The 57671-nt window shown below is 40.2% G+C and carries 56 protein-coding genes and 1 other annotated feature (1 of these 57 running past the window's edge); of the genes, 35 read left to right on the top strand and 21 right to left on the bottom strand.

Features of this window, described 5'->3' with window-relative positions; translation table 11 throughout:
• On the bottom strand, positions 1-37 hold the beginning of the coding sequence (prli42, locus tag QT716_RS15040; protein ID WP_317936965.1) for a stressosome-associated protein Prli42. 59 nt of this gene lie to the left of the window's left edge; 37 of the gene's 96 nt are visible here — the first part of the coding sequence; it begins with the start codon at positions 35-37; its stop codon lies beyond the left edge, outside the window.
• Positions 38-148: 111 nt separating this feature from the next.
• Between prli42 and mce the strand changes: the two genes are divergently transcribed.
• Genes mce through rnz form a run of 6 tightly spaced genes read left to right on the top strand, consistent with a single transcriptional unit; the run spans position 149 to position 5947 of the window.
• Positions 149-562, top strand: a complete 414-nt coding sequence (gene mce, locus QT716_RS15035; RefSeq protein WP_317936964.1) for a methylmalonyl-CoA epimerase — start codon at positions 149-151, stop codon at positions 560-562.
• 1 nt (position 563) lies between these two features.
• A complete protein-coding gene (locus QT716_RS15030) occupies positions 564-2111 on the top strand; it encodes an acyl-CoA carboxylase subunit beta (protein ID WP_317936963.1) in 1548 nt (515 codons plus the stop codon).
• A gap of 13 nt (positions 2112-2124) precedes the next feature.
• Positions 2125-3261, top strand: a complete 1137-nt coding sequence (locus QT716_RS15025; RefSeq protein ID WP_317936962.1) for a M20/M25/M40 family metallo-hydrolase — start codon at positions 2125-2127, stop codon at positions 3259-3261.
• Positions 3215-3739, top strand: coding sequence for a chemotaxis protein CheW (locus tag QT716_RS15020; protein WP_317936961.1), 525 nt, complete (start codon positions 3215-3217; stop codon positions 3737-3739). Before QT716_RS15025 ends, QT716_RS15020 begins: the two co-directional genes overlap by 47 nt.
• Before the next feature lie 56 nt (positions 3740-3795).
• Positions 3796-4977, top strand: coding sequence for a DNA polymerase IV (locus tag QT716_RS15015; RefSeq protein ID WP_317936959.1), 1182 nt, complete (start codon positions 3796-3798; stop codon positions 4975-4977).
• Positions 4978-4996: 19 nt separating this feature from the next.
• Entirely contained in the window at positions 4997-5947 is a 951-nt protein-coding gene (rnz, locus tag QT716_RS15010) for a ribonuclease Z (RefSeq protein WP_317936957.1), read from the top strand.
• Positions 5948-6023: 76 nt separating this feature from the next.
• On the opposite strand, the gene namA is transcribed toward rnz, so the two are convergent.
• Positions 6024-7043, bottom strand: a complete 1020-nt coding sequence (namA, locus tag QT716_RS15005) for an NADPH dehydrogenase NamA (RefSeq protein WP_317936955.1) — start codon at positions 7041-7043, stop codon at positions 6024-6026.
• Between the two features lie 62 nt (positions 7044-7105).
• Positions 7106-7936 (bottom strand): pyrroline-5-carboxylate reductase, encoded by an 831-nt coding sequence (gene proC, locus QT716_RS15000; protein WP_317936954.1) that lies wholly within the window; start codon positions 7934-7936, stop codon positions 7106-7108.
• A gap of 151 nt (positions 7937-8087) precedes the next feature.
• Between proC and QT716_RS14995 the strand changes: the two genes are divergently transcribed.
• From QT716_RS14995 to QT716_RS14980, 4 genes are all read left to right on the top strand, one after another.
• Positions 8088-9032, top strand: a complete 945-nt coding sequence (locus tag QT716_RS14995) for an MBL fold metallo-hydrolase (RefSeq protein ID WP_317936953.1) — start codon at positions 8088-8090, stop codon at positions 9030-9032.
• A complete protein-coding gene (locus QT716_RS14990; RefSeq protein ID WP_317936951.1) occupies positions 9019-9777 on the top strand; it encodes an SDR family NAD(P)-dependent oxidoreductase in 759 nt (252 codons plus the stop codon). Before QT716_RS14995 ends, QT716_RS14990 begins: the two co-directional genes overlap by 14 nt.
• A 584-nt stretch (positions 9778-10361) precedes the next feature.
• Positions 10362-11282 (top strand): HPr(Ser) kinase/phosphatase, encoded by a 921-nt coding sequence (gene hprK / locus QT716_RS14985; RefSeq protein ID WP_317936949.1) that lies wholly within the window; start codon positions 10362-10364, stop codon positions 11280-11282.
• A gap of 68 nt (positions 11283-11350) precedes the next feature.
• Positions 11351-11491 carry a YfhE family protein gene (locus QT716_RS14980; protein ID WP_317936947.1) on the top strand — a complete coding sequence of 47 codons (141 nt, stop codon included), beginning with the start codon at positions 11351-11353 and terminating at the stop codon, positions 11489-11491.
• A 49-nt stretch (positions 11492-11540) separates the two neighbouring features.
• On the opposite strand, the gene QT716_RS14975 is transcribed toward QT716_RS14980, so the two are convergent.
• Positions 11541-12446: a S1C family serine protease gene (locus tag QT716_RS14975; protein WP_317936946.1), complete on the bottom strand. Its 906-nt coding sequence runs from the start codon at positions 12444-12446 to the stop codon at positions 11541-11543.
• A 154-nt stretch (positions 12447-12600) separates the two neighbouring features.
• On the opposite strand from QT716_RS14975, the gene QT716_RS14970 reads away from it, so the two are divergent.
• Both QT716_RS14970 and QT716_RS14965 read left to right on the top strand, forming a co-directional pair.
• Positions 12601-12867: a hypothetical protein gene (locus QT716_RS14970; RefSeq protein WP_317936945.1), complete on the top strand. Its 267-nt coding sequence runs from the start codon at positions 12601-12603 to the stop codon at positions 12865-12867.
• A 13-nt stretch (positions 12868-12880) separates the two neighbouring features.
• On the top strand, positions 12881-13111 hold the full coding sequence (locus tag QT716_RS14965) for a hypothetical protein (protein ID WP_317936944.1): 231 nt from the start codon (positions 12881-12883) through the stop codon (positions 13109-13111).
• Positions 13112-13166: 55 nt separating this feature from the next.
• Here QT716_RS14965 and QT716_RS14960 read toward each other — a convergent pair whose 3' ends face one another.
• Together QT716_RS14960 and QT716_RS14955 are read right to left on the bottom strand one after the other, a co-directional pair.
• The gene (locus QT716_RS14960) at positions 13167-14663 is read right to left on the bottom strand and encodes a glycine betaine uptake BCCT transporter (RefSeq protein WP_317936943.1); all 1497 of its coding nucleotides are present in this window, start codon (positions 14661-14663) and stop codon (positions 13167-13169) included.
• A gap of 157 nt (positions 14664-14820) precedes the next feature.
• The gene (locus tag QT716_RS14955; RefSeq protein WP_317936941.1) at positions 14821-16230 is read right to left on the bottom strand and encodes a purine-cytosine permease family protein; all 1410 of its coding nucleotides are present in this window, start codon (positions 16228-16230) and stop codon (positions 14821-14823) included.
• Between the two features lie 282 nt (positions 16231-16512).
• Here QT716_RS14955 and QT716_RS14950 point away from each other — a divergent pair, with 282 nt between their 5' ends.
• On the top strand, positions 16513-17268 hold the full coding sequence (locus tag QT716_RS14950; protein WP_317936939.1) for an SDR family NAD(P)-dependent oxidoreductase: 756 nt from the start codon (positions 16513-16515) through the stop codon (positions 17266-17268).
• Positions 17269-17314: 46 nt separating this feature from the next.
• Here the strand turns inward: QT716_RS14950 and QT716_RS14945 are convergent, their stop codons facing one another.
• The 4 genes from QT716_RS14945 to QT716_RS14930 all read right to left on the bottom strand — a co-directional run bounded on the left by QT716_RS14945 (position 17315) and on the right by QT716_RS14930 (position 21109).
• On the bottom strand, positions 17315-18322 hold the full coding sequence (locus tag QT716_RS14945) for a FecCD family ABC transporter permease (protein WP_317936938.1): 1008 nt from the start codon (positions 18320-18322) through the stop codon (positions 17315-17317).
• Positions 18319-19317 (bottom strand): FecCD family ABC transporter permease, encoded by a 999-nt coding sequence (locus QT716_RS14940; protein WP_317936937.1) that lies wholly within the window; start codon positions 19315-19317, stop codon positions 18319-18321. The genes QT716_RS14945 and QT716_RS14940 overlap by 4 nt, the downstream gene beginning before the upstream one ends.
• Before the next feature lie 69 nt (positions 19318-19386).
• On the bottom strand, positions 19387-20313 hold the full coding sequence (locus QT716_RS14935; protein ID WP_317936936.1) for an iron-hydroxamate ABC transporter substrate-binding protein: 927 nt from the start codon (positions 20311-20313) through the stop codon (positions 19387-19389).
• 1 nt (position 20314) lies between these two features.
• Entirely contained in the window at positions 20315-21109 is a 795-nt protein-coding gene (locus QT716_RS14930; RefSeq protein ID WP_317936935.1) for an ABC transporter ATP-binding protein, read from the bottom strand.
• Between the two features lie 117 nt (positions 21110-21226).
• On the opposite strand from QT716_RS14930, the gene QT716_RS14925 reads away from it, so the two are divergent.
• Positions 21227-22276, top strand: coding sequence for an NAD(P)/FAD-dependent oxidoreductase (locus tag QT716_RS14925; RefSeq protein ID WP_317936934.1), 1050 nt, complete (start codon positions 21227-21229; stop codon positions 22274-22276).
• Positions 22277-22340: 64 nt separating this feature from the next.
• Here the strand turns inward: QT716_RS14925 and QT716_RS14920 are convergent, their stop codons facing one another.
• A complete protein-coding gene (locus tag QT716_RS14920; RefSeq protein WP_317936933.1) occupies positions 22341-22691 on the bottom strand; it encodes a DUF3307 domain-containing protein in 351 nt (116 codons plus the stop codon).
• Between the two features lie 131 nt (positions 22692-22822).
• Here QT716_RS14920 and QT716_RS14915 point away from each other — a divergent pair, with 131 nt between their 5' ends.
• The 3 genes from QT716_RS14915 (at position 22823) to QT716_RS14905 (ending at position 26615) form a co-directional block, all read left to right on the top strand.
• Entirely contained in the window at positions 22823-23965 is a 1143-nt protein-coding gene (locus tag QT716_RS14915; RefSeq protein WP_317936932.1) for an HD domain-containing phosphohydrolase, read from the top strand.
• Positions 23966-23972: 7 nt separating this feature from the next.
• Entirely contained in the window at positions 23973-25769 is a 1797-nt protein-coding gene (locus QT716_RS14910; RefSeq protein WP_317936931.1) for an adenylate/guanylate cyclase domain-containing protein, read from the top strand.
• A gap of 102 nt (positions 25770-25871) precedes the next feature.
• Complete coding sequence (locus QT716_RS14905) at positions 25872-26615, top strand: DUF4309 domain-containing protein (RefSeq protein ID WP_317936930.1); 744 nt, start codon at positions 25872-25874, stop codon at positions 26613-26615.
• A gap of 34 nt (positions 26616-26649) precedes the next feature.
• Here QT716_RS14905 and QT716_RS14900 read toward each other — a convergent pair whose 3' ends face one another.
• Positions 26650-27303, bottom strand: a complete 654-nt coding sequence (locus QT716_RS14900; RefSeq protein ID WP_317936929.1) for a TetR/AcrR family transcriptional regulator — start codon at positions 27301-27303, stop codon at positions 26650-26652.
• A 253-nt stretch (positions 27304-27556) separates the two neighbouring features.
• Between QT716_RS14900 and QT716_RS14895 the strand changes: the two genes are divergently transcribed.
• From QT716_RS14895 to QT716_RS14870, 6 genes are all read left to right on the top strand, one after another.
• Complete coding sequence (locus QT716_RS14895; protein WP_317936928.1) at positions 27557-29071, top strand: BCCT family transporter; 1515 nt, start codon at positions 27557-27559, stop codon at positions 29069-29071.
• A 15-nt stretch (positions 29072-29086) separates the two neighbouring features.
• Positions 29087-31132, top strand: coding sequence for a CocE/NonD family hydrolase (locus QT716_RS14890; RefSeq protein WP_317936927.1), 2046 nt, complete (start codon positions 29087-29089; stop codon positions 31130-31132).
• A gap of 436 nt (positions 31133-31568) precedes the next feature.
• The gene (locus tag QT716_RS14885) at positions 31569-31907 is read left to right on the top strand and encodes a hypothetical protein (protein ID WP_317936926.1); all 339 of its coding nucleotides are present in this window, start codon (positions 31569-31571) and stop codon (positions 31905-31907) included.
• A 129-nt stretch (positions 31908-32036) separates the two neighbouring features.
• A complete protein-coding gene (locus tag QT716_RS14880) occupies positions 32037-35870 on the top strand; it encodes an AAA domain-containing protein (protein WP_317936925.1) in 3834 nt (1277 codons plus the stop codon).
• A complete protein-coding gene (locus QT716_RS14875; RefSeq protein ID WP_317936924.1) occupies positions 35870-36664 on the top strand; it encodes a hypothetical protein in 795 nt (264 codons plus the stop codon). The genes QT716_RS14880 and QT716_RS14875 overlap by 1 nt, the downstream gene beginning before the upstream one ends.
• Positions 36654-37139, top strand: a complete 486-nt coding sequence (locus QT716_RS14870) for a cupin domain-containing protein (RefSeq protein ID WP_317936923.1) — start codon at positions 36654-36656, stop codon at positions 37137-37139. Before QT716_RS14875 ends, QT716_RS14870 begins: the two co-directional genes overlap by 11 nt.
• A 38-nt stretch (positions 37140-37177) precedes the next feature.
• On the opposite strand, the gene QT716_RS14865 is transcribed toward QT716_RS14870, so the two are convergent.
• Positions 37178-38170 carry an LCP family protein gene (locus QT716_RS14865; protein WP_317936922.1) on the bottom strand — a complete coding sequence of 331 codons (993 nt, stop codon included), beginning with the start codon at positions 38168-38170 and terminating at the stop codon, positions 37178-37180.
• 338 nt (positions 38171-38508) lie between these two features.
• Between QT716_RS14865 and QT716_RS14860 the strand changes: the two genes are divergently transcribed.
• Entirely contained in the window at positions 38509-39366 is an 858-nt protein-coding gene (locus QT716_RS14860) for a YitT family protein (RefSeq protein ID WP_317936921.1), read from the top strand.
• 35 nt (positions 39367-39401) lie between these two features.
• Here QT716_RS14860 and QT716_RS14855 read toward each other — a convergent pair whose 3' ends face one another.
• Positions 39402-39554: a hypothetical protein gene (locus QT716_RS14855; protein ID WP_317936920.1), complete on the bottom strand. Its 153-nt coding sequence runs from the start codon at positions 39552-39554 to the stop codon at positions 39402-39404.
• Positions 39555-39654: 100 nt separating this feature from the next.
• Here QT716_RS14855 and QT716_RS14850 point away from each other — a divergent pair, with 100 nt between their 5' ends.
• From QT716_RS14850 to QT716_RS14835, 4 genes are all read left to right on the top strand, one after another.
• Positions 39655-39957 carry a YunC family protein gene (locus tag QT716_RS14850; protein ID WP_317936919.1) on the top strand — a complete coding sequence of 101 codons (303 nt, stop codon included), beginning with the start codon at positions 39655-39657 and terminating at the stop codon, positions 39955-39957.
• Between the two features lie 196 nt (positions 39958-40153).
• Positions 40154-40351 (top strand): hypothetical protein, encoded by a 198-nt coding sequence (locus QT716_RS14845; protein ID WP_317936918.1) that lies wholly within the window; start codon positions 40154-40156, stop codon positions 40349-40351.
• Between the two features lie 89 nt (positions 40352-40440).
• Complete coding sequence (locus QT716_RS14840; protein WP_317936917.1) at positions 40441-40944, top strand: antibiotic biosynthesis monooxygenase family protein; 504 nt, start codon at positions 40441-40443, stop codon at positions 40942-40944.
• 113 nt (positions 40945-41057) lie between these two features.
• The gene (locus QT716_RS14835) at positions 41058-41660 is read left to right on the top strand and encodes a superoxide dismutase family protein (RefSeq protein ID WP_317936916.1); all 603 of its coding nucleotides are present in this window, start codon (positions 41058-41060) and stop codon (positions 41658-41660) included.
• Between the two features lie 45 nt (positions 41661-41705).
• On the opposite strand, the gene QT716_RS14830 is transcribed toward QT716_RS14835, so the two are convergent.
• From QT716_RS14830 to QT716_RS14820, 3 genes are all read right to left on the bottom strand, one after another.
• Positions 41706-41984, bottom strand: coding sequence for a DUF2653 family protein (locus QT716_RS14830; protein ID WP_317936915.1), 279 nt, complete (start codon positions 41982-41984; stop codon positions 41706-41708).
• Entirely contained in the window at positions 41984-42421 is a 438-nt protein-coding gene (locus QT716_RS14825; protein ID WP_317936914.1) for a hypothetical protein, read from the bottom strand. Before QT716_RS14825 ends, QT716_RS14830 begins: the two co-directional genes overlap by 1 nt.
• Before the next feature lie 97 nt (positions 42422-42518).
• On the bottom strand, positions 42519-42674 hold the full coding sequence (locus tag QT716_RS14820) for a DUF1540 domain-containing protein (RefSeq protein ID WP_317936913.1): 156 nt from the start codon (positions 42672-42674) through the stop codon (positions 42519-42521).
• 245 nt (positions 42675-42919) lie between these two features.
• Here QT716_RS14820 and QT716_RS14815 point away from each other — a divergent pair, with 245 nt between their 5' ends.
• The 4 genes from QT716_RS14815 to QT716_RS14800 all read left to right on the top strand — a co-directional run bounded on the left by QT716_RS14815 (position 42920) and on the right by QT716_RS14800 (position 48199).
• A complete protein-coding gene (locus tag QT716_RS14815) occupies positions 42920-43369 on the top strand; it encodes a DUF1641 domain-containing protein (protein ID WP_317936912.1) in 450 nt (149 codons plus the stop codon).
• A 37-nt stretch (positions 43370-43406) separates the two neighbouring features.
• A complete protein-coding gene (locus QT716_RS14810; RefSeq protein ID WP_317936911.1) occupies positions 43407-44588 on the top strand; it encodes an NAD(P)/FAD-dependent oxidoreductase in 1182 nt (393 codons plus the stop codon).
• 530 nt (positions 44589-45118) lie between these two features.
• A complete protein-coding gene (gene glmS, locus QT716_RS14805; protein WP_317936910.1) occupies positions 45119-46912 on the top strand; it encodes a glutamine--fructose-6-phosphate transaminase (isomerizing) in 1794 nt (597 codons plus the stop codon).
• A gap of 444 nt (positions 46913-47356) precedes the next feature.
• Positions 47357-48199 carry a malate synthase gene (locus tag QT716_RS14800; protein WP_317936909.1) on the top strand — a complete coding sequence of 281 codons (843 nt, stop codon included), beginning with the start codon at positions 47357-47359 and terminating at the stop codon, positions 48197-48199.
• Positions 48200-48360: 161 nt separating this feature from the next.
• Here QT716_RS14800 and QT716_RS14795 read toward each other — a convergent pair whose 3' ends face one another.
• From QT716_RS14795 to QT716_RS14785, 3 genes are all read right to left on the bottom strand, one after another.
• Positions 48361-49479, bottom strand: a complete 1119-nt coding sequence (locus QT716_RS14795; protein WP_317936908.1) for a glycosyltransferase family A protein — start codon at positions 49477-49479, stop codon at positions 48361-48363.
• A gap of 87 nt (positions 49480-49566) precedes the next feature.
• The gene (locus QT716_RS14790; protein WP_317936907.1) at positions 49567-51084 is read right to left on the bottom strand and encodes a phytoene desaturase family protein; all 1518 of its coding nucleotides are present in this window, start codon (positions 51082-51084) and stop codon (positions 49567-49569) included.
• 65 nt (positions 51085-51149) lie between these two features.
• On the bottom strand, positions 51150-52646 hold the full coding sequence (locus tag QT716_RS14785; RefSeq protein WP_317936906.1) for a phytoene desaturase family protein: 1497 nt from the start codon (positions 52644-52646) through the stop codon (positions 51150-51152).
• Between the two features lie 445 nt (positions 52647-53091).
• On the opposite strand from QT716_RS14785, the gene QT716_RS14780 reads away from it, so the two are divergent.
• The 3 genes from QT716_RS14780 to QT716_RS14770 all read left to right on the top strand — a co-directional run bounded on the left by QT716_RS14780 (position 53092) and on the right by QT716_RS14770 (position 56246).
• Positions 53092-53511, top strand: a complete 420-nt coding sequence (locus QT716_RS14780) for a DUF4181 domain-containing protein (RefSeq protein ID WP_317936904.1) — start codon at positions 53092-53094, stop codon at positions 53509-53511.
• A 154-nt stretch (positions 53512-53665) separates the two neighbouring features.
• Positions 53666-53864 (top strand) — a binding site (T-box leader).
• Between the two features lie 88 nt (positions 53865-53952).
• Positions 53953-55383 carry a Na+/H+ antiporter NhaC gene (gene nhaC / locus QT716_RS14775; RefSeq protein ID WP_317936903.1) on the top strand — a complete coding sequence of 477 codons (1431 nt, stop codon included), beginning with the start codon at positions 53953-53955 and terminating at the stop codon, positions 55381-55383.
• Complete coding sequence (locus tag QT716_RS14770; RefSeq protein ID WP_317936902.1) at positions 55371-56246, top strand: MBL fold metallo-hydrolase; 876 nt, start codon at positions 55371-55373, stop codon at positions 56244-56246. The genes nhaC and QT716_RS14770 overlap by 13 nt, the downstream gene beginning before the upstream one ends.
• Before the next feature lie 162 nt (positions 56247-56408).
• Here the strand turns inward: QT716_RS14770 and QT716_RS14765 are convergent, their stop codons facing one another.
• The gene (locus tag QT716_RS14765) at positions 56409-57611 is read right to left on the bottom strand and encodes an NADH:flavin oxidoreductase (RefSeq protein WP_317936900.1); all 1203 of its coding nucleotides are present in this window, start codon (positions 57609-57611) and stop codon (positions 56409-56411) included.
• Positions 57612-57671: the final 60 nt, after the last annotated feature.

Below are 57671 nucleotides of genomic sequence, written 5' to 3'. Positions count from 1 at the left end.
TGTACACGATTGTTTTTTGAACTTTTTTATTACTCATGTGTCAAAACCCCTTAATTGGATTGATACTATCATTTTAACAGAATCCGTAGAATACTCAACAGGTGGCGCATTATTTCTCAAAACGTTACAATAGAGTAGGGGTGGAATCGTGGAAAAAGTAGATCATATTGGAATTGCAGTAAAAAGTCTTGAAGACTCGTTAGATTATTATATACATACACTCGGACTAAAACTTCTGGGGATCGAAGAAGTTCCACAGCAACACGTGAAAGTCGCGTTTTTGGACGCGGGTAATATTAAATTAGAATTGCTGGAACCGATGAGCGATGAAGGTGCAGTAGCAAGCTTCTTAGAAAAACGAGGCGAAGGTGTGCATCATATCGCTTTTGGAGTTCGTAATATAAAAGAACGTATGGAAGAATTGAAAACGCAAGGAGTACGACTGCTTCAGGATGAACCAAAAAAAGGTGCGGGAGGCGCAGAAGTTGCATTCCTACACCCGAAATCTTCGTTTGGTGTTCTTTACGAACTATGTGCCAAACGCTCATTGGGGGATGAGTAAGTTGGATATATACGATAAAATCAATGAACTGTATGACAAAAAACGTGAAATTGAACTTGGGGGCGGGGATGAGCGTATAGTCCGCCAGCATGAAAAAGGTAAACTCACAGCACGTGAACGAATCGACTTACTCGTCGACAAAGGGACATTTGTCGAGTTGAATCCTTTCGTTGTCCATAGAACCCAAGACTTTGGGATGGATAAAATGCAAGGCCCTGGTGATGGGGTTGTTACAGGTTTTGCAAAAGTCAATGGACGTCCTATCTATTTGTTTTCACAAGACTTCACTGTTTTTGGCGGCGCTTTAGGAGAAATGCATGCAATGAAAATTGCGAATGTCATGGACCTTGCTGCAAAAAATGGAGCACCTTTCATCGGACTGAATGATTCCGGCGGTGCACGAATACAAGAAGGAGTCGTATCTCTTGATGGATACGGTGAAATCTTTTATCGGAATTCTATCTATTCAGGTGTCATTCCTCAAATCTCTGTCATATTAGGACCGTGTGCGGGCGGAGCGGTCTACTCTCCAGCCATTACGGACTTTGTGTTCATGACAGATGATACGAGTCAAATGTTCATAACTGGACCTAAAGTAATCGAAACAGTTACCGGTGAAAAAATATCGTCTGAAGATCTTGGCGGCTCAAAAGTTCATAATTCCACTAGCGGAAATGCACATTTCCGTGGGCCGAATGAACAATCTGTTCTCGAAGAAGTACGACGATTACTAACATACTTACCGCAAAACAATGAAGAAAAAACTCCTATCTGTTCAGTGGATGAACAGGATGATTATCGTCCAGACTTGGCTGATGTCGTGCCATATGAAACAATCCGCCCATATGACGTCCGAAAAGTAATTGAACAAATTGCAGATCCTGATTCCTTCATGGAAGTTCAGAAAGAATTTGCTCGGAATGCGGTTGTAGGTTTCGCTAGAATAAAAGGTGAATCTGTAGGATTTGTATGCAATCAGCCTAAAGTAATGGCGGGCGGATTGGATATCGATTCTTCCGATAAAATCTCACGGTTCATCCGGACGTGTGATTCGTTTAATATTCCTTTAATCACATTTGAAGATGTCACAGGATTCTTCCCAGGTGTTAAACAAGAGCATGGAGGAATTATCCGCCATGGTGCAAAAATCTTATATTCTTATTCAGAAGCGACAGTCCCTAAAATTACAGTGATTTTACGTAAAGCATTTGGTGGAGCTTATGTGGCACTTAACTCGAAAGCAATTGGCGCAGATTTAGTTTTTGCTTGGCCGAATGCAGAGATTGCAGTTATGGGTGCTGAAGGCGCAGCCAATATCATTTTTGCAAGGGATATTGCAACAAGTGAAGATCCGGAAGCAACACGGGCTGCAAAAATCGCTGAATATCGTAATAAGTTTTCGAATCCATACGCAGCTGCTGCGAATGGGATGGTAGATGACATCATTGACCCGCGTGAAACGCGCATTAAGCTCGTACAAGCACTTGAAATGATGCGTTCTAAAAAAGAGACACGCCCTAAGAAAAAGCATGGAAATATGCCACTATAAAAGGAGTGATTTGATGAATTACGAAAGAATGCTAGAAGAATTTTATGAATTAGTAAAAATTGACTCTGAAACACTACATGAAGAACAAATCGTTGGTGTTTTAAAAGAAAAAATGGAGCAAATGGGATTTGACGTAATTGAGGATGACTCTAAAGAGCGTACAGGACATGGGGCAGGGAACTTAATCGCTACTATGAAAGGGTCTTTACCTGATGCAGATCCTATTTACTTCACTTCACACATGGATACAGTGACACCAGGAGTTGGAATTGAGCCTGTTTTAAAAGAGGACGGGTTCATTTATTCTGCTGGAGATACAATCCTGGGTGCGGATGATAAAGCAGGACTTGCAGCCTTGTTTGAAATGATGAGAACGCTTAAAGAAAGCGGAGAAGCACACGGAGATATCCAGTTTGTCATCACAGCTGGTGAAGAAAGCGGCCTTGTAGGCGCTCGCGAGATTGATAATTCACTCATGCATGCAAAGTATGGCTACGCTGTAGATTCTGATGGTAAAGTTGGTGGGATTGTTACCGCTGCGCCCTATAACGCAAAGCTGAAAACTGTAATTCACGGTCGAACAGCGCATGCAGGCGTGGAACCGGAAAAAGGAGTTTCAGCGATAACAATTGCAGCTAAATCAGTTGCAGCTATGAATCTTGGCAGAATCGATTCTGAGACTACAGCGAATATTGGTACGTTTTCAGGTGGTCAGGCTACAAATATTGTGTGTGATGAAGTAAATATTCTGTCTGAAGCCCGATCTATTAATTACGAAAAACTTCAGCAGCAAATGGAACATATGGTAAAAGCATTTGAAGAAACGGCTGAAAAAATGGGCGGTTCAGCAGAGACAGATGCGCGTATTATGTCTCCAGGTTTCCGATTTGACGAACAGGATGAAGTTGTCCAAGTGGCCCAGCAAGCAATTCGTGCAATTGGCCGCACACCAGCACTGTTAACTAGCGGTGGAGGCAGTGATGGAAATATATTTAACGGACACGGATTCCCGACAGTTACACTTTCAGTGGGATATGAAAAAATTCATACTAAAGATGAAAGAATGCCTGTTGAGGAACTTAACAAATTAGCAGACTTGCTTCTTGAAATTGTTCGAACAGCGGCAGCTCGCAGAAAGAATGATCAGTAATATGGCGCAAATAAAAGCAGTCGTTGTCCGATGCGGCAATGAGGAATATGCAATTCCTGTTGAGCAAACGGTGTCAATAGAAGAGTTGGAAAAAGTGAATCCGATTCCACATTTACCAAGCTATTTCTTAGGGTTAATGAAGATTCGCAATGAACTCGTACCGATTTTAGATTTTCAGCAAATTCTTTATGGAAATTCAGCCCAAGAAGATCCAAATGCAAAAGTAGTGGTTGTTCAAACCGAAGGACTATTTTTCGGTTTACTAGTACTCGAAGCAAAAGAGATTCTTGATATACCTGTAGACCGGCTCACAACACAAGGATTGCTAGCCTATTCAAAAACTGCGTATTTTTCTTCTGTTGCAAACTTAGAGAATCGAATGATTACGATGATTGATCCAACAGAATTGTCAAATACACTCAATGGAATGGAAGAAATTAAAGGATACGTCAAACAGGCATTGTCTGAGGATGTGTAACCAATGGAAACCGGGTAGAACGCTGCCCGGTTTTTTGAAGATAAAGAGGTGAGTACATGGAGTACAAAGAATACAAAACGCCTCGTGTTATCCTGCATTTGGATATGAATTGTTTCTTTGCATCTGTGGAACAAGCTCATAATCCAGAATTGAAAGGTCTCGCGTTAGCTGTAGCGGGGAATCCAAAAGCGAGAAGAGGCATTCTTGTTACCTGTTCCTACGAAGCCCGAGCATTTGGTGTTTACACCACCATGACTGTAGGTGAAGCAAAAAGACTTTGCCCAGAACTAGTGCTTGTTCCACCAGATGGTGAAAAGTATCGACAAGCGTCAATAGCCGTTTTTGATATATTAAGAACGTACACGGATTTAGTCGAACCTGTTTCGATTGATGAAGCCTACATCGATATCACTGCAATAGGCGGTTTGGAAGATGCTGTGGGGATTGCAAAAAGTATGCAAGAGCGTATTTTACGTGAACTCGATCTTCCTTGTTCAATTGGAATTGCACCTAACAAGTTTTTAGCGAAAACAGCATCAGATATGAAAAAGCCAATGGGCATAACCATACTGCGTAAGCGTGAAATATCTAAACTATTGTGGCCGCTTCCAGTAATCGAAATGCACGGTATTGGTAAAAGCAGCGCAGAGAAACTGTCCTCTGCGGGCATTAAAACAATTGAAGATCTGGCAACAGCTGATGAACTGCAAGTTAAGTTAACGCTTGGTAAAAGGGGTTTACGATTACAAGAGCGAGCAAAGGGAAATGATACACGTATCGTAGACCCTGAAGCTGCTGAAGAACGGAAAAGTGTAGGAAGTTCCACGACGTTAGCTGTCGATGAGACCGAATTAGATGCATGCTTGCCTGTTTTTGAAAAACTTGCAAAAAAAGTAGCGGATCGATTAGACAAAAATAGACTGGCAGGAACTGTCATTTCCATCCAAATCAGATCGTCAGCGTGGAGAAATCAGTCCAGAAGCAAAACAGTGTTGAATCCTTTATATCGTGAACAAGATATATTTAGAGAAGCATCAGATCTTTTTAGACAACATTGGGATGGGGAACCGATTCGGTTACTAGGTATCACCGTTGCGAATGTAATTCCTATGGAAGAATTGCATGAGCAGTTGTCCTTTGACAACTATGAGCGGCACGCAAAAGAGGTCTCCATGGAAGACTTAGTCACACAAATGAATAAGAAATTTGGTCCGGGAACCATTCATAAAGGAAAATAGACGGAAGGAGGTCGATTAAATGGAACTGCAATTTTTAGGAACTGGTGCAGGTATGCCCTCTAAAATCCGAAATACAACTTCGATCATACTCAATCTATCTGCAGAAGAACATGGATACTGGATGTTTGATTGTGGGGAAGCCACACAACATCAAATGCTTCATACAACGTTAAAACCCCGGAAAGTATCAAAGTTATTTGTAACCCATTTGCATGGAGATCATTTGTTTGGCATTCCAGGTTTTATAGGTTCCAGATCTTTTTTAGGTGGAGACAGCCCATTGGATATTTACGGTCCAGTAGGTATTGAGGAATGGATTTTGACTACACTTCGCATTACGAAAACCCATCTAACGTACAAGCTCAGGATTCATGAAATAGAGGAAGGCATCGTGTTTGAAGACGATGAATTTATCATTACAGCACGTTTGTTATCCCATGTCATACCAAGTTTTGGATTTAGAATTGTACAGAAGCCATTACCGGGCAAGTTGTTGATTGAAAAAGCGATTGCTGCTGGTGTTCCAAAAGGGCCCATCTTGCAACGATTAAAAAATGGAGAAGATATTGTTCTTGAGGATGGGAGAATCATTACTAGTACCAGCGTTATAGGAGAACCCAAACAAGGTTTCATTTTAACAATTTTAGGTGATACGAGCAGTTGCGATGCATCTGTACAACTTTCACAAAATGCGGACTTAGTCGTTCACGAGGCAACATTTGATAATGAGACTGGACAACTGGCAAGTGACTTTGGTCATTCAACAATTCAGCAAGCAGCAGAAATAGTGAAAGAAGCAGGGGCGAAAGCATTGGTTGCCACTCATATTAGTTCTCGCTTTTTGCCAAGTGACATAGAAGCTTTTAGAAAAGAAGGAGAAGCTGTCTTGCCCAAGGTTTTTGTAGCCCACGATTTTGCTCAGTATAAACTTGTGAACGGTGAAGTTGTGGAGAGCAGTTTTAAGAAATAATGGCTTTAAATATATAAAGAAAAGCAGAGTGTCCGGGAAGGAATGCTCTGCTTTTGTATTTAAGATTCAAGATCAGTTAAAACGTCCAGCCTCTGCTGTATTGAGCGGGTGGTTCAATTTCAGTATGAAGCTCCCTAGCTGCTTGATAAGGCCAGTAAGCATCTCGTAACAGCTCTCTGCCGAGAAGAATAATGTCAGCACGCTCGTTTTTCAATATCTCTTCAGCTTGCAGTCCTGATGTAATCAGACCAACAGCTCCCGTTGGAATTTTTGCTCCGTTCCGAATCGTTTCAGAGTAAGGTACCTGATAGCCTGGGTATGCGTCTATTTTCGCAGGAACGACCGCACCTGAACTGACGTCTATCAAATCCACGCCTTGTTCTTTCATCCATTCAGCCATTTCAATATACTGTTCCGATGTCATTCCGTCATCTGAATAGTCCTCTGCTGAAATTCGGACAAATAATGGACCTTCCCATATTCCACGAACGCCATCTATGATTTGACGCAAGAAACGGTAACGGTTTTCCGAACTTCCACCGTAGTCATCGGTCCGTTTGTTTGAAAGTGGCGAAAGGAATTCGTTGATTAGATATCCGTGAGCCCCATGAAGCTCAAGTAAGTCAAAGCCAGCTTTGGCAGCTCTTTCAGCAGCAAGCACAAATGCTTGAACAGTTTCCTGGATATCCGTTTCACTCATTTCTACAGGAGTTTTATAATGATGATCAAATGGTATAGCACTAGGTGCTTGAATATCCCCGTCAACAGTTGCTTTTCTGCCTGCATGCGCCAATTGGATTCCCGCCGCTGCACCATGCTGTTTAATCAGACGAGTAATTTCAGTTAAACCGTCAATATGTTCATCATCCCAAATTCCAAGGTCTTGCGCGCTAATCCGTCCCTGGGGTTGAACAGCCGTTGCTTCCAGGATTATGAGTCCGGTTTGTCCAACAGCACGGGAGCCATAATGGATTCGATGCCAATCTTCTACTTTCCCATCTTCGTTCACACATGAATACATGCACATCGGTGCCATCGCAATTCTGTTTTTCAATGTTACATTACGAATTGTATACGGTTTAAATAATTTAGCCATGTTAGATTCACTCCTTAAGAAGAATAAATCTACTATAACAAAAAAGAAAGAGGATTCCTTAGTTAGGAACTCGACTTAACTTTACCATTCGCTTTTCCAAGCTCTCTTGAACGTGTTTCTGCACCTTGAATACAACTTTGTACAGCTTCTTGGAAGCCCCCTTCAGAAAGTGCCCGGATTCCTGCTTCGGTTGTGCCCCCTGGACTTGTTACATTTTTTCGCAGAATATCAGGCTCTTCCTGGGTTTTCTGCATCATGCTGGCTGCTCCATCAAGAGTTTGGATGATAAGTTCACGGGCAATCGGTTGATCGATACCAGCTTGTATAGCTGCTTTCTCTAGTGCCTCTGCCAAATAATAGACATATGCCGGCCCGCTGCCAGATAAAGCAGTCACCGCATGCAGCTGATCTTCTTCCACTTCAACTACAATTCCAATAGAACCTAACAACGTTAGAATTTGCTGCTTATCCTTTTTATCTATTATTGAATTCCATGCAACACCTGTAGCCGACTTTCCAATTGCGGCAGACGTATTTGGCATGGAACGTGCTATCCCTCGTAATCCAAGACCCAATTCAATTGCAGATATTGGAACACCTGCAAGAACGGAAAGGACGACCGTTTCTTTTTTTATAAGTGGAACAATTTGCTCCATCGCAACTTGAACGTCTTTCGGTTTGGTAGCAAGTACAATGAGATCTGCACTTTTAAGTTCGTTTCTGTTTGAACTAACCAGGGAGATGCCATAGGATTCTTGAAGATGACGCAGCCTGTCATCATCTGAACGATTCATCACATAGACGCTTGAAGAGTCCACAGATTTTTGTTTACATATTCCAGCAATCACCGCTTCCGCCATTGAACCGGCTCCCACAAATACAATCTTTTCCATGGACAGTCCTTCTTTCTATAAATAGGTGTATTCCATTAGTGTAGGGGAAACCATCAAGAAGTCAACTGATGATTCAGACAGCGATACATGACGAACGGAGAAAAACGATGTACAATGAAATGAATAGTGATTCAATAATGGAGGCAAAATAATGATTCAACAACTAATAATTCCAACTCCCTATGCGGTTGGTGATGTAAATGCATTCCTCGTAAAAGAAGAAGCATTAAGTTTGTTTGATGCCGGTCCTCGGACACCTGAAGGTCTTGAAGCAATTAAACAGGGTCTTGCACAAGCCGGATATAAATTGGAAGACATTGAACAAGTTATTCTTACTCATCACCACCCAGATCATTCAGGGTGGGCAGATGCGTTCCCTAATGCAACTTTACTAGGACACGAATATAATAATTTATGGCTGACACGTGATCCATCTTTCATAGAATTTCATGATCAGTTTTATATGGATCGTTTCATCGAACAGGGGGTTCCTGAGAAAGCTTTAGGTATCGTGAAGAAAATGAAACGTGCTGCTGATTTTATAGCAAATCGTCCTTTAGATTCTCTCCTTAAAGAAGGGGATGAAATACCTGGCCATCCCGGATGGAAGGTACTTGAAACATTGGGTCACGCACAGAGCCATTTATCTTTTTGGAACCCTTCAACAAATGAGCTGATTGGCGGAGATTTGCTGTTAGCAAAAGTTTCTTCAAATCCGCTTGTGGAACCGCCATTGAATCCAGAAGAATCTAGACCCAAAACATTATTACAGTACAATGACTCATTGAGACGTCTTCAAGAACTGCCGATACAGGCGGTTTATAGTGGACACGGGGATCCAGTAACCGGTATACATGATCTAGTTGAACAGCGTCTCGAAAAGCAGCATGACCGTGCTATGAAAGTATATCAAATGCTGAACGAAGGTCCGAAATCTGTTTTCGAATTGACGGTTGAGTTATTTCCCTCAGCTTATAAGCGTGAACTTGGTCTTACACTCTCTGAAACACTTGGTCAAATGGATTATTTAATGGACATCAATAAAGTGAAACGAAATACAGATGAGCAGGGAATTCACCGGTATGAGCAATCCTAAAACAATATTAATTACAGGTGCAACGAGCGGTGTGGGGTTTGAAGTTGCGAAACAGTTACTTGCTGAAGGATATCTAGTCCAAGTTACAGGGCGAAATGAAAAATCACTTGCTGTACTGCAGCGCTTGGGTGCACAGATATTTAAAGTAGACTTGTCAGAAGCTGGTTCCATTGATCTGCTGCTTTCTGAAATTGGGATACCTGACATTATACTATTCTCGGCAGGTATCGCGAAATTCGCACTAGCACAAGAAACAAATGATTGTGAAATGGAGGAAATGTTCACAGTGAATGTCACAGCCCCAATTCAGTTGACACAACGAATATTACCTTCATGGATCGAGCGAAAAAACGGTCATTTCTTATACATGGGATCCCAAGCAGGAAAAGTGGCGACTCCAAAAGCATCTGTATACGCTGCAACGAAACATGCTTTAATCGGATATACGGATGCTCTCCGAATGGAAGTAGCTCAATATGGAATAGAAGTGTCTGTCATTCATCCAGGGCCAATCGATACTGCCTTTTTAGATAGAGCTGATGCTAGCGGGAAATACCGCGACTCTGTAGGAAAGCATTTACTAACTGTTGACCAAGTAGCAGAAGCGGTAGTCAAAACGATCCGTCATCCAAAAAGAGAAGTTGACTTGCCTAAAATAATGGGCGTAACAAGTAAGCTTCATGCAATTGCGCCACGTCTTGTTGAACGTATCGGACGTAAATTCTTTATGAAGAAGATGGAGTAATTATTCAAATGGATAGTGAAGAGGATAGTGAAGAGTGAACGATAAAATTGAAAAAGACAAAATGAAGAAGAGGCATCCATTAAGTTCGGATGCCTCTTCATTCGCGGAAAATTCGTTTTAAATAGCTGCATGTAGCTGACGTTTTAAACGAAAGCTTCTTGCAAACTTTTCTTACCTATGTTCCACTTCATCGTACGTAAACTCCGTTACATCATACGGTAATTCGAAGGGAACCTATTGTTCATGATGCACTTGCACAAAAAACTTACATCTTACTGGTCCTACAAACACTCGTAACAAATCTTACGGTGATGCTAACGTCAGTACAGCAAATTTTCCGCCAAGGCTGTGCATTTCTCCTAGTTAGCAATTATTGCTTACTAGATTTAGCCTTGTAATAATCTATACCCGTCTAAACTAACCTCAAACCTTTTATTTTATTTTTTTTGAGGGATTTTTAAATCTGATTGTATAGCCTGGTTAGCAACTGATTGACAAGAGGGGATTGGAAGATGTTACAGCAGTGGTAGACTGATTGTGATAAACTGATGATACAAAAACCCGTTCAAGAAAGGTGCTCTATTATGAAACAGCTAACCGTCCAAAATATCGTACAGCAATTTGCATTTGAAATATTATCAGGAATTGATCATTTAGATCGTCCATTGAAAAAGACAAAAGTTCGAAGACCTGGATTGGAATTCATGGATACGTTTGACTTCATCGCAAGAGGTCATATTCAAATACTCGGAAAAAATGAAGTGAATTATTTACATACATTAGCTGATGATGAATGCAAAAGGAGGATTTCAAACTTAGTTGAATACGATCCGCCATGTATATTAATAACGTCCAACCAAGAGCAGCCTTTTGGATTACGGACTTTTTGCACGGAAAATGGAATACCTGTTTTAAGGACACCCGACACAATGGGCGTCGCTAGTGCTAAGCTGGATTCGTTTGTTATAAGTGCGATGGCAGAGGAAATTGCAATTCACGGAGTTGTCGTAAACGTTTCTGGGATCGGGGTTTTACTGAGAGGGAAGTCAGGTGTAGGTAAAAGCGAAACGGCACACACTCTTATCGGAAGAAGACATCGGTTAGTAGCGGATGACATCGTTGTACTTCGCAAGCTGAGCCCTCAAACACTTTTAGGAACGCATAACCAAACCAACCGCGAGTTTTTAGCTCTTAGAAGTATCGGTTTGATGAATGTAGTCCGGTTATATGGCCGTGCTGCATTTCAAGAAGAGACAAGGATTGCTCTGGATATTGAACTTACGGAGTGGAAAGACAACTCATTGAACAACGAACTGGAATTGGATGAAAAGTTTACAGAATACATGGGTGTGCCGGTACCCTATATCCAAATTCAATTACAACCTGGACGCGATGTAGCAGGTCTTATTGAAGCAGCAGCAAACAATTGGTATTTGAAACAACAAGGATACAGTGCGCTTGAAGAGTTCATGGAACGGCTGGAACCTGAGTTCGAACAAGATTGAATCGATACGTTTAGTTTTATTTATCTTGGGAAAACTACTTATACATCAGTTTTGAAGGAGGAATTTCTATGCCAGAAGAGAAACAGCCACATGAAAAGCTGACAGACAAAAATAATCATTTATCCTCAGCTCAGGAAGTCGAGTATGCGAATGAATTCAAGCGGGCAGATGAAGCTGCTGAGTCTGAAAAAGAAGGTAAGAAAGAGTAAAGAAAACGGTCCTGCTAAAGCGAATGTTGCCTAAGCAGGACCGATTTTTTCATTGTACCGATCGGAGAAGGGCGAGAACCTCTTCAGACCGGATGAACATACCTACCTTCCCGTACGATTCAAGATCAGTAACCGCAAATACAACCCCAATGACTTTGTCATTCTGGAAGACCGGACTGCCGCTATTCCCACGGTAAACTGGCGCATCTAATAGAATAATCGGTTCTGTTCGTCCTGCCCAAGTCGTTTCTTCAATTATCGTCCCTTCGTTCGCAATCCCGTAAAAATTCAATGGATTCCCGATAAAACGAACAACACTATCCGGTGTATAGGAGGGAGATTCAGCGATTTCCAATGATTGCACATCGGGTGGGTTTTTAATTTTTAAAAGTGCTAAATCATTTACTGAGTCTTGTCCAATTAGAGTCGCAGGGAAACGTCCAACTTCATCAAAAGATACTGTGATTTGAGTTGTGTTTTCAACGACATGATTATTTGTCACAATCAGTCCGTCATTCGAAACAACAAAACCAGTTCCTTTTCCATCCTCGGTTAATACAACAGCTACAGATTGTTTCCATTGCGCGATATCTGCCCGCTTAGAAAGTTGTGAAGACTTTTTTAGAAATTCAATCGCAGGTAAAGAATAAATGTCGAAGATGAACGCAATTGGCTGGAACAATAAAACGAGTGCCATTATCCATATGATCCAGCGCGGAATTCTTCTTTTCTTTTTGGAAGGCTGATATCTCTCAGCTGCCTCTTTTGCCAGCGCTTCCTTCTGCGCTTCCAAGACAAGCAAGCGGAATTTTTCTTCTTCAAGTTCTTCAGGAGTCAATTCAATAGATGAATTCTCATCATCATTTGAATTATCAAAAGGGTGTGAGGTATCTAGTGTGTCATTTAAATCTTCATTTTGTTTAATTGGATCTTTTTGATTTTCTTCATGGTTCATTAATCTGTTCACCTCAAAGTAGTGTTAACTGCCCAGATAGTCTTATAGATGTTATTAAAGTGTATCATAGTTTAAAATACTGCGTATTAAATGGATACACAAAAGACTCTATCAACTTTTTTTGATAATTGTTATACTTTTAATAGGTATACTCATGGAACGAAGAGGGGAGTTGTATAAAGTGGAAGGTAACTTTTTACAAGAGACAGAGAAAGAGCGGCTGCCTAGTGTTATAACTGATGAGGTGCATGCACTCAACAAAAAGGTAGTGGAATTGGAAGAGGAAGTTTCTGAACTAAAGAAAGATATTCATGCGATAGATTTGTTACAAAAGAAGCCAATTGTTTCAAGCGATGCACTTGCAATTGGTGGGTTTTGGATAGTAGCAGCACTTGTGATTATAGGTGTATTTTACGTGTAAGGAGGGGATTTCTATGATGAAAAGTCCAGGGTTAGCCGCTGTACTAAGTTTCTTTTGGACGGGTGTCGGTCAAATTTATAATGGTCAAATTTTAAAAGGACTGATCTTAATCGTTGTTCAAGTGGTGAACTCACTTCTCATGTTCGTACTTATCGGGTTCATCACCTATCCAATTGTATGGATATGGGGAATGTATGATGCTTATAAAACCGCCGATAGACATAACTTACGTCAGATTCGATAATTATTAACAAATAAAAAAGGACATCCACACGTTTAATAAGTGGATGTCCTTTTACTTATCGTCTTTTTCTTTTCATCATATTAAGCTCAGTATTTAAGGCTTTCATGAGAGAGAAAATCATAAGTAATATGACAAAGGAGAACGGCAGTGCAGCTATAATAATTGTATTCTGCAACGCAGTTAATCCATTTACAGAAAGTAAGATTAATGCGATAGCTGATTGGAGAACACCCCAAACCATTTTAATGCTATTCGGGGGAGTCAATGAACCATAACTCGATTGCATCCCTAATACAAATGTAGCTGAGTCAGCCGATGTGATAAAGAACGAAGCAATTAGGATAATCGCAACAATCGAGATGAATACGCCCCAAGGCAATGTATTGAATAACTCGAATACTACTAGCTCTGTTGCCTTATCTGCTAAATCGACAACTCCAGCTTTTTGAGCTTCAATTGCAGTTGTGCCAAATGCTGTGAACCAGAAAGTACATAAAATGGTTGGCGCAATCATGACCCCAATCATAAATTCGCGAATCGTTCGCCCTTTTGAAACACGGGCGATAAACATACTGACGAATGGTGCCCATGAGATCCACCAAGCCCAATAGAAAATCGTCCAACTGTCGAGCCAAGCACGATTTTCAGCGTTCAATGGAGCTGTTGAAAAACTCATTTTTACAAAGTTAGCAATATAGCCACCAATTGAATCCGAGTACATATTAAAGATTAGTAATGTAGGACCAAGAATCACAACAAAAACTAGTAAAGCGACTGCAAGAACTAGGTTTAAGTTGGATAAGTATTTAATCCCTTTACTTAGTCCGCTCCATGCAGACATGATGAATAGCACTGTAACGACTAAAATAATAACAAACTGAGATTGTGTCCCAATTGATATGCCAAACAGATAGTTTAGTCCTGCGTTAATTTGAACAGCGCCAAAGCCGAGAGTCGTTGCAACACCGAAAGCGGTTGCAAATACAGCAAGGACATCGACAAGAACACCCCATGGGCCGTTCATTTTGTCGCCAAAAATCGGCTTCAATGTTGAAGAAATTAAACCAGGCTCGCCCTTTCTGAACTGGAAGAAAGCTAATGACAAAGCAACAAAACCATACATTGCCCAGACATGAATACCCCAGTGGAAAAAGGATTGACGTAGACCTTCTTTAAATGCGGCAGGAGTGTTTAGTTCTCCAGTTGAAGACATAACAGCATAATGTGAGAGTGGCTCTGCTGCTCCGTAAAAAACGAGTCCAATTCCCATACCAGCTGAGAAGAGCATCGCAATCCAAGAGACTGTAGAGAACTCGGGTTTGTCCGTATCCTTACCAAGTCGAATTTTACCGAATGGACTGAATATCAAAAACAAACAAAGAAGAACGAGTACAGATAATAGCATTAAATAGTACCAACCAAAGCCAGATGCAACATAATTTTGTATCTTACCAGTTTGTTCGGCAAAGCTTTCCGGCGCGAGCACACCGTAACCTACTGCCACAACGATCAGTGCGATCGTGATGTAAAAAACGTTTGAAATTTTTCTCATGACTCCCCCTAAGGTGTTTGTAGTGTTTTAACGGTTATTAACTATAGCAATAAAAAATAGAAAAAGCAAAAGAATATAAAAAAAGGAGAATGAACAGGCATCCTCCTTTTCAAAGCGAAAAAATAGTGTCTCAACAAGAGTACGAATTTAAAAGTTTTTACACTAAGCGATCCCTTTCGTGAATATCGTCAGGTTCGCTCGATAAATAATATTTTCCTTTCGTAGCGATAGCTATAACTACTGTTAAAATTGCAGCTAATATCGCCGCGAAAAACGCAGCCGTCGATTCGAGGAAAACACCCATATATCCAAGTGCAGCTAAAGTTCCAAGAAGACTAGCGATCAATAGTGAGGCTACACCTACAGGGTTCCAACGATATAAAAACTTTTGTTTTGCAACATAATAGTCGGGTCCTATTTTCAGAAGTTTTTTCACGACGAGCGCGTCTGTTACTAAAATAGCCGCCCAAGATAGTAAAAATACTCCTTGGAATGTCATCATGGTATCTAAATGTTCTACAATGTTTAACAGCATAAGCAGAATTGCACTAGTACCTGATACAACTACCCAAAAACGTCTGCCTGGAGTAAAACGGAACATGTTTTCGAAGAAGTTGGAAAGCGACAAAGAACTGCTGTAAATATTTGTGACATTTATACGTATCTGTGTAAGCATTGTAAATAATGCTCCGCCTATACCAAGTAAAAGAACAATATAAACTCCTGGGTCTGGTTCCATAAACCGTACACCGAACCAGATTCCCAGTCCGCCCATAACGCCGAAACAAAAGATTTGCGGAATGAATCCAATCATAACTGAGCCCAGTTTAATATCTTTTGGACGTAAAAACCGTGCATAATCTGATGCAAGCAGAGCAGTCAAGCCCATTATTCCATTATGCATACCTATACACATAAGAAGCGCGGTTCCGCCAAGTGTTACACCTTCGGGCATGTAAGAAAATACAGCACCAGTATACACTGCAGGCTTAAAGAACGAGATAATAATTGCAGCTATCAAAAATACAATAAATACAGGCATGGACCATTTTTGCAGTTTATCCAGCTGTTCTATTCCGAACCAATTCAAGGGGATGACGATTGATCCGAATACGATGATGAGAATCCACTTTGGGAGGGTAGGGAAAAAGTGGTGAACTGCAGATACTAGGATTAAGCCTTCAAATGCACAGTACATTATAAAGTTAGACGCATAAATCAAAGACGTTAAGGAAGAGCCAATATAACCAAAGCCACCGCCTCTAGACAATAGATTTACGTTCATTCCTGATTTAGCAGATAAATAAGCAATAACCGTTCCTAAAATTCCAGCGACGATAATTGCGTATGCTGAAGAAATCATAGCGTTTCCAGCACCATAGGAAAGAGCCATGACACTTCCCATTTGGAAATAAAATATAGCGGTTGCGATTCCGAATGTAATATTGGTTATACTTAACCAACTCTTGGTCCGTTCATCTCTCGGAACTCTATCCAACGAATAATCGCTTTCAAGTTCTTCCATTTCTTCATTATATTTTTCTGTTGTTTGATTAACCGTTTTCATTCAATTCCTCCTATTCAATCAATACATCTCCTCACGTCAAGTCAATATTTTTCCGCTAAAATATGCCTTCATTAGCATAACAAAAATATGGTTGATTTATCAAGGAGAGATGCTGATACGTCGTTAAACTTCACTTACCCTATAAAGCACCACTATATACTTCTTTAAGTGTATTTTCTTGAAATCAGAGTAAGCTGGTAAAGAAATTAGAATATGAAACAGAATAGTTTATTCCATACTTTTTAAGTGTTAAAATAATAATGTAGAAAAGGAGTGAATATAATGGGTAAATTAGATGGTAAAGTAGCAGTAATCACAGGCGGTGCTGGCGGAATTGGAAGCGGCATGGCAAAAGCTTATGTTAAAGAAGGCGCGAAAGTTGCGATTGTCGACTTAAATGCCGAGACGGGTGAAGCAATGGTGAAAGAACTACAGGAATTCCAACCTGAAAGCATGTTCATTCAAGCTGATTTAACAGAACGTGAAAAACTTAAAGACATTATTGCAACAGTTGTAGAGAAATACGGCAAACTTGATATTCTTATCAATAATGCACACGCTTCACGTCAAGTAATGTTAGCAGATGCAACTCAAGCCGATATGGATTTCTCATTTAACACAGGTTTCTATCCAACATTTTACTTAATGCAAGCTGCATATCCACACTTGAAGGAGTCTGAAGGTGTAATCATCAACTTCTCTTCAGGTGCTGGTATTAACGGTGATGTCATGCAAGGTACGTATGCAGCTGCGAAGGAAGCTATCCGGGCGATTACTCGTGTAGCAGCAAATGAATGGGGCCAATTCGGCATTAATGTTAACTTGATTTCCCCAATTGCCAATTCCCCTGGTATACAACAGTGGAAAAAAGATCAGCCTGAAGCATATGACAAAATGCTTAATAACATTCCGATGCGTCGTTTAGGAGAATTAGAAGGCGACATCGGTCGAGTTGCAGTCTTCCTAGGCAGTGAAGATGCTTCCTACATTACTGGACAAACTATTATGGTCGATGGCGGCGCAACTAAACTACGCTAATAAAGAAAAACAAGATCCTCAGTCTGATAACAGAGGATCTTGTTTTTCATTTTCGTAATAATAAATAGACGAAATAAGGAGCGCCAATAAGAGAAACTACCAGCCCTGCCGGTATAATACCAACACTGGATATGTTGCGTCCGATTGTATCTGATAGTAACAGCAGCCAACCGCCAAGTATAATCGCGATCGGAAGATAGAGCTGACTCCGAGGACCTATCAATGATTTTGCAATGTGCGGTGCCATAAGACCAATGAAGGCAATTCCTCCTGTAACAGAAACTGCAGAAGCGGCAAGCGCTACAGCGGTTAATAATAAAATAATACGTTCCCGCTCTACAGAAACCCCTATTCCGATAGCAACTGATTCACTAAGTCCTAATACATTCAGCCGATTTGCTTTGTATAATGCAAATGGCACGAGTAGTACGAGCCACGGTAGAAGGGCAATCACGAAAGGCCAGTCGGAACCCCATATATTTCCTGCTAACCATTTTGCTATGAAATCCACTTTGTCGCGATCTGCTGAAGAGGTCAGTACAATCATGACACCTGAGAGTGCTAAAGAGAAACCAACCCCTGTTAACACTAATCGAATTGGCTGCAACCCAGTTTTTTTGTCGTAAGCAAAAAGATAAATGAGGACAGCTGTTATAAAAGCGCCTATGAAGCCAACAATAGGCATTAAGTAAACAAACGCTCCAGCATCTACAGGTACAAACAAAAAGAACACTGCGATCGATGCACCGGCCCCTGCATTAATGCCAATAATACCTGGGTCTGCTAGGTCATTACGCGTTATCCCTTGTAAGATTGAGCCAGAAAGCGCCAAAGCAGCCCCTGCTAAAAAGGTAATCGCTATACGAGGAAGTCGGACGGAAAAAAGTACAAACTCTTCCTTGAATGTCCCATTACCGAAAAGTGCTGGAATTATTCGAATAGGATCTATAGAGGCAGGCCCCAATGCAATCGCGGCAATTGCAGTTCCTAACGTAAGTAATGTAAAAGTAAATAATAAAATACGCTGCTTTTTTAGTATTTCAGATTGAATCATAAGAAAGCTCTGCCTCCTTTACGGACGATTATGAGAAAGAATGGCAAGCCCATCACAGCGACTAGCGCAGCAACTGGTGTTTCATAGGGGGCGTTCATAGTGCGGCCCAATGTATCAGCCAGCAGCATGAAGGCACCGCCTACAACGGCAGACATTGGGATTATGAAACGATAGTCAGTTCCAACTATCGCACGGACAATATGTGGAATCATCAGGCCAACAAACGCTAAATTACCGACTAAAGCAACAGCGGAACCAGCGAGAATGATGATTAGGATGAACAGAAATACTTTGATTTTGAATGTGTGCTGACCTAATCCCACAGCTACTTCTTCACTTAAACTAAGTAAGGTTAATTGTTTAGACAAAACTAGTGAAATAACAATACCAATAACAATTACCGGTGTGATGATTTGAAGTTGCGTCCAAGTTGTGCCGATAACACCGCCAGCTGTCCACATTGAAATATCTTTAGAAACTTTAAAATAGATACCTACACCTTCTGCAACTGCAAAAAAGAATGTCGATACTGCAGCTCCTGCTAAAACGAGTCGGAAAGGGGAAAACCCGCCGCGTTTTGCTGAAGCAATTCCGAATACAACTAGCGCACCAATGGCGGCCCCTAAAAAACACGCTGCCATTATCCCGTAATAATTGAGAGAGGGGACTAGCGCAATTGCTATGGCAAGTGCTGCGTTTGCCCCTGCCGTCAAGCCTAACAAACCGGGATCAGCCAAGGGGTTTCTTGTCATTCCTTGCATAATTGCACCGGAAACAGCTAGTGCTGAACCGACTAGTAATGCGGCAAGTTCGCGCGGAAAGCGGATTTCTCGCAATATTAAACTGTTTTTACTTGTATCGCCTATAATCGCAAGCCATACATCCGAAATTGAAACATCTGCTGCGCCCAGGACCATCGCTAAAAATAATGAACCGAGTAAGCCGACACAAGAAAAAATAAATTTAATTGAAAATGGTTTAGCTTGACGATTCATAACTAATACTCCTTTCGAAAAAAGAAAAGGATTCTTTCATGGTGAAAGAATCCTTCTCGAATAACGCGATTACTTTAGAAAGTGTTCTTTGAAAAACTCAAGCTGATACTCCAGTGTTAGAGGATCATTGAAGTAGAATTCACTTGCTTCTGCTTCAAATACATGTCCTTCTTTTACAGCTGGTGTATTCTTGTATGTTTCAGTTTCCATAAATGAATTATCGCCATCACCGTTACGACTTAAAATTACATAATCACCCATGTATTCAGGAAGTACTTCTGTGGAGAGAGCAAAATATCCTTCTTTTAAAGCATCTGCTTTCACTTTTTCAGGCATAGGAAGTTCCATCTCTTGATAGAGTATTTCTGTTCCGCGTGCCCAGTTATCACCATATACGTACAGTTGTTTGTCAAAGTTTTCAATTACTGAAACGGTTTTATCGTCACCGATTTTTGCTTTAATCTCTTTACCGGCTTCTTTTGAGCGAGCTTGGAAATCTGTAACCCAGTCTTGTGCTTCGTCACCTTTATTCAGTAACTTACCGATTTCAACTTGCTGAGTCAAATAATCGACTTTACCGTAAGTGAATGTTACAACAGGAGCAATTTCTTTTAGGCGATCGATATTATTCATTGTCGATAACCCGATGATTAAATCCGGTTCCAATTCAATGATTTTTTCCAGGTCTTCGTCTGTAACCTCTTCCGCATCTTTTAAATACTTGTCAAAACGAGGATTCGTTTTTGACCAAGAGTCGACACCGACAATGGGAACGTCAAGTGCTGCTACATGACCTGCGTAAGTAGATAGAACAACAACACGCTGAGGGTCCGCGGGGACTTCAATTGGACCGTTTTCTGATTCGTAAGTAATCGTTCCAGTATCTTTACTTGTATCTTCTTTTTCTGGTTTTGTTGAAGTATCCTCATTCTTTGATGAGCACGCTCCCAGAATTAGTACGAGTGCAAGTGTTAAAAACAATAATGCTTTTTTCATGTTAGTCTTCTCCTTTTATTAAATCGTATGTAATGCACATGGGTTTTCCGCTTCTAGGATCCTTTCCAATTTCTGCATCAATCCTAAAAACTTCGCGCAAAGTTTTGGGTTCAATGACCTCTTCAGAAGGACCAGCTTTAATAACTTTTCCATCTTTCATAGCAATCAAATAATCAGCGAAGCGGGCTGCTTGATTTAAATCGTGCAATACCATGATGATGGTCCGTTCTTGTTCGATATTTAATTTTTTGAGCAGTTCTAAAACTTCCAGCTGATGCGCCATATCCAAATACGTTGTGGGTTCATCAAGAAAAATGATTTCAGTTTCTTGTGCAAGAGCCATTGCGATCCAGACACGTTGGCGCTGTCCGCCAGACAGAGCATCGACTTGACGATCCCGGAAAGCATCCGTATTTGTCACAGAGAGTGCCCAGTTAATGACTTCAAAATCAGTTGGTGTCAGTCGGCCTAACCCTGTTTGGTAAGGGAATCTTCCATAAGATACAAGCTCTGCCACTGTTAACCCACTTGCTGCTTCCTGTGTTTGTGGAAGAATGGCCATTTTACGAGCTAACGCCTTTGTCTTATGCTCTGCAATATCTCCTCCGTCTAACAGGACCTTTCCAGAATGGCGGGGGATTAAGCGCGTCATCCCTTTCAAAAAAGTCGATTTACCACATCCGTTAGCTCCAATGATTGCAGTAATTTGCTTATTTGGAATCGTAACGGATAGGTCGTCCACGATGATTTGTTCACCGTAAGCAATCTGTAAATTCTCAGTTGCTAAGCGTACCATTCGGAACACTCCAATCTTTTATACACGAAATCATTGATAATGATTCTCATTGTCGGTATAATGATACTATAAAGAGTGAACCTAAGGAAGTCAAATATAAATTTAGGGGGAAGAAGCATGTCTCAAGCAACACTTGTGGATGTAACGATAATTGGTGGAGGACCTGCGGGGTTATATGCTGCTTTTTATAGCGGGTTACGCGGAATGTCAACAAAAATCATTGAATTTCAACCGGAACTTGGTGGAAAATTGCATGTTTACCAAGAAAAAATGATTTGGGATATCGGCGGCGTCACACCTGCACCCGCAGCCGAAATGATTAGTCGGTTAGTGGAGCAAGGCATGACATTCAACCCCGAAGTCGTACTGAATGAAAAAGTGACGAGCATTGAAAAGAATGAAGATGGGATTTTTGTACTGACGAACGCTTTAGGTACGAAACATTATAGTAGAACGGTAATACTAGCAGTTGGCGGAGGAATCTTAAAGCCTCAGAAAGTAGAAATTGAAGGAGCAGAGCGATTTGAGGTTTCCAATTTACATTACACGGTAAAGTCTTTGCAGCACTTCAAAGGTAAACGCGTCCTGATTTCAGGGGGCGGAAACGCTGCAATCGACTGGGCAAATGAACTTGAACCTATTGCAAAAGAAGTGATTTTAACCTATAGGAAATGTGATTTAAATGGTCATGAAGCGCAAGTTCAACAACTACTTCAAAGTAAAGTAGTTTGCCACTTTAATACACGCATAGATAAACTGATTGCATCGGACGATCATCATACAATTGAAAAAGTGGAATTGAAACATTGCTTGGAGGAATCTGGGTTAACATTAGAAATTGATGATGTCGTAATTAATCATGGATATGAAGTAGACACTTCTTTAATAGGTGGAAGTGAAGCAAAACTAGAGCTAACTAATGATCACAGAATTGCAGGAACACCATTGAGTGGTACGTCAGTTTCAGGTATTTTTGCTGCTGGGGATGTCCTTTTCCATGAAAGTAAAGTGAATCTCATCGCGGGTGCATTCCAAGATGCAGCAAATGCAGTGAATAGTGCGAAACTGTATTTGGATCCAAAAGCATCCCAAGTGGGAATGGTCAGTTCACACAACGAAGTATTCAAAGAACGCAACAAAAAACTCGTTAAACAAATGATTGGCTAAACAACAGAAAACAAAATGCTAAAAAAGAAGCAGACTAATTCGGTCTGCTTCTTTTTTGCGTAGTTTAACCCCATATATGGCTAATAACAGCGAGTACAATTATGTGAAAGACTTGGTCTGCCATTATGGTCAACCATGCAGGTTCCCCGTTCTTTACACCCATAATCGTTTTTGCCCACCAAGCAACAAATCGTCGTCGATCTAAAATGACATGACTTATAAAAATAATAGCAACTACTTCTGCAGGATACTTTTCTGTTCCTATTAAAAATGCAACGCTTATAACCGATGTATATACAAAACAGTGTGCTAATAGGGGCGCCCATCTTGTTGCTTTCCCTGCAGCCATCCAACTGGTCTGCAGTAAATAATCACCTATAAGATGACCTACAATTAAGTATGAGAACAATGTCACGCCATAACCTCCGTATTGCTATTTTTTTGTAATGAATAATGACTTTAGTTATGTATTTGAATATGATTCATGCTACTATTATTACAAACCGACAGTATTGTGACAACATTTTTTTAGGGAGGAATACATAAATGGATAAACTTCTTGCGATAACAACTCCCAAAGCCTCTGAATTTCCGCAGTCAGACCTACTTTTATCTACCATATTTGAATACATGGGTAAAATGTCTACTGAAACAGATATTGCTAAAATGCTCTTATTACTAGCAGATTTAGGGACAAAATTAGTGCAAGCAGACAGATGTACAGTTTGGCTGCATGATTCTCCTTCGCAGACCGTTTGGACCGTAGCAGGTCATGGCGTAGAAAGAATAACAATTGCTGATACAAGCGGATTTGTTGGCCACAGTATCCAAACAGGATCTTTGATCAATGTTTATGATGCTTATTTGGACAAACGATTCAATACTGCAGTTGATCGGGAAACAGGGTATCGCACACGCTCTATATTGTGTATGCCTTTTACGAACCAAGAAGGAAAAATAATTGGCGCATTCCAAGCAATTAATAAGCTGGACGATACCCATTTTACAAAAGATGATGAAACACTTTTAACATTTGCGTCCACTTATGCTGGGAAATCGCTTGATGCGTTTATCCTGCATAAGGAGTTACTTGAAACTCAAAAGGAAATTATTGAGACGATGGGTGAAATAGGCGAAAGCCGATCACAGGAAACTGGAAATCACGTTAAACGAGTCGCCTTATACTCTTATAAGTTAGCCCAACTTGCAGGTGTTTCTGAATCACAAGCGCTGCAACTCCGTTATGCATCTCCCATGCACGACATCGGAAAAGTGGCAACACCCGACTCAATTTTGCTGAAGCCTGGAAAGTTAACACCCGAGGAATTTGAAGAAATGAAGTTACATACAGTAATTGGTTATAATGTTTTTCGGAAATCAGAACGTGAATTATTAAAAACTGCCGCCACGATTGCTTACGAACATCATGAAAGATGGCAAGGTGGCGGATATCCTAGAGGTCTGGAGGGGGAAGAGATACATATATTTGGAAGGATTACTGCAGTTGCGGATGTATTTGACGCTTTAGGCAGTGACCGCGTGTATAAAAAGGCATGGCCAATTGAAAAAATCGTGTCTTATTTGTCCGATCAGCGCGGCAGACAATTCGATCCGAGGTTAATCGATTTATTCCTTGACCATTTAGATGAATTTGTTGCGATTCGTGATAGCTATACTGATAGGATGTGAGGACAACATGTCGAAGAGTATTTCTATAGAAGAAACTCGTCTGGTAGAATTTCCAATCGGAGTTGTTTGGGAACTTGTTTCCGATACGAATCGCCTAAATAGATATATCGGATTATTTCCGGTCGAATTCTCTCCATTTACCAATAGAACTCACCAACTCATTCGTAAAGCAAAAGGAAAAGCGTATGGGTTGATTGAAGTGGAATGGAATGAAAATGTATTTGAATGGGTACGGGAATCATTTTATACAGTTGAAAGAAATTATACAAAAGGACCAGTAGAACGTGTAATTTGGAAAATATCGTTAGAAAAGGTTAGCAGTCATGAAACGAATTTAACTTTAACAGGACAGTTCGATTATCACTCATTTCTCGGGAAAATTGCGTTAAACAAAGGTGTTATTCCGCAACTTCTCAGGACATTTGCGTATGTTGAAGACGCTGCTGCATCTGTTGAGGACCACCTAACAGTTAGGGAACAAAATGCGATACATGTGGATGAACTTATATTACAAGATGCGGAGCATCATTTGAACGAATTATCAATTGAGCAAAATCTTATCGATTCATTAATGCACACCATTCGAATAGAATCGGATGAAGCGGTCTCTTCCATACAGCCATATCGATGGGCACATGAGCATGGTTTTACAAAACAGCAAGCCGTACGACTTTTTTTGCTGGCAAATGATGCTGGAATTTTGGATTATGAATGGAGTTTAATGTGTCCGAATTGTCGAGTTGCAAAAGATCATGCGTCAGTGTTGAAGGATGTTAAAAAGACAGTTCACTGCGACTTGTGCGGGGTAGATTTCGAACTTGATTTTGAAAACTATGTGGAAATGACGTTCCAAGTAAACGCTGGGATCCGTAAAACCGTTAAAGAAACTTTTTGTATTAACGGACCGACCACGTCACCACATACCATTGGCCAATATAGAATACCACCTAAAAAGACAACGCGTATCTCCTGGATTTGTATGGAAGAAAACCTTCAGTTTCGTGTAGTAAAACATAACTTCAAAGTGCCTTTTATATATGAACCTAACATTGAGTCTTCGCAAATACATATTCATCAAAATGGTATTACCGAGGCGTCCATCTTACAAAGTCCTGACATCTCAATTGTGAACGAAAGTGATGAGGAATACATTGTTGCATTTGAAAAAATCGAATGGGATGAATATGCACTTACTGCACGTGAAGTAACCACATTACAATTATTCAGGGACTTGCTTCCGGCAGAAGTCCTTGCACCAGGAATGCAAATTGGTGTTGGGAAGTTAACGATACTTTTTACAGATCTTAAAGACTCAACTCAGTTGTATGAACGGGTAGGGGATGCCAGCGCATATAGCGATGTACAAAAGCATTTCACTTCACTTGGCAGTGTAATCAGGGCACACGATGGTACCATTGTGAAAACAATTGGAGATTCCATAATGGCGGCATTTTCATCCAATTATAACGCATTGAATGCAGCACTTGAAATCCAATCATCCATAAATTCTTTAAACAAAATACTGAATAACCCAGTCAATATAAAAGTGGGATTACACGAAGGGCCTGTAATCGCAGTTAACGCGAATGGTGTATTAGACTACTTTGGCAGAACCGTCAACATGGCAGCGCGAGTCCAACAACAGAGTACTGGCGGAGACATAGTGATGAAAAAGAAGTTTTTCGATGAATTAATGATCGAAAAGTCCATAGGTGAAGTTACAGAATTCACAACACAGCTTCACGGTATGGATTCACACATACAATTGGTAAGATTGAATCCAACAGTGCAGCCTATAAATTGAAAAGAGCTCTTACAGCTCTTTTTTTTCGTTTTATGAATAATTTAATTTGAAAAGGGAAAATAGTAACTAGTAATGATTTTTATGATAGGAGGGTGACTTACTATGAAAAAGGCAGCTGTATTACTTACTCTCATATTAAGTGGCAGTTTAGCTGCATGTTCACCTGCATCTGAGTCAGACGAAATAGACGATTCAACCCATCGGAAAACTAATCATACAGAACAAAGTGACACAGATGCGACAGGAAGCGACCAATCGAACGAGGAAAATATTTCATCTGAGAATGAAGGTTCCCAATCAGATGGAACACAGGATGCAGAGCAACGTGATGAAACAGCATCTGATAAGGATAACAACGATTCATCTGACCAAGAAAGCACTGAAAATGATTCAGTCGATAAAGAACAAAAGCAAATGGCGATTGATACGTTAAACGAATTAGTTGATGCAGGGAAAAAAGGTGAGGTCTATCAATTGAATGATGGTTTTTATGTAGGTAAGACAACACAAACTGACATTTATAACACAATTGGGAGACCTCAACGACAGGATACATTCGATCGCTATACTGGATCTATGGGGCGAGCTTCCTACGATCTCAGATACAACAAGAGCGGTGTACTGATGGAAGCCCGGTATCTTGGTACAAATGTTGAAAGACAAACAAATTTAGGCGGTATCACTACAAATGACTTAATAGAGCAATTGGGTGATCCGGATGAACAGCATAAACTCAACGAAACCAATCAAACGAGTTATATATATAAACTTGGAAAGTTCGAGATGGAGTTTGTCATGGATGAAAAACACAAAGCGGACCATGTAAATTTGGTACTTGCACCTTAAAAAGCCATGTGGATTTTAACATGGCTTTGTATTGTCAAGATTTTAAGCGGTCGATAATCTCCCGGACGTAGAACATGGTTCGACTTGCGGCCTCTTCAGGAGTCGCTTCGATTCTGTTATTAAGGAAATTCATTAGCATGCCCTGCCAAAGGAGGATTGTGACTTCGTTTAAGGATTCAATAACTTCTCCATCAAAACTGCCCTGTTCAACGGCTCTTTTTAAAATAGGATTACCTCTTTTAACGACATTTTGTTCTATTAAGCTCATTCTGATTTCTTCTGGCACGTCGACTAGATCCGCTGGATAGAATTCATAATACTTCTCTAACAAGTCATCGGGGTTCTCCCCTAAATCACGTATAAATACTGAGTGGAAGATATCTGGTTGCTGAAAAGAATATGTACAGAAACATTCCCAGGCAGTAACATATTGGTCTAACGCACATGTTTCAGCGTTCATACGTGAAGTGACTTCATTCGTATACTCTTTCATTAATCGCATTGATGCAAAAAAGAGCAAGTGTGAAAATTCATCAAAGTAATTATAAATCGTTGCACTATTATAACCTGCCCGGTCTGCCACCTTTCGAATCGTGACAGCTTTTGCGCCTTCTTCTTCAATAATTTCGGTCGCTGCCTCTACAAAATACTTCCACATTCTACTCTTTTGAAGCTTTTTTTTATCCAATAAAAGCGCCTCACTTTACTTATTTGTCAGCTACTTAACAATTCTACCAGTCTTCGACACTACACACTACACTTGTACTTGTGAATTTATTCTGATAGTATAAACGTGTTCACAAGTTAATCATGATTATAAATTAATAATGATAAATTCGCAATCTTATCATTGCTGAAAACACTTTCAAATAATATTCGGTATTCATTGTTTGAAAGCGTTCTCAACGTTGCGTTTGTGAAACTAAAAAGGGGGCTGAAGGATGGAAAAAACCAAATTAGATCCTTTTGTGTTTTGGACGTCAATTGGATTCATTTTATTGGCTACTGTGTTTCTCGTGATTTTTAGGAATAGCGCAGAACCAGTATTGGACGATGTAATGACATTCATTACTTTTAAGATGGATTGGGCATTCCAGTTTCTAACTTTTGGGCTATTCGTATTTCTTATATGGCTCGCGTTTAGTAAATTCGGACGCATTAAACTTGGTGAAGGAAAACCGGAATTTTCTAGTTTCAGTTGGGGCGCAATGCTCTTTACTGCTGGAATGGGTACAAGCATAATGTATTGGTCGATGATTGAACCAATCTCGTACTTTTCAGGACCTCCTTTTGGAATAGAACCCGGTTCGAATGAAGCAGCTGAATGGTCGCTTACATATGGTTTATTTCACTGGGGAATTTCAGCATGGTCACTCTATGCGTTCCCAACAGTCGTCATTGCATACTCGTATTTTGTAAGAAAGAGACCTTCACTTAAGATTAGTACAGCACTCAGTGGTGCGCTTGGTAAATATGCTGATGGCTGGGTTGCAAAACTCATTGACGTGCTCGTGATTTGGAGCTTAGTGGGCGGCCTTGGCACTTCTTTAGGTCTAGGTGTTCCCATGGTTTCTGCAGTTGTAGGTTCCATATTTTCCATCGAACCGTCCTTAGGGTTGGATGCCATAATCGTGACTCTCATTACGATTATCTATTCAGCTAGTGCTTACTTAGGTTTGCAAAAAGGGATTAGAAGACTAAGTGATATGAATATTTACTTGGCAATCGTCCTTGCTCTCTTTGTTTTCATCGCAGGACCTACTTCGTTTATACTTACGTATTTCTCGAATAGTTTCGGAATGATGCTCCAAAACTTCACCTTCATGAGTTTCCACACGGATCCGATATCCCAAGGTGGATTCCCGCAAGGATGGACAGTATTCTATTGGGCTTGGTTCGCTGCCACTGCAATGTTCATGGGATTATTCGTCGCCCGGATTTCCAAAGGGCGTACGTTGCGTGAGCTGATCACTCACATGTTACTGTGGGGATCAATAGGCGGTTGGATTTACTTTATGGTCTTCGGTGGCTATTCAATGAACTTACAGCTGCAAGGGATTACTGATGTAGCCAAAACACTTTCTGAACAAGGCGGACCGGCTGCAGTAGTGGATATCCTGCGTTCCTTACCGCTCGATGTGCTAGTATTGCCGTTCTTTGTAATTGTCGGCGTAGTTTTCCTATCTACTTCTATGGACTCTGCTACTTACATTTTAGCTGCTGTTGCAACGAAAGAATTACAACCAGGGGAAGACCCTGCGCGCTGGCACCGAATGGTTTGGGGTGCAATACTTGCAATACTCTCCATATCATTGCTGTTAGTAGGCGGCCTTCGTGTGATTCAGACCTCAGCTGTCGTAGTAGCCGTACCTATATTCATCATCTATATTCTCCTCCTAGTTTCACTTGTGAGATGGTTGAGAGAAGATTTTCCTAAAGAAAACTTGAACAAATAATTGGAGGCATTCCCTATGGTATTTAACGTAAGAGAAACAAATCGTACGATCCGTACAAAATTCCCGAAAGAAACGAAAGAATTAGCGAACGTCATGATTCCGCTCTCTGATGGAACCCACTTAGCTGCACACATTTGGTTGCCAACAGACGCAGAAACAACACCGGTACCAGCAGTTCTAGAATATTTGCCGTATCGCAAAAACGAATTCACTGCATTGCGTGATTCACTTCGTCATCCTTACTTTGCAGGTCATGGGTATGCGAGCATTCGTGTCGACATCCGTGGTACAGGAGATTCAGACGGTATTTTGTATGATGAATACTTAAAGCAAGAGCAAGACGATGCATTAGAAGTATTGGACTGGATTTCAAAACAGTCTTGGTCGACAGGCAGTGTCGGTATGATTGGTAAATCATGGGGTGGCTTCAATGGACTCCAAATCGCTGCGCGTCAACATCCAGCATTGAAAGCAATCATTACGCTATGTTCAACAGATGATCGTTATGCAGATGATGTTCACTATAAAGGCGGCGCAATGCTTGCTTCGGATATGCTCTGGTGGGCAAGTACGATGTTTGCATATAACGCACGTCCACAATTTCCTGAAGTCCGTGGCGAATCGTGGAGAGAAAATTGGCTCGAGCGTATGGAACTGACACCGCCATATGCAGAAGAATGGGTTCGGCACCAACGCTACGACTCGTATTGGAAACATGGCTCTGTTATTGAGAACTATGATGACGTGTCAATCCCGGTATTTGCAGTAGGCGGCTGGGCAGATGGCTATACCAATGCGATTCCGCGATTGTTAACGGGCCTAAAAGGACCGAAAAAAGGTTTGATTGGGCCATGGGCGCATGAGTATCCTGAAATGGCGGTACCTGGTCCGCAAATTGGATTCTTACAGGAAGCAGTACGTTGGTGGGATGAATGGCTAAAAGAAGAAAAGACTGGCATTATGGACGAACCGATGCTTCGCGTTTATATGCAAGACAGCGTTCCTCCCCAGACAGATTATTCATATCGTCCAGGACATTGGGTGGCTGAACAGCAATGGCCGCCAGCGGACGTCAAGGAAAAGAAACTGTACTTGAATGGAAAGACTTTAAGTGAGTCAGCTGAGGGCAAAGAAGTGATTGTATCTTCCGTACAGCAGCATGGATTGTATGCAGGTGTTTACTGCCCGTTCGGCCAGCCAGGAGATCTGCCAGCAGACCAGCGAATTGAAAACGGAATGGCAGTTGTTTTCGATGCAGCTCCTGTGGAAGAAGACCAGCCAATACTAGGCGAACCTGAATTCCGCTGCAAAATCGAGTCAGACAAAAAAGCTGGCCACTTAGTAGTCCGCCTCAATGATGTTGCGCCAGACGGTTCTTCAACCCGTGTCACATGGGGTGTTCTGAATCTAACACACCGTGAAAGCGATGAGCATCCAAGTTATTTAGAGCCTGGAAAATCATATGACGTTACCGTGAAAATGAATGTTATCGGTCACACGCTGCAAAAAGGGCATCATTGGCAACTCGCAGTTTCACCGAACTATTGGCCGCACATTTGGCCGTTCCCTGAAGCGGTTACCTTTACAGTAGAAACAGGTGAAGATACGGCATTGGTCTTGCCACTTAGAAATTCTAAGGAACTCGACAATACGCTAAAACCTTTCGCTCAGGCTGAGACAGCCCCAGTACTTGAGAAAGATATTATGCGTGAAGCAGGTCGTACACGAGAAGTGAAACAAGACGCTGCGACTGGAGTTTGGACGCTTGATGACTTTTCTGACGAAGGAAAGCGTAAATTACATTGCAATGGACTTGAGTATGGAAGTACGAATCGAAATGTCTATACGATAAGAGAAAATGATCCACTAAGCGCTCGTGTGGAATGTGATTGGACGTTAAGTGTTGGGAAAGACGAGTGGCAAACGTACTTGGAGACAAAGAGTACAATGACTGCTGATGAAACTCATTACTATCTCATGAACGAATTGAAAGCATGGGAGAACGATAAAGAAGTCTTCCACAAGAAATGGGAAGAAAAGATTGAGCGTGACTTCACTTAATTTAACGTTCGCGTAGAGGTATATTATCAAAGAAGCTGTGAGGGGTTCAGTGAAAACTGTCTCCCTCAGCAGCTTCTTTTTTTAATGGCAGAGGGGTGGATGTAGCACAAAATGTCGTGACCGCTCATAAATCACGGGAAGTGATCATAAAGCTGGAATTGTGCTCATAAATCCTAAATTTTGATCATAAATACAGAAAACTGATCATAAATACAAAAAAGCGCTCATATCCATAAAAAATTGATCATAAACAACAAGAAACCGCTCATAAAGCCTCGCGGAGACAGCAGCAGACATCCAGTATTCATGATTTCGCGACTAATTAGGCAATTAACCATTTAGTCCACTCTTCGATAGGTGTCGTTGTAAAAATATCTTGTTTACACCCCCTGCCTAAAAGGGAATACTAATTACAGTACCTGAAGGAGGTGGCGTCATGAATCATCCAGCATCCCTAGAAGAATTTGTGAAAAGCACGTTGGGCTTAAAAGGAGATCCAAAATCATTATATGTAAACCAATCCGACTACACGCCTGAGGAGGCGATTGTTTCAGATGAAGACACTGTCGGCAAAGGAAACTTGCAAATGATCCGCTTGCTTGCGTCAGCAGATAAGAATGCGATTTATTGGGAAGAGCCATTTTACGATAGTGGAGAGTTGGAGCAAGTTATGATTCAACTCGATTCACTCCAGTCATTTACTCGCAAAGTCATCACTTTGGAAGAGATGGAAAAAACAAAATCCCGTTTTGGAATGAAAAAAGACTCTATCTAAGAAGAAAACGAACCTTCATAACATGTCTTTTCGCACTCGCAGCAACCGTCGTTTTCGTTTATAATGAATAATAGATGATTAATAAGAACAGGTTCAGCCATTCATGGATGGCTGACCTTTTTTTACGGAATGAAAGAAGTGAAGGATATGAACCGAAGTACGTTTGAAGAGATGGTGAAATGTGAATTGACGCTAACAACGAGTGCTCGTAAAGGGATTGAGAAAATCACCACAGACGAGCACGCTTTTTTTGCGATGCAAAAATCATTTTCGGTACATATTGAAAAAAGACCTGAAAACCAACACGGCAGTCAATCATTTTCATTTTTCTTTGATCCCGAAAGCAATGAAAAACTCTCGGAATTAGTGGATGGTCGAGTGCCAGTCCTCGAGTGTGTAGTGAAAAATGATGGTTTCCTAGCAACCGGATTCCACGTACGTGGGAAGCGTGAGCCAGTCGCTACTAATCGTCGGCTTAAAGCGACCATCAAATTTAAGTTGGGCAAAAGTTCAGGGTTAGCATTACCTATAGACTTTGCAACCCATTTAAGAGAACTTCCCATAGCTGAAGAACGGTCTGAGTACGTGAAAAAGAGAATTGGTGGCTGGGAAGGCTACTTACGTATTATGGAAAAGAATGCAGATGTGGAAGATTTGCACACAACTGTGCAGACCGTAACGCTAAGTGAGGATTTCCGTCTAGCCACTGTTCAACTAAAAACACTGCCAGGTAAGGCTTGGAAATCGCTTCCGGGTTTTTCAGCAAAGTTTGATGGTCTGGGTCTGGAGTTAGGAAACGTAGTCAATACGGATCGTAAAACTGGAAAAGTTGAAATAGAACTGAAAAACAACGCCATCCAACAAGCAAGAAAAACGGGGTTCCGTGGTAAGCAATTTGAATCTATCGTCTTCAGTAATTTTGCTGAACTTAGCCAAGTAAGAAGGTTGCGAAGAGGATTCAAAGACCTTCAAGACGGATTAGCGGCGAATGCAAATCTTGAAAAAATATTATTTGAAGAACGTCCAGTTGTTAAAATAACAAATCGCCATAAACCGATGGAATTTGAAACGAATTTGAATGAGTATCAGCGGGAAGCCGTATCAGGTGCAATGAATGCAAGTGACCTTTATGTCATACAGGGTCCGCCTGGAACAGGGAAAACGACTGTGATATCCGAAATTTGTAACCAGGCCGTTAAATCAGGTATGCGTACTTTAGTAGCTTCACAAGCAAATCTTGCAGTAGATAATGCGTTAGGCAGACTTCTGCACCATCAGGATATCCGGATCTTGCGTTATGGAAGAACTGAAAGTATTGAAGAAGAGGGCCGTAAATTCATCGAAGAAAATGTGGCCGAGCATTGGCGGACACAAACACTTCAATCCATGGAATCAGAGCTACAAAAGCATAACGAACTCGAAACGACACTGCGTTCAAAAGAGCTATCCTTAAAAGAAAACATTCAAGAATTAACGAGCCGGAAGGAGCAGTTGTCAGACCAAAAAAAGCTATGGGATGAGAATTCAAAAGAAAACAACCAGTTGACAGAAGAGCTAAAGGAACTGGAACGTCAAAAGCAAGTAGTTCTTCTAGAAATTGAAAAGAACAATTCAAATCAAAGAAAATTAGAAGAACGGCAAATTGAAGCTACCGAAGAGATGGACAGTCTTCGGGGAATGATGAAATCCCAACCAAATGTAGATCAAAGACTGCTTGAACTGGAAAACGAGAAAAAGAAAATTGAAGAACGAATCGATTTATTGAAAAAAAGCCACTCGATTTCCGAAATGGAGACACAACTATCCGACATTCAACTTAGTCTAAGAAAAACGAATGACGAACTAGCAGCTATTGAGAAGTTACTAGTCAAACTCGCTGCTGTTGGAAAATTGAACGATTTAAACAATCTATTGGATGAGGTCGGTTTTGTACCGGACTCTTCACTTGATAGTAAAATGACGGAACTTATACGTCAGATTGACCGGGTTCAAGAAGTGGGAGGAGAAGACAGTTTCACGGCGTGGTCAGATACAAATGCGCGTGTCGATAAGGCAATAAAGATGGTTACTGAAGTGTTACAAGATCATCAGTTCCATAATCGGATTCGTATTCCAAAAGGATTCCGGAATCGGCATTCGCTACAATCGATTCAAGAAACAGTAAGTCGAGTCGGCCGTTATTTAATGCAGCCAACTGTTCAAAAGTTATTGAGTACAAAATCCTTTTCGGTAGAATCCTATGACGCTTTGGAGAACTTAACAAAAGCTGTCGATCTCCTCCACGATAGGAAAAACTTCATTTCATCTTTTTTAATAGAAGCTCAATCGACTGCTGCTTTATTTGAGGATATTAAGCAGTCTGTTATGGCTGTATTCAATGATAAATTGAAACAGGCTGGGAGTAAGAAGACGCATTTAAGAAACCAGTTAGATCAGTTAACAAATCAGTTGACAGAAGTTCAGCAAATAAGTGAGGAATCGGCTGCACCGGAGAAAATCGCTGAATTACTTTCAGAATCGGAAAAGTCTTATCAGTCAAATCTAGCTGCTAGTGAGGAACTGCATCGCTCACAAACTGTCATTCAGACAGCAGAACAGAATCTGGAAATTATTCAAAAGGAGATGGCAACACTTCAAAAGGACCTTGTACTATATACTGAAACGCAAACGAGCCTTCTCGATAAATCTCAAACCCTTGATGACTCGATACAATTGAAGAAAGATCGGAAGGAAGCTCTAGCAGAAAAGTTAATTGAAGACCCTAACGTGTTGCTTCAAGAAGTTATTCAAAAACAAACGAACGTGTCTGATCAACTTCAAGATGTCCAGAAACAATTGTCAAATGTCCCCGTCATTCAGTCGATCCAAAAGATGTGGCACTCCATGCTGACTGAAGCCAGCGCATATGATTTGGATGAAATTCGAAAGCTTTATGTTAAACATGCGAATGTTATAGGGACGACATGTGTAGCTTCAGCTCGTAAAGAATTTGTAGAGGACTATCCTGAATTCGATTTGGTAATTATCGATGAGGTTTCTAAAGCGACACCACCTGAACTTCTCCTTCCGATGTTAAAAGGGAAAAAGATAATATTAGTGGGCGATCATCATCAGCTTCCTCCCTTAGTAGGACAGGAAACAATGGAAGAGTTCCTTGAAGAAATGCCTGATGATGAACAGAAAAAAGACATGGAGCGCTTGCTGAAGGAATCACTGTTTGAAAGGCTCTTTAGAACGCTTCCAAAGCAAAACAAAACGATGCTTGGTATACAATATCGTATGCACGAAAAGATAATGAAGTCGATTACACCGTTTTATAACGAAAATGGTTATGCACTTCAATGTGGTCTCCCGGATTCCGATCAAGCACGTTCCCATCATCTTGAGACCTCGCTAATTAAATCGCAGGACCATTTGTTGTGGATAGACCAATCAAATGCGCCTAACAATTATGAAGCGAAACCAAAGGGCGGTACGAGTCGATACAACGAAAGCGAACTGACAGCCATTCGTTCGTTACTCGGTGAATTAGATGAGGCAACAGCAGCAGCGATTGAAAGCGGGACGTTCCCATCTGGTACAAAGAAAGAAGTAGGTGTGATCAGCTTTTATGGAGAACAGGTCAAGCGTATCAACCAAATCATCCAAGAAGATGGTTCATCTAAGCATCTTACGTTCCGCACGGGGTCTGTTGATAAATTCCAAGGCATGGAAATGGACATCATCATTGTCAGCTTTGTTCGTAATCACGGTGACAGTAATGGAGATATTGGATTTGCAAGAGATTATAGGCGCTTAAATGTTGCATTATCACGTGCAAAAGAGCTTTTAATCATTGTCGGCAGCTCTGAAATGTTTGTAAACAATCCTAAGTCAAAACAAACTCGTGACATGTATCGGAAATTATATAGGGAAATCGAAAGTCAGGGAGGCATTCGCTCGCTCGCTGAAACCACATACTGATGAAAGGAGTTTGGACTATGGACGAGTTAAGGAAGCGGCTCAGAAAAGAATTGCAGGAATCCTTTGATACACAAGTGCTGACAGAAAAAGAATGGACATATACGACACACAAGATTTTAATCAGATACACTACGGTAACTAAAACCAAAATGGACGTGCTGATGAAAATGTTGTTGCATTCTCTTCAACAGCTGAATGTGCAAAAACCTGAAGAACTTGCAGATATATTAGGTGTTGAATTATTATTTGTAAAAGACCTGCTAGATCAGATGAAAGTCGCGGGGTTAGTAGTGGCACAAGAGCACTGGAGCGTCACAGAAAAGGGAAGGTCGCAATTAGAGGCGGGAATGCTTATTCATGAAGCGGAAGAAGCCGATGACTTCTTACTATATAGTCCGATTCATCAACGTTTTTTGAACGAAGACAGCGTATATAGTTCTTCTGAAGAAATAAAACCTTTTAGATATGAAGAATCTCTCAAGAGTATTGACTCAAAAGACTTATCTGACGAAATCATAAAACAACAGCTTTCTTCTCGAATTGAAGAGAATAATACCGTAGAAAACCAGCAAATAATTGAGCGAATCCTAGCAGTTGAAGAGATTGAAAAATTGCAGGCTTTCAACATAGAATTTCTACTATACAACCGCAAAGACGATAACTTCTTTGTTCGGATTTGGAATTCTGCTATAAATCAATGGGATGATACATTAGAGCAACTTGTTACAGAAAACGAACGTCCCGCTTGGCGGGAAAAATATGCATCCAAAACGGAGGGAAACCATGACACGTAATGCAGAGTATTGGAGAAAACAGTTAAACTTAATCGCTCATCCGGAAGGCGGCAGTTATGTAAGCTCACTAACAGCCTCCGCAAGTATTCCTACAAAAAATGGGGAGCGACCGTTATTTACTAGCATTTACTTTATGCTGGCGGAAGGTGAAGTTTCTCACTTCCACCAGCTTCAATCGGACGAAATTTGGTATTATCATGATGGTGCGCCGCTCGTAGTTCATATGATCTCAAAAGATGGAGAGTACTCCACTGTTAAACTAGGTGTGGATATGGAATCCGGGCAGCAACCTCAACTAGTCGTTCCTGCTGGGACGATTTTCGGGTCATCAATGGCTGGTGAAGGCGGGTACTCTCTCGTAGGCTGTATGGTATCTCCAGGATTTGACTTCAAAGACTTTAAATTGTTTTCAGAAGAAGAACTGCTCAATCAATTTCCTGAGCATGCGATGATTATTGAAAAAATGACACCTTAAAAAGACGTACAGCCGGCTTCGGCTGTACGTCTTTTTCGTTATTCTATAATTGGATCTTGAGGACTTTCCTCAGTGTCTTCAACACTTTTAGTTGAATCTGAAGACAAAAAATCATTTAAAGCTTGTGCATTTTCTTCAAAATCTATTGTGAGCACCTGACCAACTCCCGGTATCCGCTGATCTTCATTAAATGATCCGTCGATTGGAATTCGCATGGACTGAATGCCTGCGTCTTTATTGTCGAGCAAACCTTTGCCAATTGAAAGCATTGTCTTCTTGTCCAGATTCGTATATACGTAGCTGTCTGCCATCCCTAGCAGTTTCGGAAGGCTGAGAAAACTATGCAAACTTACAGCTTCTTCTTTCAGTTTAGCAAGTGCTTCTTGTTGGCGCTCAACACGTCCGAAGTCACTTTTACTATCATGACGGAATCTTACATAACCGAGCAATTCTTTACCATGAAGACGTTGGACACCAGGCTCGAGTGTCATATTGATACCGTGGGACATTTTATATGGTATATCGACTTCGATGCCGTCTGGAGCAACAACATCAACCATTTTAGGAAAGCCATCAAAGTTAATTTCTGCATAATAGTGAATATCTATACCAAAGTTTTCTTTGATTGTCTGTCGAACTAGCTCTGGGCCGCCAATTGAATAAGCGGCGTTCATTTTATGTTTTCCATGTCCAGGGATATCCACGTAGATATCACGCATGACAGAAACGGTTTTTAATTCCTTTGTGTCTTGGTTATAATGCGCAATCATTAATGAATCTGATCTGCCATCATTTTCATCAGGACGAGCATCTGAACCTAACAATAAAATATTGATTTCTCCATATTGAGGTTCTGGAGCATTAAATATATCTTTTTCATTTGTATCGGGTTTTTCACCAGCCAGCGATTGACCAGCTCTGAATTGGGTATACCAAAAAAACGTCGCGCCACCGATTAATATAAATAAAATGAGAAGAGTGATCCATATTTTTTTCTTCTTTTTATGAGTTCTGCGTTCAGAACGTTTCATATTGCCACCACCTGTTGTTGGTTCCGCATGTGTGCGGTGTGCTGCTTAAAGTAGGACGCATTTCTTAAAGAAATGTTTTCTGGAATTTTGATTTGCCTCTAACTAATGTAGCATACGATGTATTTCTTATTTATGCAATATTAAACTTACATAAGTAAACGACAGGATTGCAATTGCATCGTAAGGGTAAGATAGTTATAATAGCGAAGGAATAGATATATAATGCACTTTTTCATGAAATGTGCAATGGACTGTCCTTGTCTTCAAAGCCAGACAGGACTTTTTTGTTTTTCTCATTCATTTAAAAATACGTATGCAAAATTGAAAGGAGATGTAAAATGTTTTTCATCGAAGCTAAACGAATAATTACTGTTATTTTAGGGGCCATCTTATTAGCAGTTTCATTGAACTTATTCTTAATAAATGCAAATGTTTATGCAAGTGGCTTCGCAGGGATTGCACAATTATTATCAAGTGTTCTTGAAGACTTTGCCGGAATTACGGTCTCAACAGGGGTCTTACTCTTAGTGTTAAACGTGCCGGTCTTTATTCTTGGATGGTTTAAGGTCGGTAAAGGGTTTACAATTTATAGTATCGTTTCAGTTATCTTTACTACAATTTTTATGAGCATTCTTCCTGTCATGTCCCTATCTGATGACATTATCCTAAATGCTGTTTTCGGCGGTGTGATAGGTGGCGTAGGTGTCGGAATATCATTAAAACTGGGTGCTTCCACAGGAGGCATGGATATTGTTGCCATGGTTTTGTCACGTTTACAAGACAAACCTATTGGAACATACTTTTTATTGTTAAATGGAATTATCATTGTTGCAGCAGGTTTCTTATATGAACCTGAAAATGCTTTGTATACAATGGTAGCACTTTATGTTTCAACCGCCGTAATCGATACAATCCATACGCGTCATGAGAAAGTAACAGCGATGATTGTGACATTGAAAGCAGATGAACTGCAAGCTGCCATACACGATAAAATGGTACGGGGAATAACGATTATTCCAGCAAAAGGCGGGTATACGAAAGAAGAAAAAAATATGATGTACCTAGTCATTACGCGCTATGAACTATATGATTTAGAAAAAATAATTAGCGAAGTGGATCCTAACGCATTTGCAAACATTGTTCAGACGGTCGGTATATTTGGCTTCTTCCGACGAGAAGGACAAACGATAACCTAAGTATAAAACACCCTGCAGTCAACAGGGTGTTTTTGTTACTTTCTTTTTTTCTCTTCAGATTTTCTGAAAAGTTCTTTCATAGCTTCTCTTCTGTCACGGTAAGTGGAATATTCAGCCGAAAATTCCTCACGACCTGGAAGTGATGGACTTTTTTTAGTGATTTCTCCATCAATATTACGCTTTGTCATTTTACAACCTCCCTTTACAAAAAGTATGTGTGTGAAGAAGTACTTTTAGTCACCTGATGTAGCGGTTCACCATACTTATAGAAGGAGGGGAGGGGAAAAGTTGGTAACTGTAACTTCAGTTCAAATTGAAGGTCAGCATTTTACGGCTGTATCGGTTTCATTACCCAAAACTACGTTGCTAACAGTTTCAAATGAAATTGGTTATATAATGTGTGGAGCACTGGATGTTGGTTTGTTAAATCGGCTACTATCGGATCGATGTATCGTTGCTGGGCGTGCAACAGGTGTTAAAACGATCGAAGAGTTACTTGCAGCTCCGTTAGAATCAGTTACTTTTGAGGCAGAAGAGAAAGGGATTAAAGCAGGAATGACAGGAGAACAAGCATTATTAAAGATGATTTAATAAGTTAAGTTTTTACCTGAGACAGGAAATTCGCTTACTGCGAATTTCTTGTTTTTTTGACACAAAATCTTGATAAAGTTGTTGAATATCACGGGTTATTGTTGCGATTCTTAGAATGTTGTTTTAGAATGAGAATGAGAAACAATCTCATTAACTACATAATCGCCATGCAGCCCGTATCGAATCATTAGTGAGCATGGGAAAGGTGAGTGCTATGAAAAAAATCATTATCGCAGCAATACTTTGTGGCGTCGGAGTAATAGCTATTATTGGAAGTACTATATCTCAAAGTTTTTCTGATGGGCTACTTATTGGGCTACTGGTTATTACGATTTTGGCGGCCTCATCCGCAATCATCACGATGAATGATCGCAGAAGGCGCGTATGGCATTAACAACAACAATCTGAATGTAACCGGCAGGTGATTCTGCCGGTTTTGCTCTTTATTTGGATACTTACATTCAGTTGGATAGGGGACAGGAAATGAATATTCACGTAACGTATGGTGACCTAGCGGAACTAAAAGCAATTAAAGTAAACTTAGCGTCTGAAAAAATTGTTCTTATGGAACTTGGCAACGAAGCTGTTCTTATTCAAGAGAACGATGGATCTGCGGGATTTGGTGAGGCAGATTCTTATACAGTTCTTGACGCATCCGGAGAAATTAGTAATGGGGGGTATGCAGTCTTCAATAATATCCCAGTTACTCCTGAAGGCCGTGAAATATTCGAAAATCGTTTTATGAATCGGGCAAGACAAATTGAAGATAATGACGGGTTTGGTGCAATCCGTGTATTGCGTCCTTTAGAAAACGATACGTACGTAATTTTGACGATTTGGGAAGACGAGACGTCCTTTAAAGCATGGCAAAACTCTCAGAGCTATGAAAATGCACACAAAAAACGTGGAACTGATGAGGGTATTGATAAAAAGCCAAATATCTTTTCACGTCCATCTTTTGTTACGACGTATAAGAAAGTAAATTAAGTGAACAACACTGCCGATTTCTCAAATCATGAGAAATCGGTTTTTTGCATTGAAAATGTTTAAAAGTAACAAGCTAGTGAAAGAGAACAGTAGTACATCCAAGGAGGGATTCGATGAATAAAAAAGTTGCGCTATTACCATCTTTAGCGCTAATGCTCGGTCTTGCAGCATGTGGTTCCGATGAAAAAAAAGATCAATCATCTACTGGAGAAGATGTGGAAAAGACCAATGAAATCTCTGAACCTGGAAATGAAATGCAGCCGGAATCATTTACAGTATTGGTCGACATGAAAGATACTGAAGGTAAAACAGTAGGAACAGCGGAGTTAGAAGAGCTGGGTGACGGGGTTAACGTTAAGGTGAAAGCTGAAGGGCTCCCAGAGGGGAAACACGGATTCCACTTTCACGAAACCGGTGTTTGTGAAGCGCCGGATTTCAAATCTGCAGGCGGACATTTTAATCCTGAAGATACGAAACATGGTCTCGAAATGGAAGATGGTCCACATGCGGGGGATTTGCCAAATTTAGAAGTCAAGTCAGATGGTACCGTAGAGGATGAATTCACTGCGAACAATGTAACATTGAAAAAAGACGAGATGAATTCATTACTTAAAGATTCAGGTACAGCACTTGTGATACATGCAGGTGAAGATGATGGAAAAACACAGCCATCAGGAGACTCGGGCGATCGAATTGCGTGTGGAGTGATAAAATAAAAATATAAAACCGGACAGCTAGATTTGGCTGTCCGGTTTTTAAAGTTAGACTAGTGCAGCGATTATACCTTGCTCATCATCGAGTAACAACTTAATACCAGTAGCATATGGGTCGCGGTGGAGCTGTTCTTCAATCCACATGCGTAATGCTTGAGTCATATCAAATGTGTTCATGATGATTTTGTCGTTGTTCACAAAGACTTCAGCAAAAAATCCCTCATCGTCTTCATAACAGAGTTCAACTTCGACTTGTTCAGGAAGGACTGATTTGTTTTTTGCTTGAAAAAGGCAAATAGCATTAACGATATCTTGTTCTTCAATCATTAGTTCTGCCACCGATGCATGTCATCTTTGTCTTGTTTCTTTTTCTTGAAGTATTGGAAAACCATTCGCACAATTCCAATTACCGCGATGATCGCAAACACGTTAACAAGCAATCCCAGAAGTGAACCAAGAATGCCCATGTTTGCAAACAGGCTTCCAAATAGAATCCCTGCAAGACCACCTAACATTAACCCTTTCATTAACCCGCCGGATTTAGGTTTAGCAGCTTGTGTTCCTTTGTCTTTAGAATAGGATGAGTTATCTTTCTTTTTATCAACTGCGGGTTTGTTAAAATTATTTTGGTTTGGGGTAAATCCTCTTTTACCTGATTTGTAGCCTTTTGCTTCTGCCGATATCGTATGATCATTAAAAACAAACGATCCTATCGGTGAGAAAATGAGCGAGAGTGCCAAAAAGGCTGCAGCAATTTTTTTCATGAACTAACAAAACCTCCGATGAAATGTTGGATCTAGAAAAGATCCTCATCATCATTGTACAATAGGTTAGTTCAAAGTTAAATTAGTTTGTCCTATCTTAAATTTGCGGCACAAATGTTTTACAATCTGTTTCATCACTCGATTTCGCATGAGATCCTTTTTTACTAACAACATAAATTTCGTCTGCTTGGCATTTGTTTCCCTCTCCCCAAAACTTACAGTTGTTTACTTCACATCGGATTCGTTGTCCCATTTTCAACACCTCCTTTAGAAGTAGGATGCACTCGCTGAATCGGGTTATACACATCATGTCGAATTTAGTTGAATCTCAAACTAAATACTTGAAGATTAATGGAAATAGGCGTATAGTGACGGATGGTAATTGGAATAGGTGAATGCGTCATATAGACTAGTAATCACACTTTGTGGTAATATAATCGGTATACGATATGCCTATTTTTTGTACAAAACATATTAAACTATAAAGGGGATTTGCACATGACTACGCCGCTCAATCCTGAAGAAGCAGCAAACGTTGCAACACAAGAAACACATCTTCCTTCAGATCAAAAACAAGACATTTTAGATCAGTTGCTCAAACCAGAAGTTCAAGATTCTTTGACAGCACTTGTTGAAAAGCTTCCACAGCTTACAGAACTTGTTGACTTGATGACAAAATCATACGATGTTGCTAAAGCAGTTGCAACGGATGAAACGTTAAAAAATGACACTTCTGAATTTATGAAAGAAATCGCAGGACCTGTAACGACTTCTGCAAAAAATATGGCTGCAACTGTTATTGAAGCAAAAGATTTAGCTTCAAAAAACACAGAGACTATCGGCTTGTTCGGTCTAATGAAAATGATCAAAGACCCTGAAGCACAACGAATCTTCCGTTTCTTAAATGCTTACCTTGAAATTGCAGGACAACGCAACCACACAAAATAATTTCGACTAACTATACTTAGTAGAAGGGGATTAGACAATGTCCAAACATATCGTTATTTTAGGAGCAGGTTATGGTGGTCTTTTGGCAGCGCTAAATGCTCGTAATTTCCTGTCAGAAAGTGATGCAACAATCACACTTATCAACCAAACTCCTACTCACCAAATTATTACAGAACTACACCGCTTAGCTGGAGGAACAATTAGTGAAGGTGCTGTAGCACTTCCACTTGAAAAACTTCTTTCAGGTAAAGGGATCGAATTGAAGATTGAAACAATTGAAAACTTCGATGTGAATACGAAAAAAGTCAACTTAGCGAATGGCGAAACAATTTCTTATGATGCACTAGTTGTTGCGCTTGGTAGCAAAACAGCTTATTTCGGAATTCCAGGTCTTGAAGAAAACAGTATGGTACTTAAATCAGCAAGTGAAGCAAATGCAATCTACAAACATATTGTTGAACGCATTAAAGCGTATGCAACTTCACATGATGAAGCGGATGCAACAATCATGATCGGTGGAGGCGGACTTACAGGTGTCGAGCTTGTAGGTGAAATCGTTGACCACATGCCAAAAGTGGCACGTGAGCATGGTGTAAACCCTGCAGATTTGAAAATCATGCTAGTTGAAGCTGGTCCAAAGATTCTTCCAGTTCTTCCAGATCACTTAATCGAACGTGCTACTGAAAGCCTTTCTAAGCGTGGCGTTGAGTTCTTGATAGGACTTCCTGTTACAAATGTGGAAGGTAATGTGATTTCACTAAAAGATGGTCGTAACATTACAGCAAATACATTTGTATGGACTGGAGGAGTAACTGGTAATCCCCTAGTTGGAGAATCTGGTTTAGAAGTAGATCGTGGACGAGCTACTGTCAACGAATTTTTACAGTCTAAGTCACATCCTGATGTATTCGTTGTAGGGGACAGCGCAGTTGCATTCCCTGAAGAAGGCGGACGACCTTATGCACCTACTGCACAGAATGCTTGGCAAATGGGAGAGTTGGTCGGATATAACCTTTCTGCAATGATGAATGATAAGTCCATGGAAGTGTTTAACCCTACCAATTCTGGTACTCTTGCAAGCCTTGGCCGTAAAGATGCAGTTGCATCAATTGGTGCTAGTAACACATCTCTAAAAGGGATGCCTGCTACAATTATGAAAGAAGCGAGTAACGTCCGTTACTTAACACATATTAAAGGTCTATTTAGTCTAGCTTACTAAAAAGACTAGCAAATAGGGCTGTCTGGTTGGTCAGTGAATACTGATTCTCAGGGCAGTCTTTTTTTAATTCGCAAATAATAATTGAATGAAGAAATCACAAACTTTTTTTAGCTTTCACAATTAAAGAAAGTGCATACACAAAGTTTATTTCTAATTTAAATATTTTCAAAACTATTCGTTAGTTGACAGTAGAAAACTTTTTTCGCTATAGTAACTAATGATGATGGGTTAAGTCCGTGCAGAAAGGCAGGAATGTTAGCACGTAAATTCAGGAAAAACAATTATAGCGCCAGCGCCGAAGAAATCGCACAGTATTTTCGGCAGACGAGGTGGAGGATCATCGAACATTCGGCGGATGCCTCCTGATCGTGGATACCCGATCACATGCAGTTCCTAAAACGCTAGGGTAACTTAGTGAAACAAGAGGATCTTTGCAGGTATCAAACAAATTATACGGTCAGTTGGAAAACAGGATTGCTGACCAACCTAAACAATTCTGATTCCAGACTGCCTGATGCGGAGGAACAATTATGTGCGGAATTGTAGGATATAACGGAAAGAACCAAGCAACAGAAATACTATTGAAAGGGCTGGAAAAGCTTGAGTACAGAGGGTATGATTCTGCGGGAATTGCATTCCAAACATCTTCTGGTGTTAAGATGTTCAAGGAAAAGGGTCGAATTGCTGAGTTAAGAAAGGCAATAACAGAAGAGATTGATGCACATGTAGGAATCGGTCATACGCGGTGGGCGACACACGGTGTGCCGGATCAAAAAAACTCACACCCACATAAAAGTGCATCTGGACGTTTTACGCTAGTCCATAACGGAGTAATTGAAAACTATGAAAAATTGACTCGAGACTATTTGCAAGATGTACAGCTAACATCCGATACAGACACAGAAATTATTGTCCAACTAATCGAGCACTTTTCTTTAACTGGAATGGTGACTGACGAAGCGTTTCGTAAAGCATTGTCTTTATTACACGGGTCTTATGCAATTGCTATGTTAGATGATCAAGATCCAGATACCATTTTTGTTGCAAAAAATCGCAGCCCACTGTTGGTTGGCGTTAGCTCAGAGTGTAATGTGGTAGCTTCAGATGCTATGGCAATGCTCCAGGTGACTGACCAATTCATCGAACTGCATGATGGGGAAGTCGTTTTGCTTGGAAGAGATGGTATTGTGATTGAAACCATCGATGGTGACAAAATTGAACGCGATCCATATACTGCTGAACTTGATATGAGTGATATTGAAAAGGGTACCTATCCCCATTATATGTTGAAGGAAATTGATGAACAGCCAGGGGCTATGCGTAAGATTATAGAAGCTTATAGTAACGAAGAAGGTACGTTAGATATTGACCCTTTTATAAAGCAGGCATTTCAACATGCTGATCGACTTTATATTATAGCTGCAGGTACAAGTTACCATGCGGGGTTAATCGGTAAAGAGTATTTTGAAAAACTAGCGGGCTTGCCAGCAGAAGTACATATTTCCAGTGAGTTCGGATACAATATGCCACTTCTTTCGAAAAAGCCACTGTTTTTGTTCATCACGCAATCCGGCGAGACAGCTGATAGTCGCCAAGTACTTGTAAAAATAAAGGCCCTCGGTTTTCCATCAATTACAATGACAAATGTTCCAGGCTCCACGCTTTCTCGTGAAGCAGATCACACGCTCTTGCTGCATGCAGGACCGGAGATTGCAGTTGCATCGACAAAAGCATACACAGCTCAACTCGCGGTTCTCGCAATAACTGCTTTTTCATTGGGTGGAGGATCTCAAAAACTTGAGTTGAAAAAAGAACTAGCAATTACTGCGAATGCAATTCAAACGTTAACGGACGCAAAAAAGGACATAGAAAAAATTGCTCTGGAGCTTTTGACAGATAAACGGAATGCCTTCTTCATTGGACGGAACCTCGACTATTATGTAAGTCTAGAAGGAGCGTTAAAGTTGAAGGAGATTTCCTATATCCAGGCAGAAGGATTTGCTGGAGGGGAACTCAAGCATGGCACAATTGCATTGATCGAAGAAGGTACACCGGTCATCGCACTCGCAACTCAACCAGGTGTCAGCCCTAACTTACGTGGGAATGTTAAGGAAGTTACTGCACGCGGTGCACATGCCTGCATTATCTCGATGGAAGGGGATAGTGAGCAAGGCGACGAGCTTATATTGCCTCATGTTCATGATTTATTGACACCGCTTGTAACAGTTATACCGCTTCAGCTGCTAAGTTATTATGCATCTCTGCAGCGAGGCTGTGACGTAGATAAGCCTCGTAATTTGGCGAAAAGCGTGACGGTGGAGTAAATAAAAGAAACAATCGATATCGTTACAAAACCACTTCGGATAAAATTATCCGAAGTGGTTTTGTTCATGTATGTGAAAATGTTCTTTTGAAAAGGCTAGAGTCAAGAAAGGTAACTCATTATATGACGAAATTCCTTAAATGGAATGACGACTTTTATTAAGATGACTCCATTTTATGATTAGATTGTTGTGAATGAAAGTTGAAAACTATACATTTTACGATAAGCTAAGGGCGGTTGTCAAGTGTGGATTTGAGAAATTTCTGAATATGTGATAGAATGTAGTTATACTAAGCGTTATGGAAATTATTTAAATCGTACGCAACTTCTTCTCAAAAGGAATTGAGTGCGTTTTTTATTTGAATAAATTTGTCCTTCATAAAAATTTTAAAGCAGGTGATGAAAAGAATTTTTTTAAGATAGTAATTAAGAGGAGAGTGGTATTGTGAACTTAGTAAATGAGGAAATTACCCATAAAGTTTTTGGGGAAGGAAATATCGTGGAACACGAAGACACGATTATAACCATTGAATTTGAAAAAGAAGTTAAGAAGTTTGTTTACCCAGATGCTTTTAAGAACTTTATTACTCTGAATGATAAAAGTGCCGCAAAAGATTTGGAAGAAGTCTTTTTGAAGAAAGATAAAGAAGAAGAAATGATGGCAACGAAGCTGAAGGAAGAAAAAGAGAATTATCTGCGTGATCAACAACTTAGAGAAAAAATGAAAAACTTTAAAATTCATGAAAGCTCACAAATTGCTTTTTGGATGGATGAAGATGAAGAACAAACTATATTTGAAGACTGGAATGCATCTACAGGTTCTATTCAAAGCGGCAAAAATAAAGGGTTGCCTAATCGAGTAGCCCGTTTACGACCAAACAGTTCAGCTCTTCTTACGGTTAGAGAAGTGGATCAGCCTGAAACCAGAAGACGAATTCGGGGTCTCTATATGGTAAATGAAACATTTACGGGCGATGTCGGTGTCGACGGGGTGGTACCGTCTCATAGGGATTTTAGAATCCAGCTTACAGATCAAGAGGCTGAACAAATGCTTTTCTGGAACTATTACATCAATAAGAGCAATCCTCATCAAACTTCTTGGAATTCAGGTAAATTCCGCTACTTCGATAATCTATGGACCGCTCAAATTTTAAAAGATATCATTGCTATTAAAATAGATGAAAACCAAAAAAATGAAATTCAAAAGTTTCTTGAGTATTTTTGTAACTTGAATGCGCTGGACATTGAAATGATTCCTGAGGCAAACGGAGAACTTAAGACACATTAAAATAGTAACGAATGACGTACCAAGTATTAAAGTCTTCATACTAAGTATTTTAAAGTGAGTTAACATTGATTAAGATAAAAAAGGCATGTTTACGTATTCGTAAACATGCCTTTCACTTTTAAGGACTTAGTCAGTTTCTTAGAAAAGTTATTGAATTAGTGTTACACATCAATTTTACGGTCTTTCCAATTGACCGAGCGTAAAATGTACACGCGAAACAAAGAGTATAAGAAGATTCCAGTGAAAAATAAAAATAAAACAGGATAAAAAATAAAAATCGGCCATTTGAAATTTCCGCATCTTTTTGCAAGCCGGCCTGTTTGTATTGCAAAAAGTACATATAATCCTATGCTAAGCACCTTAGGTAAAACAGCTGTCCCACTTAGGGAAGAGATAAGTTCACTCACACTGATAAAACTTCCCGTAATCCAGATAATCACCAGTAACATGACAACTGGATGGGTGGATTTAGATCCAATTGCAAAACTCTTGCACCAGCCATCGACCATACTCTTGAAACCTTCTGGGTACATCCGAAAAGATAAAGTGCCTTTGCCGCCCATACAGTTTACTGCGAAATCATGATCGAGAAATTCCTTACCAAGAGCTAAATCATCCATCAGGGCGCTTTGGATTTTTTCATGACCGCCAGTAGAAAAGTATTCGCTTCGGTCGCACATTATACAAGGTCCAAAGGATCCTGCTGTTTTAAAAGCATCTTTTTTAACCGTAAATATATTCATTCCCACAATCACAATAATATTAAAGACAGCTGACAAATTTTCATATAAACGATGAACTGTATGAAATGGCTGAAGTGATAAGATCCCAGTTGCTCCCTTTTGATGATATAGAACTAACAGTTTCTCCAGACTGTCTTCATTACTCAAGTAGGTATCTGCATCTAAAAACAACAGCCACTGACCCGTTGACTGTTCTGCACCGCGCCAACAGGCCAATGATTTGCCTGATCCTGAAGAACCAGGAGATACAGTAATTACATGTGCTCCATAATCAGCTGCGATGGCTGCCGTATCATCTGAAGAATCATCGTCTACTACTATGAGTTCAAAGTTTTTCAGGTTTTGGCGCTGCAATGACCGCAATAGAGGTTCGATTCGGTTTGCTTCATTCCGGGCCGGTATAATGATTGAAACTAAAGGCAGCTGAAAAGTACGGCGTTTAAGAGTTTTTGGAACGGGCAATTGCCAAAACATAAGGTGGCCGGCTACTAAGGCGATGCAAACAATCAATGGATTAATACTTTCTGTAACCATCATTTCATCACTCCCATATGTCTGCATATAAAAATGATTAAAAAGAGTTCATTACTTGATTGAGAACCTGGTTGGTCATTCGTGCGATAGTTAATAACCAAATAGAATCCCTTGATCATCTTGAATTAACTCTTGAGCAGCAATCTTCGCTGACATTAAAACAATTGGAACTCCTGCCCCTGGATGGGTGCTGCTTCCATTAAAATATAAATTAGAACAATTTTTGGCTTTACTTTGCGGTCGCAAATGACTGCTTTGCAATAATGTAGGGAGTAAACCAAAAGCGGCTCCATTGAAAGCATTGAATTTAGATTCAAAATCTAAGGGGGTAAAACACTTTTCCGTAACGATTTCATTCTCTATATTTTCAAAGCCTTTAATGGATTTTAAAGTATTTAAAATATAAGTTCGATATTCAGCAATTGTATACTCATCCCATTCATACTTGGAAGTAGCGACATTTGATACGGGCATCATAATATACAATCCGTCTTTGCCAGCTGGGGCTAGAGAGGCATCCATCTTAGATGCGATATAGACATAAAATGAAGCTTTAGTTAGCTTATTTCCTTCAAAAATGTCATTCATGTTTTTTTCTAAGTCAACATCAAAGACAAAATTATGGATGTGCTCGATTTCATCATATTTGCGGATCATCCCTAAATACATCACCATAGTGGAACAAGAATAGTTCATATGGTCAATTTTTCGATCTGTATACCTGCCTTTTGCTTGTTTATCTTGAATTAGGTGTTTCATTGCATAAGGAAAATCTGCGTTGCACACAACATAGTCAGCACTAATTCTTCTTTTATCGATCCGTACGCCGATAGCTTGCTTATTTTCTATTAAAATTTCATCAATGGGACTGTTGTAATGCACCGTTCCACCAAGCTCTTTAAATAACCGTTCCATAGATGTAGCCATCGTATACATACCGCCTTTAATGAACCAAATCCCGTATAAGAACTGTATCATCGGAATCATTGTGTAAAAGGAAGGACTTTTGATTGGAGAAATACCTATATAAAGTGTTTGAAAACTAATAATCTGCTTTAATCGTTCATCTTTAATATAGTTGCCTAAAAACTGATTGGCACTCCCACTAACTTTCATATTCATACCTTTCTTTAACATACTGAGGTTATAAAAGTCACTTTTTTTGCGAAATGGTCTTTGGATAATATTTTCCATAGCTACCGTATACCCTTTGTAAATATCACTCAAATAGCTTAAAAAACCAGCAGCATCGTCAGGACTAAAAGATTCAAGTGTTTGAGTCCACGAAATTAGATCACTGGACACATTAATCGGATGAGTTGGGTCGTTGCTAAAATATACTCGATACATTGGATCGAGCTTTTCCATTGGAATATAATCATCGGGATTTCGCCCGCAATGTATAAAGACCTCTTTGTATATATCTGGCATCATGACAAGGGTCGGTCCCAAGTCAAAACGATAGCCGTCCATTTCAATTCGATTCATCTTTCCGCCTGGGGTCGACTCTTTTTCATATAGGTCAACTTGATAGCCTGCGTGCTGCAATCGAATTGCACTGGCGAGACCAGCTGTCCCTGCACCTATAACAATAATCTTCTTTTTCAACGAAAATCTCCTCATTTCATTAAATGCAAACACGTATCATTGAATATACTATTTTGAATCCGATTCTAAGATTGAGTATGATCTCTTGAGACGATTTTATCGCGGACCTGCTGACCACTCAATGTCACCATTGGCATGCCGCCTCCAGGGTTAACAGTTCCACCTACAAAATAGAGATTGTCATAAAGTTCACTGTGCTTAGGATGCTTAAACCCTTTGTTCATTTTTTTATCTGAAAGCGTACCGTAAATTGCCCCTCGGTCTGACCAATACGTTTGTTTAATGTCTTCAGGGGTCCAAATGTCGTGTGTTACGATATTTTTACGTAAGTCTTCTAAACCCATATTTTCAAGTTTGATCAGTACACGCTCTGCAAATGCATCATAATCTTTTTGAGTGTAAGGTTTTTCCTGTATGTGCGGAATATGGGGCAATACTTTTATATTTTCATGACCTATCGGTGCCTGTGAAGGATCCGTTTTATTGACATTGACTAGATAAATGACTGGATCATCGGGCAATTTGTGCTGATGGAATATCTTTTTCATTTGACGTTTTTGATTTTTCGCGAAAAAGAAATTGTGATGACTTAGCTGCGGGTAAATTTTCTTTACCCCTAAATGCATGATTAGTCCTGAACTGGAAGGTTCGAATTTCTTTTTCAACTTATTCACATACTTTTTGTCTTCTTGAAGAAGCTGTTCGTAAACAGGGATGACTTCCATGTTAGCAATATAATAATCTGCAGATAATTTAGTCCTGTCTTCAAGGACAGCGCCAGTAATCTTACCATTCTGTTTAGTTAGGCGAGTGATAGCTTGTCCATTATGAAACGTCACACCAATTTCTTTCGCAAGCTTGACCAATCCTTCCGCCAGTCGATGCATTCCACCTGGTACATACCATGCTCCCTGATTTTGCTGCATGTAAACCATCATATTCAGTAACGCAGGAGCATCGTAAGGTGAAGAACCAACGTATTTACTGTAATAAGACAACATATCAGCAAATTGCTTGTTACTGATTCGTTTTTCAATTGACTGATGAACGGTTGAAAACAAATCAAAGTTTTTAAACGTACTGGCAACACCGTGAAACTCTCCTATTTCTTTCGTACTGTCAAGTCCTTTGTTGAAATATCCTTTTTCTATCGTTTCATAAAGATTTTTTGAATAGTCTAGCAACCTTTTGAATTGACGGATATCCTTTTTTGTCAAGGATGGATTTTTATTCTCCATGTCTTGTAAGTTCTCGAAAAGATCAATGACGTTGCCATTAGGGAAAAACGAGCGCCATTGGTGGTTCAGTTTTATGATTGGCACGTAATCACTCATTTTCTTTCCGCTGCCAGTAAATAATCTTTCGAAAACTTTGGGCATAGTTAAAATGGAAGGACCAAGATCAAAACCGAAACCATCTTGTTCAAGTCGGTTTAATTTACCTCCAATGTGTTTGTTTTTTTCATATAATGTTACTTCATAACCGCTTTGAGCTAGTGAGATTGCCGCAGACAAGCCCCCAAGGCCGCCTCCTATAATTAATACAGTTTTTCGTTTTGACAATTTACATATCTCCTTTTTCTGCTGAACGTGTGCAGATTTAATTTTGACGATAATTATTAGTTTTTGACTAGTGAGTGAAAAGCGTTAAAGAGAAATCTGCTGATGAATTAAAAGCTTACTTAAAAAGTCTTAAACAAAACTTCTACAGAGTTTAAGTTATTTACATATAGTAGTTAGAAAATTTAGTATAACACTTTAAAAGTCTAAAGTGTCTTATAGCACATCCCTTAATACTATTTCGTAAATTTCAAAGGGTATGTTGAGTGGGATTTTGTTGATGAATAGGTGAACTTCCATTGCTTGGTAAAGGAAATAGTTATGTTACAATCTGATTGAATACAGAAAAAAAGTGTATCCAGGCTATAGCTTACAATATTGCCGATTCGTCGAAGTATATTAATGCATGTCAAAATGTAGAAAATCACAGAGGAAGGTGACATTTGAAATGAATTCTTCAGGAGCTGGAGTTGTTTTGATAATTGCCATCGTACTCGTTGTATTTTATATTATTGAAAAGATTACGCGGAAATGGTTAAAAGTAAGTTCAAAAGTAGCTTTTGTAGTTAAATCCGTGAATGATAAACATCGAAAAATTGACTGGACTTTGCGAGCGATTTTTATGTTTGGTATATTTTTCCTCGCGATTATGATTACTTCTGAAAAATATCAGCCACATCTTTGGCTTTATATTTTCTTTAGTTATCTGCTAATAACGAACGTAATACTTGAACTGGTTCGGGCATTTATGCAGAAGCGCTATAGTGAAGAAAAAAACGAGTATATTGTAACTTTAATACAATTGGTGCTTTTCATCTGCCTTGCAATGGTGACCTTGACTACTAAGTTTTTCGGATTTTTAATCTAAAAGCTCAATTAAAAAAATTTATGGTAGAAGTCAACTCATGTTGTTTATTTTAAAACGACCGACAGCATTTTAATAAAAAAGCTGTCTGTCGTTTTATTGTATTTGATATGTGATATACTGATTGACAATTCTATTAAAACAATTTATGCTATTAAAAAATGTGATGAACTGTTCGAAGTAGTTTTGTTATCTTGGCAAAAGAGACTTGGTGGCTGGTGCGAACCAAGCAAGGTGCAAAACGAATTACAAACAGGGAGCTGACACGCAATTGTCCGGTTTTGGCCGTTATCAATAATGAGTGAGCAGGATTTTTCTGCTAATTTGGGTGGTACCACGGAGCTTCCGTCCCTTCTTTTTAGAAGGGGCGGGAGCTTTTTTATATTCTCTGGAAAGCAGTTAGGTATGAAGGAATTGCATTTAAAAAATAAGGGAGATGGGGATATGAAAAAAGAGATGTCTGGTTGGCTGGCGGTCGTTCCTATTTTGACATTGATTGCAGCCGCATCGATGTCTGTATTTGTTTGGAAGGCAGGTATGCTCATGCCGTTGTTAATCGGCGTTTTTGCAGCTGCTCTTGTTGCTCGCGGAGCTGGATTTCATTGGGATGCTATTCAAAAAATGATGATTAACGGCGTGAGTCGCGCCTTGCCTGCAGTGTTCATTTTATTGTTGATTGGCATCATTGTTGGATCTTGGATGGCAAGTGGTGTGATTCCAACTATTATTTTTTATGGATTGTCCATAATCCATCCTTCGGTTTTCATACCGGTTGTGGCTTTGGTAACCGGGATTGTATCGATCACTCTTGGAAGTTCTTTTACTTCGATTGCGACAGTAGGATTAGCATTTATGGCAATTGGGGAGGGGCTCGGATTTCCAGCAGGCCTTGTAGGGGGCGCTGTGATCTCCGGTGCGTTTTTCGGCGATAAACTCTCTCCGCTATCGGATACGACAAACATTGCACCAGCAATGGCGGAGACAGACCTGTTTACACATATAAAACACATGCTATGGGATACGATTCCTGCATTTGTAGTTGCTATTATCATGTATTGGTTTGTCAGTAATTCTTATTCCAGTGTTGGAAGTACAAATTCTGATGTAATTGAAGGAATTAAGACAGGGCTTACGGACGTGTTCATCATTCATCCACTTCTTTTACTTTTGCCTGTCTTAACAATTGTACTCATGATGCTGAAAGTACCGGCGATTCCAGCACTTGCGGGAGTGGGGGTTCTTGGGGGAGCAGTAGCTGTACTCGTGCAGGGAATGCCTATTGCACACATTATTCAAGTCATGACAAATGGCTTTACTTTGGAGTCAGATGTGGCTGCCATTGATTCATTGCTAAACCGAGGCGGAATGACCTCCATGCTAGGAACAGTCGCTCTTTTAGTAATTGCGACAGCACTTGGCGGTGTACTGGAAGAGTCTGGTTCGTTTGAAATCCTGACGAGAAAAATGATGACACGTGTCCATTCAACAGGCAGTTTGATAGGTTCTACGATTTTTTCGACATTTGTTGTGGCTTTCGCTAGTGGTGCACAATTTTTAGCAATCGTATTGCCTTCTAGAACATTTGTTACGAAGTATAAAGAAATGGGGATTGACACGAAAAACTTATCACGATGTGTGGAATCAGCAGGAACAGTAGGGATTAACCTAGTTCCTTGGAGTGTTCCGGCAGTTTTTGCAGCGGGCATATTCGGAATAAGTCCAGGTGAATTTATCCCCTATGCATTTTTTGTGTTTCTAGTTCCATTGATTAATATTCTGTTTGGATTTACTGGGTGGACCATTACAAAGAAAACCTACAACGCTCAGCCTGAAGTCAGCACTGAAAAAGGAGAGATCCCGTTATGGGCAAAGTGATTTTGCAAGTTTTGGGTACAGCCCAAGATGCAGGTTTGCCACAACCAAATTGTTATTGTGATAATTGTTCTAAGGCGATAGAGGACCCCACATTCAAACGACGTGCTGCTTCAGTCGCCGTCGTCTTGCCAGATGAAAAACAATGGCACTTGATCGATGCATCTCCAGATTTTAAAGAGCAAATCGTCATGGTTCAGCGTGCACATGGATTGGAAGGTCGCGTGATGGAGAGTATTTTCCTTACCCATGCCCATATAGGCCATTACCCGGGTCTTATCTATTTAGGCAGGGAAGCTATGGATACGCAAAATGTCCCGGTATTTGCTGGAGCGCTTATGAAACGTGTCTTGGAAAATCATGCACCATGGCGTCAGTTAACCGACCTTGGAAATATTCATGTGAAAGAAATCCAAAATGGATGCCCGACTGAACTGGAAGAAAGTGTGAAGGTCACAGCAGTTGAAGTACCCCATAGAAATGAATTCTCTGAAACCTTTGGATTTTGGATAACTGGACCAAATAAGAAGGCATTATATATACCGGATATTGATAGTTGGGAGGAATGGGAGTTAGACATCGTCGAAGTTTGTAAGCAAGCAGATATTTGTTTGTTGGATGCGACATTTTTTTCTGAACGTGACTTGGCGGATATCGAGGGAAGCGATCGGGATCTAAGTGAGATTCCGCACCCTTTTATAACGAATACAATGGAACGATTAAAGACCATTTCTAAGACGTGTGAAATATATTTCACCCATTTTAACCATAGCAATCCCGCGTTTAAACCAGGCAGTGATGCGCGGAAGTTAATCGAAGAGAATGGATTCCACATTGCGGATGATGGAATGATGTTTGACTTGTAATTTAGGATACAGATAATGGTACTCCATTTTTATTTTGAATTAAATCCTGTGCTGCAGACATTCATATCCGGGTATAGAAATTTGAATAGAAAATTCGTTGAGATGAAAAATTAACTTAATAAACTATAAAAACAACCAGTAGAATTCCACTGGTTGTTTTAGTTAGTATTCGAAAGGTTTTAAGTCCGCAATGGGATGCAAGATTTCCCTAGGTTGGAAAGCATCCAGTGATTCGTCATTTCGTACTTTTTTTACCCAATCATGATTCGCAAGTGCAAATTTACCGATCGTAACTAAATCAGCTTCGTTTTTTTCAAGGATTGCAATGGCTTTCTCAGGGTCACCTAATTGACCATTTGCAAAAATCGGAACGTCACTAAATTTTCTTGCGAGCGCTGCGAGAGACATCGTATTATGAGCAAACGCAGGAGCCGTTGCATCATATTCTGTCACATGGATATAGTCTATACCCGTTTTGGAAAGTTCGCTGAAAATAAATTTTGCTTCTTCTTCACCGCCCGCCCACTTATGGGTGAAGTCATTCCCTTTGGATTGGGATATCCGTATTCCAACAACAAATTCCCCAACTTCTTTTTTGACGTCCTCAATTACTTCTATAAGGAATCGTAAGCGATTTACGAGCGAGCCGCCATACTTATCATTTCTCTGATTTGTATAATCTGTTAGAAAGTTATCTAATAAGTACCCATTTGCACCATGCAATTCGACACCGTCAAAACCTGCTGATTTCGCGCGAAGAGCTGCGTGAACAAAATTATGTTTAATATCTTCCATTTGATGGATTGTAAGTTCGCCAGGTGTTTCAAAGGATCCCGTACCTCTATAAAAAGCTAATTGCTCTCCTTTCGGTTGAATGGCAGATGGAGCTACAGTCCCAGAATGTTTAAGATTTGCTTGCGAAAGTGCACCTGCATGCTGCAGTTGCATGATTATCTTGCTTCCATATTCATGTACAGATTGAGCAATCTTTTCCCAACCTTTAGCTTGTTCATCAGTCGCCATTCCAGGTTGATTCTCATACGCTTGACTAGATTCAGAGTCAATGTAGGTCCCTTCAGTAATGATTAATCCGAATCCTCCTTTTGCAAAAGTCGTATAATAGGATGCCATTTCTTCAGTTGGGTTTCCTTTATCGGTGGCGCTGATCCGTGTCATCGGAGCTACGGCAGCTCGATTAGGAAACGTTAACGAATTTAATGTAAATGGTGTGAATAGTTTTCTATGTGAAGTCACAGTTACCGCCTCTATTTCCTTGTTTTGATAAACATAGCCAGTATATACGGATGTAACCGTCAAGTAGGATTCAACAGTTTTTGAAAAATAACACTCAACAGTTTTCGTCAATTAAGACTCAACACTTTGCTCTGTAAAAAGGGCTTTTCGATATTTCATTCTAATGCTGTC

Source organism: Sporosarcina aquimarina, from assembly GCF_033253705.1.
Taxonomy (GTDB): Bacteria; Bacillota; Bacilli; order Bacillales_A; family Planococcaceae; genus Sporosarcina; species Sporosarcina aquimarina.
Note: the sequence above shows the minus strand (reverse complement) of the source record. Positions and strands in the feature narration are given on the sequence as shown.

What these genes read in the sequence shown, in the direction of transcription:
- QT716_RS15025 (WP_317936962.1), top strand. Translation starts at nt 2,125, where the DNA reads ATGAATTACGAAAGAATGCTAGAAGAATTTTATGAATTAGTAAAAATT.
- QT716_RS15015 (WP_317936959.1), top strand. Translation starts at nt 3,796, where the DNA reads ATGGAGTACAAAGAATACAAAACGCCTCGTGTTATCCTGCATTTGGAT.
- rnz (WP_317936957.1), top strand. Translation starts at nt 4,997, where the DNA reads ATGGAACTGCAATTTTTAGGAACTGGTGCAGGTATGCCCTCTAAAATC.
- namA (WP_317936955.1), bottom strand. Translation starts at nt 7,043, where the DNA reads ATGGCTAAATTATTTAAACCGTATACAATTCGTAATGTAACATTGAAA.
- proC (WP_317936954.1), bottom strand. Translation starts at nt 7,936, where the DNA reads ATGGAAAAGATTGTATTTGTGGGAGCCGGTTCAATGGCGGAAGCGGTG.
- QT716_RS14995 (WP_317936953.1), top strand. Translation starts at nt 8,088, where the DNA reads ATGATTCAACAACTAATAATTCCAACTCCCTATGCGGTTGGTGATGTA.
- QT716_RS14990 (WP_317936951.1), top strand. Translation starts at nt 9,019, where the DNA reads ATGAGCAATCCTAAAACAATATTAATTACAGGTGCAACGAGCGGTGTG.
- hprK (WP_317936949.1), top strand. Translation starts at nt 10,362, where the DNA reads ATGAAACAGCTAACCGTCCAAAATATCGTACAGCAATTTGCATTTGAA.
- QT716_RS14980 (WP_317936947.1), top strand. Translation starts at nt 11,351, where the DNA reads ATGCCAGAAGAGAAACAGCCACATGAAAAGCTGACAGACAAAAATAAT.
- QT716_RS14975 (WP_317936946.1), bottom strand. Translation starts at nt 12,446, where the DNA reads ATGAACCATGAAGAAAATCAAAAAGATCCAATTAAACAAAATGAAGAT.
- QT716_RS14970 (WP_317936945.1), top strand. Translation starts at nt 12,601, where the DNA reads ATGGAACGAAGAGGGGAGTTGTATAAAGTGGAAGGTAACTTTTTACAA.
- QT716_RS14965 (WP_317936944.1), top strand. Translation starts at nt 12,881, where the DNA reads ATGATGAAAAGTCCAGGGTTAGCCGCTGTACTAAGTTTCTTTTGGACG.
- QT716_RS14960 (WP_317936943.1), bottom strand. Translation starts at nt 14,663, where the DNA reads ATGAGAAAAATTTCAAACGTTTTTTACATCACGATCGCACTGATCGTT.
- QT716_RS14955 (WP_317936941.1), bottom strand. Translation starts at nt 16,230, where the DNA reads ATGAAAACGGTTAATCAAACAACAGAAAAATATAATGAAGAAATGGAA.
- QT716_RS14950 (WP_317936939.1), top strand. Translation starts at nt 16,513, where the DNA reads ATGGGTAAATTAGATGGTAAAGTAGCAGTAATCACAGGCGGTGCTGGC.
- QT716_RS14945 (WP_317936938.1), bottom strand. Translation starts at nt 18,322, where the DNA reads ATGATTCAATCTGAAATACTAAAAAAGCAGCGTATTTTATTATTTACT.
- QT716_RS14940 (WP_317936937.1), bottom strand. Translation starts at nt 19,317, where the DNA reads ATGAATCGTCAAGCTAAACCATTTTCAATTAAATTTATTTTTTCTTGT.
- QT716_RS14935 (WP_317936936.1), bottom strand. Translation starts at nt 20,313, where the DNA reads ATGAAAAAAGCATTATTGTTTTTAACACTTGCACTCGTACTAATTCTG.
- QT716_RS14930 (WP_317936935.1), bottom strand. Translation starts at nt 21,109, where the DNA reads ATGGTACGCTTAGCAACTGAGAATTTACAGATTGCTTACGGTGAACAA.
- QT716_RS14925 (WP_317936934.1), top strand. Translation starts at nt 21,227, where the DNA reads ATGTCTCAAGCAACACTTGTGGATGTAACGATAATTGGTGGAGGACCT.
- QT716_RS14915 (WP_317936932.1), top strand. Translation starts at nt 22,823, where the DNA reads ATGGATAAACTTCTTGCGATAACAACTCCCAAAGCCTCTGAATTTCCG.
- QT716_RS14910 (WP_317936931.1), top strand. Translation starts at nt 23,973, where the DNA reads ATGTCGAAGAGTATTTCTATAGAAGAAACTCGTCTGGTAGAATTTCCA.
- QT716_RS14905 (WP_317936930.1), top strand. Translation starts at nt 25,872, where the DNA reads ATGAAAAAGGCAGCTGTATTACTTACTCTCATATTAAGTGGCAGTTTA.
- QT716_RS14895 (WP_317936928.1), top strand. Translation starts at nt 27,557, where the DNA reads ATGGAAAAAACCAAATTAGATCCTTTTGTGTTTTGGACGTCAATTGGA.
- QT716_RS14890 (WP_317936927.1), top strand. Translation starts at nt 29,087, where the DNA reads ATGGTATTTAACGTAAGAGAAACAAATCGTACGATCCGTACAAAATTC.
- QT716_RS14885 (WP_317936926.1), top strand. Translation starts at nt 31,569, where the DNA reads ATGAATCATCCAGCATCCCTAGAAGAATTTGTGAAAAGCACGTTGGGC.
- QT716_RS14880 (WP_317936925.1), top strand. Translation starts at nt 32,037, where the DNA reads ATGAAAGAAGTGAAGGATATGAACCGAAGTACGTTTGAAGAGATGGTG.
- QT716_RS14875 (WP_317936924.1), top strand. Translation starts at nt 35,870, where the DNA reads ATGAAAGGAGTTTGGACTATGGACGAGTTAAGGAAGCGGCTCAGAAAA.
- QT716_RS14870 (WP_317936923.1), top strand. Translation starts at nt 36,654, where the DNA reads ATGACACGTAATGCAGAGTATTGGAGAAAACAGTTAAACTTAATCGCT.
- QT716_RS14865 (WP_317936922.1), bottom strand. Translation starts at nt 38,170, where the DNA reads ATGAAACGTTCTGAACGCAGAACTCATAAAAAGAAGAAAAAAATATGG.
- QT716_RS14860 (WP_317936921.1), top strand. Translation starts at nt 38,509, where the DNA reads ATGTTTTTCATCGAAGCTAAACGAATAATTACTGTTATTTTAGGGGCC.
- QT716_RS14855 (WP_317936920.1), bottom strand. Translation starts at nt 39,554, where the DNA reads ATGACAAAGCGTAATATTGATGGAGAAATCACTAAAAAAAGTCCATCA.
- QT716_RS14845 (WP_317936918.1), top strand. Translation starts at nt 40,154, where the DNA reads ATGGGAAAGGTGAGTGCTATGAAAAAAATCATTATCGCAGCAATACTT.
- QT716_RS14840 (WP_317936917.1), top strand. Translation starts at nt 40,441, where the DNA reads ATGAATATTCACGTAACGTATGGTGACCTAGCGGAACTAAAAGCAATT.
- QT716_RS14835 (WP_317936916.1), top strand. Translation starts at nt 41,058, where the DNA reads ATGAATAAAAAAGTTGCGCTATTACCATCTTTAGCGCTAATGCTCGGT.
- QT716_RS14830 (WP_317936915.1), bottom strand. Translation starts at nt 41,984, where the DNA reads ATGATTGAAGAACAAGATATCGTTAATGCTATTTGCCTTTTTCAAGCA.
- QT716_RS14825 (WP_317936914.1), bottom strand. Translation starts at nt 42,421, where the DNA reads ATGAAAAAAATTGCTGCAGCCTTTTTGGCACTCTCGCTCATTTTCTCA.
- QT716_RS14820 (WP_317936913.1), bottom strand. Translation starts at nt 42,674, where the DNA reads ATGGGACAACGAATCCGATGTGAAGTAAACAACTGTAAGTTTTGGGGA.
- QT716_RS14815 (WP_317936912.1), top strand. Translation starts at nt 42,920, where the DNA reads ATGACTACGCCGCTCAATCCTGAAGAAGCAGCAAACGTTGCAACACAA.
- QT716_RS14810 (WP_317936911.1), top strand. Translation starts at nt 43,407, where the DNA reads ATGTCCAAACATATCGTTATTTTAGGAGCAGGTTATGGTGGTCTTTTG.
- glmS (WP_317936910.1), top strand. Translation starts at nt 45,119, where the DNA reads ATGTGCGGAATTGTAGGATATAACGGAAAGAACCAAGCAACAGAAATA.
- QT716_RS14795 (WP_317936908.1), bottom strand. Translation starts at nt 49,479, where the DNA reads ATGATGGTTACAGAAAGTATTAATCCATTGATTGTTTGCATCGCCTTA.
- QT716_RS14780 (WP_317936904.1), top strand. Translation starts at nt 53,092, where the DNA reads ATGAATTCTTCAGGAGCTGGAGTTGTTTTGATAATTGCCATCGTACTC.
- nhaC (WP_317936903.1), top strand. Translation starts at nt 53,953, where the DNA reads ATGAAAAAAGAGATGTCTGGTTGGCTGGCGGTCGTTCCTATTTTGACA.
- QT716_RS14770 (WP_317936902.1), top strand. Translation starts at nt 55,371, where the DNA reads ATGGGCAAAGTGATTTTGCAAGTTTTGGGTACAGCCCAAGATGCAGGT.